The organism is Brunnivagina elsteri CCALA 953, assembly GCF_002289455.1.
Taxonomy (GTDB): domain Bacteria; phylum Cyanobacteriota; class Cyanobacteriia; order Cyanobacteriales; family Nostocaceae; genus Brunnivagina; species Brunnivagina elsteri.
The window spans coordinates 1-40681 of record NZ_NTFS01000009.1; the positions used below are offsets into that span (position 1 = coordinate 1).

A 40681-nucleotide genomic window follows, 5' to 3' on the forward strand; every position below is an offset into this window, starting at 1 on the left:
AAGTTACCACTGAGTAATGTTAGAGTTAATATTCAATCAGAGTAAGTCAGCCTAATTCAAAAACTTTAATTGCTTAATGACTGTAAATGCAATTAAGTTGCTGGAACGGAGGAACCAAATTTTGGGGCATATCTCTTGGTAGATGAGGAATTAAGAGTTGTAAATTTAACATTTATCTATGAATAGTTTAAGTACAACATCTAACTCATTATCTATCAATTTTTAGAGAAGGACATCTCTCAGTCCTAGCCCGTCAGCTAACTTCGTAGGCATTGAGAGGAAACTGAAAAGAGAGCATTTTTTAATGTTGCAATCTTGTTTAGTATCCTTGTGTATTGCTGCTTAGATATTTATAACTGCAATGAAACACTATTGAGGTTGCATCAATGATATTTCAGTTGAATTTAGCAGCTGTTGCTACAGCTGCTAGTCAAACAATTTGGCGACATGCTAAACCGATATTTCTGCGCGATCGCTTTTTACTACCTTGCGCGGGATTTTTGGGTGTAATTTTACTGTGGTGGATAATTGCGATCGCAAACCACGAATTGATGCCAACCCCCGCAGAAGAACTCATCGCCAATCTTGACTATATCCTCCATCCTTTCTTCCAACGCGGGGGAACTTAGGAATGGGCTAGTTATTACTAGTACACAACGGCGGAAATAAGCGTACCATTTTAAATGACTTTGACCGTCATGGATTTCTCAATTTAAGTGTAAAATCAATTTTTGATTAGGGTTTTCAATGGAAAATTGGCAAGCACTGGTTAGCATCACCACATTTATCTGTGTCATTTTTCTAATTATGACTGAATGGGTACATTTAACAATTGCAACTTTATTGGGTGCATTGTTACTTGTATTTACGAATGTCATGACTTTGCAAGACGCAGTTGGCTATATTGGTAAGAGTCACGGAACTTTGGCATTATTTTTTGGAGTCATGGTTTTAGTTCGAGCATTTGAACCAACTAAAATTTTTGATTATTTAGCAACACAATTAGTCATTTTAGCCAAAGGTGAAGGCAAGCATTTGTTATTAGGTATTGTAGCGATTACAACCCCTATTTGTGCCGTTTTGCCTAATGCAACCACAGTGATGCTAATAGCACCCCTAATTCCCCCGATGGCAGAAGAATTAGGGGTAAATTTTGTCCCATTATTAATATTGTTAGTTTTTGTTGCTAATAGTGCGGGCTTATTGACAATTGTCGGCGACCCTGCAACTTTTATTGTTGGTGATGCTATTAATTTAAGCTTCACTGATTACCTGATGCGTTTGAGTTTGGGTGGTGCGATCGCAGTTATTACAGTTGTTGCTATCTTACCAATTTTATTTCGGAAAATCTGGAATACAAAACTTGAAAGTCTGGATGAATTACCCCATCCCCAAATTAATCATCCGCGAGTTTTAGGATTAGGGGCTGTAATTGTCGGTTTCGTTTTGTTATTTTTCGTAATAGGTGAACAATTACCTGTACCAGTTTCACCTGCGGCTGTTGCTCTTTTAGGTGCAGGTTTGGCTATGCTGCTGGCACATCAAAGTCGCATCGATTCAGTTCATAATATTCTCCGCGATATTGACTGGAGTACTCTCATCTTTTTTATGAGTATCTTCGTGTTAATTGGAGGATTGGAAAAAACAGGTGTTATTAGTAATTTATCTGGAATTTTATCGGCAGTTTTAGGAAAAAATATTGCCTTCGGTTCGATATTTTTAGTATTTTTTGTTGGCATATTATCTAGTGTTGTCCCCAATATCCCCTTAGTAGTGGCAATGGTTCCTCTCCTCAAACAATACATCGTTAACGTTGGGTTAGCACCTGCTGACGTTCTCCAAGCTGGTTTTGACGGACAATTCCCTACGGAAGTTTTACCCTTGTTTTATGCAATGATGTTTGGTGCAACATTAGGAGGTAATGGGACATTAGTTGGTGCATCCTCTAACATTGTCGCTGCTGGAGTATCAGAACAACACGGAAGACGCATTTCTTTCAAAACTTTTTTACACTACGGTATCCCGGTAATGTTGCTACAACTTACCACTGCTGCGTTATACGTATTTTTCCGGTTTTTAATTTAAATTTTGTATCATAATTGTAAGCATGGGGATATTTAAATACAGTTTGCGATTGAGAATACTGTAGGGGAACCCACGGTTGTTTGCCCTATCCTATGTTTGCTTCGTTATTTTCCTATTTGTAACTGAAATTATGGCGTTTACTCATCATCGATATTAGCTACTTGTTTCCTATACAGCACTTCCAGCTATTACACAATACAGTTGTTCCCCTCATTCCCCTTCTAATCATGGCTTTCAGCTTTGAGTATGTACCTCATAGCTGCCGGAAGTGCTGTATAACAAATAATTAATTATGATGAGGAAATTCCGGATATCTTTAAATCTTGTTTAACTATTACTTGGGAAAGATGACTATTCTAGATACAAGTGCTAGTACTTGTATTTGATATTAATGTATAAAAATTTGGTGTAGGAAAATACTTAGCTTTTGTTAGGTGTTAAAATCTGTCTGAGTAATCACGTAGATTGACTTTTAAATATACTAGGATTAAATTATGCAGTCGCCAGAAATGGAACATGGGAACGATCGCAATGTCATGGATTCAAGTTCAAACCACAGCAGTAAGCTAGGGAATAATGGTTACGACTTAGCTGGAGTAAATAGTCTAGACAAAGTGAGAGATATTCTTTTTGGTAATCAATTACGAGATGTCGAAAAGAAATTTCCTCGTTTGGAAGAACGCTTGTTTAAGGAATGTGTGAACTCACGGGAAGAAAACAAAAAACGTTTGGATAGTCTGGAAAGCTATATAAAGCAAGAATTGGAATCCCTATCCAAACAGATGAAACAGGAACAAGGTAGTCATGATGAAACCTTGCAAAATCTTGCGGAAGAGAATAAGAAAATAACTACAGCTTTAGAAAATAAACTGAACCAATTCGATGAACATGTAAATACTAGTCAAAGGGAAATGCGGGAGCAAATTCTCAACCAATCGAAAAGTCTACATGACGACATTTTACAGAAATATGAAGAAATATTAGAAATATTACGTCGTGAAGCTGAAGAACTACGTCATGCAAAAACAGATCGTTCAACTTTAGCAAATTTGTTAAGCGAGTTAGCAATTCGTTTAAACTCTCAGTAATCTGGACAATAACTTCAAAAAAAGTAGTTTCGGATATAGATTCGGTGTGCGACAATCTTTGAATCATCAATAATTGTCTCACACGCAGTATCAAAACAATGAGCTTTAAATCTCACTTGCCAACTGGGGGATTTAGTCAATGAGTAAATTTTCCACTAATGGATTTTCCAAAGAATTCTCGAACCTAGATAATCAAGAACCAGAAGAATCAATCAAAGACGAACTCAATGAACTTCGCACTTTGTTACTGGGAGTTGAACCAAAAAAGCTGAGTCAAGTCTGCGAATATATCGAAACCCAGAAAATTAAACCTGAAGACATTAGTCGTATACTTCCAGAAGCGGTAATATTGCGATCGCTCCAAGATAAGCAGTTTGTCGAAGCAATGATTCCGACTATCGAACAAGCGGTAGAAACTTCGGTACAGAGAGACTTAAACATACTTTCCAACGCGATTTTCCCAATTTTGGGACCATCCACAAGAAGAGCGATCGCATCTGCACTGGAGGAAATGCTTCAATCGTTGGACAAAACCCTCGAACACGGTTTCTCAATTCAAAGCTTTAAATGGCGACTCGAAGCCAGACAAACAGGTAAAAGTTTTGCGGAAGTGGTGCTGTTGCGTACCTTAATTTATCGGGTTGAGCAAGTATTTCTCATCCACAAAAAAACAGGATTATTACTTCAGCATGTTGTAGCATCCCAGGTAGCAGTCCAAGACCCCGATTTGGTCTCAGCAATGCTAACAGCCATTCAGGATTTTGTTAAAGACTCATTTAGTGTGGATAATGGGGACAGGTTACATACCCTAAATTTTGGCGAATTAACAATTTGGATTGAGGAAGGACCAACAGCAGTTTTAGCCGGGATTATTCGTGGTAATGCACCCCATGAATTGAGACTTGTTTTTCAAGACACAATCGAAAAAATACACCTCAGATTCGACAATGAGCTTTATAATTTCCAAGGGGAAACAGAACCATTTAATATCAGTCAACCTTACTTAGAAGATTGCCTCAAGGTTCGCTATCAAACTCCGAAAAAAACAAACTATAGATACGCGTATACATTAATTGGATTAATTATCTTTGGATTATGTATTTGGGGTTCTTTGATAATCCGCGAACAAAAGCAATGGAATAACTTTATCCAACGACTCAGTTCCCAACCAGGAATTACAATTACTAAAGTTCAAAAGGAAAATGGCAAGTACCTCATCACAGGTATGCGGGACCCTTTAGCAGTAGACGTTGATAAAATCCGCGAAGAACATAATATCAATCCAGAAAAAATCAAAAGTAAATTTGAACCTTATTTATCATTACAACCAGAATTTATTACCAAACGTGCTGAAGCATTACTTCAACCACCAAAAACAGTGTTGCTTAAAGTTGAAAGTGATGGGATTCTATATGCGACTGGTTCAGCACCTGAGAAATGGATATCAGAAACGCGGAAGATGTGGCATTTTATTCCAGGAATTACTCAATTTCAAGAAAAAAATCTCAGCAATATCGATGTTAGTCAAATCGAAAGATTTCAACAAGAAATAGAAAGGGAAAAACTGTTATTTCAAGAAGGGAAAAATGACTTAATTGCAAGTGAAGTATCCAAGTTAGAAAAGATTTTTGCCAAGTTACAAAAAATGGTAATTATGGCAAAATCTCTAAATCAAAATGTCAAAATTAAAATTATCGGACATACTAGTGCGACCGGAACAGAACAGTATAATTTGCAACTAAGTCAAGCGCGTGCAGAGCAGATTAAATCTTATTTTATATCAAAGGGATTAAGTGAAGAAAATTTTTATACTCAGGGTTTAGGCTCAAATCAACCTTTAACTTCATCAACAATAAAACAAGATATAGATACTAACCGTCGAGTCGGTTTTAAAGTTGACAGAATCAACAAATAAGAATATTAATCAATTAATAAAGAAAATATTACTCTTTAAATATGCTTCAAAAAAAGATTTGTATGGTGGGTGCTTTTGCTACAGGGAAAACGAGTTTAGTTGCGAGATTTGTCCATAGCATATTTTCCGGCAAGTATCAAACAACAGTAGGTGTAAAAATAGACAAAAAAACTGTTAATTGTCATGGAAAGGAACTTAACCTTATCCTTTGGGATTTATATGGTGAAGATGAATTTCAAAAAGTACGCATGTCCTATTTAAGAGGTTCATCAGCTTATTTATTAGTAGTCGATGGAACCCGACATAATACTCTCGAAAAAGCTCTCAGCTTGCAAATACGAGTCGAAGAGACGGTTGGAAAAGTTCCATTTATCTTAGTGGTCAATAAATCAGATTTGACTGATGAATGGGAAATTGAAAAAGTAGAACTAGATAAATTAAAACAGCAAGGATGGAGCATTATTCTAACTAGTGCAAAAACAGGAGAAGGAGTAGAAGAAGTGTTTGAAACTATTGCTCAAAAAATTTTGGAGGGGTAGATGTTAAATGTCCCCACATCTGTAATTACTTATGTAATAAATCTGATGCTCGAACATCGTTCGTTGGCTTATCTTCTTGTCAAAAAAGACGGATGTTTATTATCTTGGGGAGGTAAATTAGCGAATTATGGAGTTAAGAACTTAAAAAAGGGGGAAGATATTGGACAACAAATTTTCTTTCTCGAAGGATTATTACCATTAGATAATTCTCCTTTATTTCTTGCTTGTTTGAAAACAGGAGACGGTATTTGTGCGGATATTCATCTGTTTCCCTCTTCAGAAGGTGATTGGGTATTATTTCTCGATGCCACAGTTGATGAAATGCAATTGTCTTTGATTCAACAACAAGCAAATGAATTTGTTCTCGAGCATGAAAAGGTGACTCGAATACTCAATCAATAAAGCATTATCAATTATCTCTTATTTATAACCTTTTACTAGAACTGAAAGCGTCATATTACTATAATGAATAACTCAATTACCGCAGATATTTTTGCAGCTTTAAATATTCTGATTTTAGAATACATTGATACTGGTCGTTTCCGAATTACAGGAAATATTCCGACTTGGTTAAAGAGATTTTGTCCTCGAAAAATTAAATCAGGAATGGAAGTTTTGATTCCCGAAGAGGATTTTCCCTTCTTGGAGAATTTTTTAATCGATGCTGAAGAGTTTTGGCAAAAAGATTTTGAAAATCCTCTGAAATCTGGAATCTGGAGCAATAATGATTTAACTGGGAAAGAATCTCATTTTGAAGCTTCTGCAATTATTGTCAATCACCAAAAAATATTAATTATTCAATTACTAGATAAAGATTATATTGAAAGACTATCAATTATTCAGCAAGCTCGTGAGAATAAATTAAACCATTATCAAGTAGTTAAAGAAAATCAGAAGAAGGAAATTCTGATTCATTGTATTATTCACGATATTGCCGGACAACTAAGTGGTATCAATTGCTGTTTAGCACTATTAGAATTTGAAAATTTGACCCCTAAAGGGAAAGAACGTTTAGAAATAGGTCGCAGGCAGTCAATTAAGCAAGAAATGCTGATTCGGGAAGTATTAGATGCGTTTTCGGCTGAAGTGCGATCGCTTGAATCTTTTGATGTCGATGCTAAAGATGCACCCAATATCTTGAATGCTGCTCAACAAGTTGTGGATTTTTTAACCCCGACATTTGCACTCAACAAAATGCAGTTAAAATTAGCCCCTGAGATTGATGTAACCCAGGATTGGAGGGTGATTGGTGATAAATCCCGTTTAGAAAGGGTGATTACGAATTTGACAGAAAATGCCTTTCGTCATAGTCCTAGTGAATCGACTGTTGTGATTGAGTTAATGCAGGATGATGATTCTATTCTTGTGAATATTGATGATAAAGGTAGTGGTGTGAAGCCAGAAATGGTTGCCAGTTTGTTTCAAAAATTTTCTCAAGGACAGGGGAAAACAGGTCGAATCGGACTTGGATTATATTTTTGTCGCATCACTGTTGAACGTTGGGGTGGTGAAATTGGTTATTCTCCTGTTGCTGATGGTGGTTCTCGTTTCTGGTTTTGTTTACCGAAGCCTAAGGGGGGATTTAATATGGATTGTGTCGCGCAGAGACGCAGTGAGTCCACTTGGCGGTGTCGGTTTCCGTCCCGCCAAAGTGGCGAACCCGAAGGGAGGCGCAGAGAGGAATAAAAGAGGAATAAAAGGGGAATAAAATAATTTCATTGGAATGTCTATATTTTGGGGAATCGTATTGCTCTCTTCCTTGTTTATAATTAAGGTCGCTCTGTAATTGTGAATTTTAGCTGTGACTACTACACCTATTAACCCCAAGTTTCAAACTACACAACGTCCTGATTCATTCGGACGCTTCGGACGCTTTGGGGGGAAGTATGTGCCGGAAACTTTGATGCCTGCACTTGCTGAACTCGAAGCTGCTTATTACCAATATCGCAATGAATCAGGTTTTCAAGCTGAGTTACAACAGTTGTTACGGGATTATGTGGGGCGTGCGACTCCCTTGTATTTTGCTGAACGACTAACCACACATTATGCCCATGCTGATGGCAGTGGAGCGCAGATTTACTTGAAGCGTGAGGACTTAAATCATACTGGCGCACACAAGATTAATAATGCCCTGGGTCAGGTGTTGTTGGCTAAACGCATGGGCAAAAAGCGGATTATTGCGGAAACTGGAGCTGGACAGCATGGTGTGGCAACGGCGACTGTGTGCGCTCGCTTTGGTTTGGAGTGTGTTGTTTATATGGGTGTTCATGATATGGAACGCCAATCTTTAAATGTGTTTCGGATGCGCTTGATGGGGACTGAGGTGCGTCCTGTGGAAGCGGGTACTGGTACACTCAAGGATGCGACTTCGGAAGCAATTCGGGATTGGGTGACGAATGTGGAGACTACACATTATATCCTGGGTTCGGTTGCTGGTCCTCATCCTTATCCGATGATGGTGCGGGATTTTCATGCTGTGATTGGTCAGGAAACCCGCGCTCAGGCTATGGAAAAATGGGGGGGGTTGCCAGATATTCTCATGGCTTGTGTTGGTGGTGGCTCGAATGCGATGGGGTTATTTCACGAGTTTATTAATGAAGCAAGTATTAGAATAATTGGGGTGGAGGCTGCGGGGTTTGGTGTAAATACAGACAAACATGCTGCAACTTTAACGAAGGGAAGAGTCGGTGTGCTGCATGGGGCAATGAGTTATTTGTTGCAGGATGGTGAAGGGCAGGTAATTGAACCCCATTCTATTAGTGCGGGTTTAGATTATCCTGGTGTTGGTCCCGAACATAGTTTTTTGAAGGATATGGGACGTGCTGAATATTACAGTGTTACCGACCAAGAGGCTTTAGATGCATTCCAACGTTTATCGGAATTGGAAGGAATTATTCCCGCGTTGGAGACTTCCCATGCGATCGCATATCTGGATACTCTCTGTCCTCAGCTAACCGGAAATCCTCGTATTGTCATCAACTGTTCTGGACGTGGTGATAAGGATGTGCAGTCTGTTATGAAACATTTAAATTTACAGTAGGGAATGGGGGATAGGGCATTGGGCATATTTACGAGTTTTCTTTGTTACCCTTTACTCTTTACTCTTTCCCCTGTATCAGATAATCTACGCAAGCTTTACGGAAACTTATTTAAAATTTTACTATTAGTTTGTAAATAATTTATCGTTTGAGGATTGTAATTCTGTGATGTTGACGGGAGAATAAGATTCTGAAAAGATTTTGTACATTCCGGAATTACTGTCCGTACACACGTATATCGAAAAAATAACCAATTCAAATAATTAACCGTAATTGACTTCCTTTTACCTTTTACATTTAACTAAATTTCCATGATTCGACAAACTGCTTTTGGCATTGCTATGAGTACGATTGTCCTTGTGAGTGGATTCACGTCTAGTCATAATTCCAGTAAGAACCTGATTTCCAAACAGCCTATACCAATTTCATCTAATCGAGTAGCAACATCTACAAGTTTTAAAACCAGTGAATTGGAAAAATCTGTTTTTGAACAAATTAATCAATATCGGGCTGCTAGACGTTTACCAAAACTAAACTTGGATGCAAAAATTTCCAAGCAGGCAAGGATTCATAGTCAAAATATGGCTAGGGGTAAAGTTCCCTTCAGCCACAAGGGGTTTGAAAAGCGCGTGAATATAATTCCGATTCGTTACCAAAGTGCTGCTGAAAATGTGGCGTTTAATCAAGGTTATGATAATCCCGCAGCAGAAGCTGTTAGAGGTTGGATCAAAAGTCCTGGACATTTGGTTAATCTCAAGGGGAATTATAATCTTACTGGGATTGGTGTGGCTACAAATCAAGATGGTGAGGTTTATTTAACACAAATTTTTATTCGTAGTCGGTAGGTTTGTTTGCAACTGCTATATCGCGAACCGTTTGGATGTCGTACAATTTAGGGCAAATTAATTAAGGCGAACTAATTAGGGCAAACGGTTGTTTGCCCCTACTTTGTTCTCGCAAACTGCATTTAATTTGACTGAAAACCTCTGTATCTTTACGATTTTGCGATCGCGTCACGTTTTACATTCTTTAAAATAATTTTATTCAGTATATTTATTTAATTTAAAAAATATTGTGTCAATTTAATAACTGTCCTCATAAGCTCTTTTTTGTAATCATAAAATAATTTGGCGGTGTAAATTAGAACTGTATGTTTCTGATTGGTTGAAAACGAATGAACCAAAAAAGCTATTTTGGTATTGCTTTCAGTACTTTATTGTCGGCTAGTTACTTAGTCTCTCTACCTACAAGTACGTCTGCGAATACATTATCTTCAAGTAATCGACAGTTATCAAAATCAGTAATTGAAGTTGCACAAGCTACCAACGTCGATACTAATGGGGTGGAGCGGTCAATTTTTGAGCAGATAAATCAATATCGAGCTTCTAAAGGATTATCACCATTTACCCGCAATTCCAAAATCGATAGTCAAGCCAAAAATCACAGCCAAAATATCGCTAGTGGAAAAGCTGGATTTGGTCATGGAGGTTTTAGCGAACGCATCAAAGCAACGGGTATTAGTTACAGAGGGGCAGCAGAAAATGTAGCCTACAATCAAGGTTACAAAGATTCAGCTACGCAAGCTGTTCAAGGTTGGATCAAAAGTCCCGGTCATCGGGGTAATATTGAGGGGAAATTCAGTCAAACTGGTATTGGTGTTGCGACTAATGGCAAGGGAGAAATCTACTTTACGCAAATTTTCCTGAATAATAGGTAGTAATTCTCTCTGTAATTGTTAAACAGGTAGTTCCCATCACAGTTTTCTTGCACAATAATGTAGTGCTAGGTTAATTTTGGTGATTTTTTCTAATTACCAATGCTGATGCACTACATTTACTTGATGTGAATTATGACACTACCAGATTTTCAGGTTTGCGATCGCGATATTAATCAGGAAACTTTATCTACTTATTTGCAAAGCGATGCGCTAGCTGTAGATACGGAAACAATGGGATTAATTCCCCACAGGGATAGACTTTGTTTGGTGCAATTATGTGATAATGCTGGTAAAGTGACGGCAATTCGGATTATTCGCGGACAAACTGAAGCTCCGAATTTGCAAAATTTGCTGGAAGCTGCCAATGTCACCAAAATATTCCATTTTGCCCGGTTTGACATCGCTACCCTTCGCTACTATCTCGGTATCAATGTCAATCCTGTGTTTTGTACCAAAATTGCCAGTAAGTTAGCTCGGACATATACTAATCGTCATGGACTCAAAGATTTAATTTTGGAACTGGAAAAAACTGAACTTGATAAAAGCGCTCAAAGTTCCGATTGGGGAAATGCAGCACATCTAACTGAAGCACAATTAAGTTATGCTGCAAATGATGTTCGTTATTTAATTAGTGCTAGACAAAAGTTGATAAGTATGCTTCAGCGTGAAGAAAGGTACGAATTAGCGGAACAGTGTTTTCAGTGTCTATATGCGATCGTAACCTTAGATTTAATGCAGTTTAAAGATTTGTTTGAACATTAAAAAGGGGTGAAATGGTCATTTGTCGTTTGTTATACTCCAAGCGGTTAACTATTAGCTATGTTTAAGAAGTCTAATTTTTAACCGTTATTAGTATATTAGTTTTTTGGATTTTACTAATATACTAATTACGAATGACCAATGACCAATTCTTAAACTTCTTTTTGCTGGGTTTCCAAGTGATTTTTGATACGGGAAACTACATTATAATCATCAGCACCAGGAGGAGTCATAGTGTGAGTTCCCTCTACTGGACCAGCAATTGCTTTCCAAGCGGCTAAACCACCTCTTAAGTTTGATACATTTGTAAAACCAGTATTTCTAAGCATTTGTGCAGCTTGGTTAGCTTGCTGGTCATTTTCCGCATATACATAAATATCGCGGTTTTTTTGGAGGGAAGATTGAGCCAAATCGACTAATTCATCAATTGGCATTGGCATCGCACCCATGATATGACATTGATTATAGGCTTTGTGAGTTTCTAAAACAGAAGTTCCGCTACTACGTACATCTAAAATGGTAAAAGCGGGTTCACCCCATTCCAGACGTGATTTGACAGTGTGAGCGTCAGATTGTGCATGTACTGGTGGTTCTTTGGGGATAATACCATCAAAAAGTTTGTTACTCATAATCCTGATCCTGATTGTAGTGCGATACGCCCTTGACGTTAAGCTGTGCGATCGCTTTTACTTAGCTTAATTTTTGCAGTAAAGATTTTGTGGATGAGACTGCTTTGTAGTCTCATCCTCGGTTGTCGGTAATATCGGAAAGGGTTGTAATTAATAACCAACAAAATGCAGTACATCACGTAAAACGCTGTAACCTGCTAAATCCCATAGTAAGTAAGCTAAAAATCCAATCATTGCTAAACGTCCATTCCATAATTCAGCTTGGGGATTAAAGCCGAATATGAAGGAGTTGCGGTCTATTCCGTTATAAGCTTTAGCAACGGAAGCTAAATCTGTAGAAGGACGATTTTCGCGAGTTTCCATTTTTTTCTCCTAAAGAAAGTGAATAATTTATAGATATTGGTTAAGGGTTAATTTTGGCTGGGTAAGAGTTATTGATTATTGACTATTGGTTAAGGGTTAATTGTGACTCTTAAGAGTTATCGGTTACTAACTCCTAATTCCTAACTAATAACTCCTAATTCCTAACTCCTAATTCCTAACTAATAACCAACAAAATGCAATATATCACGCAGAACGCTGTAACCTGCTAAGTCCCATAGCAAGTAAGCTAGAAATCCAATCATTGCTAAACGTCCATTCCATAATTCAGCTTGGGGATTAAAGCCAAATAGAAACGCATTACGGTCTTTACCGTTATATTCAGTTGCAATTGGTGGTAAATCGGTGCTAGGACGAGTTTGCATTTATTTTTCCCAAAATTGATTACTTGAATCTAATTTAGCGAGTAATAATTTATTTTTTTTCTACCTATAGATACAACATATATGCATAGTTATGATTTATTTTCCTCTAGAAATATCCATCTGTAGGAAGTTATCAAAATTTTGAGTATAAAAAATTATTGCAAAGTTTGTATTTGCTTAGATTTCAATATTACCGAGTTAAAAATTAGGGATAAAAATGCCCTGTAGAGACATAATTGGAGGTTCTGCGGTCAAATTAGGCTAATGTCTCTTGAAAACAAATTCTTACTCAATATTTCCGTTAATTTTGCAGTTTAATGCTATACAAACTCTAGTTAGGAAAAGAAGGCTTTTGTAGAAGCTATGTTTTCTTCCAAACTTCTACCTATTGCTAGAGGGAAGCTTCAAACCAAGGAGAGATGCTGGATGGAGTCGATTTGCTGGATTCTAATACTTAAGAGTTGGGTAGTTGCAATTAAATTAAATAAAATTCTTAGCTATGGTATAGTTTTTATCCCTGCCGATTTAAGTAACTAATTAGGAAATAAATACAATGTTTCAGAGTCTAGAAATCATACTGGGACTAATAAAACCGCAAATGTGGTTTTTGCAAATTCCAGCAGATACTTCTCAAATTTCACCCACGCAAGTTTCGCTAGCTACTTCCGAACCTCGATTTTTTGTAACTTTAATTGCTGGTGTGATTCTGGCTTTTGCTATTCAGTTGGTTTTAACTAATCTCTCAGTGGCTGCTGGTATTTCCTATTTAGGACATACTTCTGATTCAGATTCGGGTCATGGAGGAAGTAGTGTTGGTGGTACAATCCGTAAAATCGGTACTGCTGTCGGGTTATGGACTGTAATCACTGTGACGATCGCACTTGCTGTTGCCTGTTTTTTGGCTGTTAAACTGAGTTTGTTGGTACTTAGTCCAGCTTTGGGTGCGATTTTAGGTTTGGTAATTTGGGGTGCTTATTTTTTGCTGTTGGTGTGGGTAAGTTCGACTACGGTGGGTTCTTTGATTGGGAATGTGGTGAATACTGCGACTTCGGGTTTCCAGGCAATTATGGGAACAGCTACCGCAGCAATTGGTGCTAAAGCTTTAAATAATCAAGTGGTTGCGACTGCGGAAGCTGCTGCTGCGGCATTGCGTCGGGAATTAGGGAGTGGGATTGACCCTAGTAGCATTCGAGATAATGTGGAAGATTATTTGGAAAAGCTACGTCCGCAGCAACTAGATTTAAAGAAGATGCGGACTGAGTTTGAGAATATATTTAATGACCCTCAACTTAAAGCTGTTGTTGGTAGTGCTGATTTGCATAGTCAAATCAATCGCGATCGCTTTGTGAGTTTGGTGAGTGATCGCACGGATTTATCGAAACGTGATGTTAATCGGATTGCGGATACATTATATAGTACTTGGCAGCAAGTTGTTAATCAACAATCCCATCAACAATCGGGACAAGACCGGATGGGTGAGTTAATTGATTATCTCCGGAATTTAAAGCCGGGGGAAACGAAGACTGATGAACTCAATGGGAAATTAGAGCGGTTGATTTCCGAAATGGGAGATTCTAGAGGTGTGACTGGGGGGAATGCGATCGCGACTAATACTCCTGGTTTAATTCAAAGCAGTTTGCAACAGGGAATTTCAGCTCTCACTGGTATTGTATTGGGTAAGACGGATTTATCTGACTTTGATGTTGAAAAAATTCTGGGTACTTTAACTCAAGCAAAGGATAAAGTTACTGAACAAGCTTATAAGTTAGGAATTCCTACGGGTACTTTAACTTCGACACAACCCTATAGTGTTATTCGTGCTGATGTCGAAAATTATTTGCTCAATGCCCACTCTTGGCAGCTAAATCGCGAAAAAATCTCTCAAGAATTTCCTGATGTCATTTTCGATCCCGCAGCTGATCCAGGAAAGGTACGTCAAGAACTTGAACGGCTTTCTCCGCCAGATTTTACCAATATTCTCCAACAACGTGGATTATTTACACTTGATGAAATTCAACGCATCACTGACCAACTTGAGGCAATCCGTCAAGAGGTTTTGCTAACTACCATTGCTGCCCAAGAGCGGGAAATTAACAAGGATTTACAGCTTCGGGTTGAAAGCTATTTATTGGTTACTCCTAAATCCTTACTAACTGAGGAAGGAATCCAGAAAAATTTTAAACCTTTGTTGGAGAACCAAGAAGCAGATTACGAAACTCTCGCACGACGGTTAGCTATATTTGAACGTCAGGAAATGCGGGATGTATTACTTGGACGTAACGACATTCAACCGGAAGAAGTTGACGCTATTCTTGATCGCTTGGAACAACAACGCGATCGCGTTTTACTTGAGTCGAAAGGTTTGGCTGAACAGGCAAAATACCAAGCTGAGACGTTGTGGTTGAATTTAGAATCCTATCTGCGGAATACAGGTAAAGCTGAACTCAACCCCGATGGGATTCGTGCTGATATCAAACGGTTACTCGATGATCCTCAAGCTGGAATCACCGCAATTCAAGCTAGATTATCTCGTTTTGATCGGGATACTTTAGTTAAATTACTCAGCCAACGTCAAGATTTGAGCGAAGAAACAGCGAATCAAATTCTCGATGTTGTCGAGCATTCCTGGTATAACTTCAAAAACTCACCTCAAGCTGTAGTCGATAAAGCAAAGGAACAATACGATACAGTCACAACCACACTTGCTGACTATTTGCGGAACACTGGTCAAGAAGAATTAAACCCCGAAGCGATTCAAAAGGATTTAAATCGACTTTTCCAGAATCCCAGGGAAGGAGTAATTGCTCTACGTCGTCGTTTATCCCAATTCGATCGAGATACATTAGTTAAATTATTGAGTCAGCGAAAAGATTTAAACGAAGAACAAGTCAATCAAATCATTAACTCGGTACAAAGCTCAATTTACAATATCATCCAAACACCCCGTAGAGTCGCAGTTCGTACCCAGGAAAGAGTCCAAACCTTCCAAGCATATTTACAAGAGTATTTACGGGGAACTGGCAAAGAAGAATTGAACCCAGAAGGAATTAAACGTGATATTAATCTCCTTCTACACGACCCCAGAGTCGGAATGGAAAGCTTGAACGAACGACTTTCCCACTTCGACCGAAACACAATTATCGCCCTGCTGAAAATTCGCGAAGATATTACCGACACCGAAGCCGAGCAAATCGCAGATAACATCATCTCAGTACGGGAACAGTTTGTCGAGCAAGTTCGTAACATCCAACGACGGGTTCAATACGCAATTGATGGAGTTTTCACCCAGATTCGTAATTACCTCAACTCCTTAGACCGTCCCGAATTGAATTACGACGACATTCGCCGCGAAGTTCGTCAATTATTCGATGACCCCCAAGCTGGTTTTGATGCTTTACGCGATCGCCTTTATTCCTTCAACCGCGAAACCCTGGTTGCGATTGTTAGTTCCCGTGAGGATATTTCCCCCGATGATGCGAATCGACTCATCGACCAGATTGAAGGCGCACGGAATAATGTTCTCCAAAGGGCAGAACGCATTCAACAGGAAGCACAGCGACGTTTAGAAGAAGTCAAACACCAAGCCCAACGACAAGCCGAAGAAACCCGCAAAGCTGCTGCTAGTGCCGCTTGGTGGTTGTTCATAACTGCTGTTGTTTCGGGAATTTTTGCTGCGATCGCTGGTGCTGTTGCGGTTGTCTAGGAAAGGTAGCAGGGAAATAAAATATCCTAATTATCATTTGTAGGGGTTGGGTATCCCAGCCCTTATATATTGGGACTATTTATTTCTTGGTGTTCTTTCTGAAATTCCCGCTTGGAAAACATTACTGCTCATCGTTCATAATCCAATATTCGATTCTTACACCAAATTTAGCAGAGGTTTCGTAAAACATTTCCTAAAAGGTTCTAATTCCTATTTTTTATTTGTATCTTTACCATAAATCGGGAGTCATTTATATCTTTTCTGGTCATACATCAGCTAATTTTATAGAATTCCGAATCTAGCTTGCTTTTTATGAATTACAAAAATTTACTTTTCAATTTACACTTTGTTACATTCTCCATCTTATTGACATACTTCTCAACTATTTACGAATTGACAAGGGTTTCAAACCAAGGTATAGTAATTTAGTCTCTTCAGCGACCTGTGTCAATTTTTAAGAAACGCCTATTTTAGGTAAGCTGTAATGCTTGATATATCGTATAAAAAACTTGTAAATTAACGTATCTCAATAATTTGATGATTTTATCAACGTAAATATTTGTATCAAAAAATCGGTAAAATTTACTCAACTTAACAATCAAATTTGACATTTTTAACCTGATGTGAAGTCAAAAAAATGGTCAACTAAATTTTAACCATCTGAGAATTCTAGTGATTTTCCTTTGCACGTAATACACACGTAAGACAAATTAGGGAAAATAAGCGTTTACTCCTACGTAATAGAATAAAATAGGGTAAGAGTTTACCCCTACAGGAATCTGGAACGCTGATTATATTTAACTTTCGGACAACGCATAATTAAATTCGGTCTATTTATAGGAATATACGTTGCGTAAAACTCAGTCCCTTTAGGGCTGATATATAAGCTACACGGGCGATTTTCATGTTGAGATAAAGCGATTCAAACTAAATTTGTACGAATCCAATTTAAAATTAACGGATTTACCTCAACAGGACTTTCATCGTGGGGACAATGACCAACATTATCTAGATTGAGTATTTCTAATTTAGTATTGTACTGGGCGAACATCGGAGCTAATGAAGGTGGGACAAACCTGTCTTTATTACCCCAAATCAATAACATCGGTACATCTAAATGGGGAAGGATAGCTTTGACACTGGGACTAAAATTTGCTCCAATACTAGCTTTGAATAGAGCCGTAAAAGCACGTACCGAACCCCTATCCTGTGCCGGAACAGCAAATATATCGACGAGTTCGTCAGTGATAGCTTCCGGATTTGCATATGCGATCGCAGCCCAACGACGCAAGACTCCTGGTTGTCGCAAAAAGTAAAAGAGGGGTTTGAGGAATAATGGTGAAGCGACGAAATTCTTGATTGTGAGTACAGCAGGACGCAAAAATGGGGGTATGGCTTCTTGTTCTAAGGATGGATCGGGTAAACTCATCATCACTAATCCTCGTACCATTTCGGGATGGGAGAAAGCTGCTGTCAGGGAAACCAAGGAACCGAGGGAATTTCCAATAATAACTACTGGTTTACGAATGAATGTTTTCCAAAAGTCGTATACTTGTTCTGCCCATAGATGAACGCTGTAATTCACTGGGGCTTTTTCAGATGCACCCCACCCCAACATGTCCAATGCATAAACTGTATGATGTTCGCTAAACACTTCGAGATTGTGTCGCCAATGTCCAATCGAAGCGCCAAAACCATGCAATAAGATTATTGGGATTGTATCTGTATCTTCATTCAGAATATTTTGATTCCGAATATAGGTGTAGCGAGTTTTCCACCCTCGCCAAACCCAATCCCTTTGATTTCCAACCCTTTCCTGCCACTCTAAAATCATTATTTTCCTAATAAATCTAAAATTTGCCCATCTAAGCCATAGCTATAATTTTTACCGATATTTTATTTTAACTAATTCGCCGCTTCTACCACTTTCGTACTTAATGTTATCTGTATAAATAAAGTCAATTATTAATTATGTATTTGAAAAATGGAAATTCATTTTAATGAAAAGGAGTCAGAATACCCCAAGCAGTCAAGTCAGGGGTTTCAAGCAAGGAACAAATTGTTTATCTCCACGATTGAAATCGGGGGCTTTTAACCACGATTCATCTGCCACTCGTACAGAATTCTGACTTCTGACTTCTGACTTCTGAATTCTTCTTCGGTAAATTATTGTAACAATTGAGTTTCATCTAACATGGCTACATATTTTGTCTCAGTATTCTTATCTGCAAATACCTTTTGAATGTACCTCATTATCAGATACTAGAGTTATTTGTTTAGATTTAGTTTTATAAAGTACAAATGCTTCAGTATTCTTACTGATTAAATATCAGAAAGAGGATAGTAATACTTGTTACAATTATTAAATAATGTCACTGTTGTGTAATTTAGATTAACGATTTGGCAGAAAAAATCTGAGAGTGATTAGAATAGTAGGTAAGAGCGATCGCAATATTTATTTTGTAGATTAGCTATCTGAGATTTAGCTGAAGCTTTACTGAAGCGGATGGCTAAGGATTTAGAGCTAGTGGGTGAGATGGAAATTTTTTCCGAAACAATCGGTACGGAATGCGATCGCACTTATCTGTCCGAGGAAATAATCAAGAAACCGAATATGATGGTTTTTAGAGACTAGCTGAATTAAATAATGTACCATTAAACTATTGAGAAGAAAGAGTTTTCTCGCTTGAAGGGTCATCATAGCTTTTCTAGCTAGTCCTTAATCTCTCTGAATAGATAATCGAGAAACAGAATAAATCGATCCAATTTTAAGTAGTAAGTCCAAAAATTTAACCCTAACTAAGAGTTTACACCAATAAGAATGCCTGTGATTGAGAAAAAACGAAGCCGCGACCTACCCCAAATCAACGAACGTATTCGCTTTCCGGCGATTAGGCTCATTGATTCCGATAAAACCCAGTTGGGGATTATGCCTCCCCAAGAAGCGCTAAGTATCGCTGAGGAGAAAGGTCTGGATTTGGTGCTGCTGACTGATAAGGCTGACCCTCCGGTTTGTCAAATTATCAACTATGGGAAATATAAATACGAACAAGAGAAGAAAGCGCGAGAAGATCGCAAAGGGCAAAAAACCCAAGATGTGAAAGAAGTTAAGATGCGTTACAAAATAGAAGAACATGACTATAATGTGCGTGTCAAGAATGCCGAGCGGTTTTTGAACGATAACGATAAGGTAAAAATTACTGTCATGTTCCGGGGTAGGGAAATTCAACATAGCCATTTGGCAGAAATTCTGCTGAAACGAATGGCTGCTGATTTGGAGCCTTTTGGTGAGGTGCAGCAGGCACCTAAGAAGGAAGGACGGAATATGATGATGCTGATTGCACCAAAGAAATAAGATTTGGTAATTTCAATAAAGACGACCCATAGGGTCGTCTTTATTTGTTAAAGGTTTACCTAAGTAACCAATAACAAGAAATTTAGTAAAAAATGATATTCCTGAGCGCTAAGTGGGAAAAATAATACTCAGTTGCTCAGGATTTTTTATGGCTAGGTGATGGGGAATTTGGAGTTAGGAGTTAATAATTTCCACCTTTTCCCTCTTCCTTACCTTTTCTTCCTTTGCTTCTTGGATCGGGTGACTACACCAGAAAGTACAGTGGCATGGAAATAAAAAATAACTGGTTGGGTTTATATAAAGGCGTTTTTGCGCGATTACTGCAATGGGTAAATCTTCGTCCAGAGGAGAGCGATCGCACTTGGTTGATGTTTGCTTTTTACACTACTACTTCTGTGGGGTTGAGGTGGACTGAGGATAGTACGGTGGCTTTGTTTCTGGATAAATATGGAGCGAATTGGCTGCCTTTTATTTATATTGCCAGTTCCTTCATGGGAACCCTGTTGGTTTTTTTTTACTCCTGGTTGCAAAAGGTTTTGCCGTTGCGTTGGGTAGTAGCTGCACTTGCTCCTTGTATGTTTATTCCGTTGTTCTTGCTGCGTTTGGGTTTAGAAGTGCCTGGGTTGGCTGTGGGGGTGGTATTTCTGTTGCGGTTATGGGTTGATGCGTTTTATGTTCTTAATGACCTAAATACTTCAATTGCGGCGAATCAAGTTTTTAATATCCGCGAAATTAAGCGTACTTATCCAATTGTCAGTAGTGGGTTGCTAGTGGCGGATATTATCAGTGGTTTTAGTTTGCCGTTGTTGGTGATGTTTGTTGGATTGAAGAATATTATTATTCCGATTTCGGCAATTTTCATTATTTTAGGTGCGGGGATTTTGCGTTATCTGAGTCATCGTTACAAATCTGCTTTCCCTGATAATTCCGTTAGACAAGCTGCGATCGCACAAATTAAAGCTAGACCAGTTTTGTCTGGTCAGTTAAAGAAATATTCCCTATTGTTGTTTGCTTTTTTTGGACTATTACAAATTATTGGTGTATTAATCGATTTTCAATATCTTACCCAAATCGAGATTAACTATAGCGATACGGAAATAGCTAGTTTTTTGGGGATATTTGGTGGGATTACTGGATTATGCGAACTTTTAATGCAGTTGTTTGTCTCCAGTCGAGTTTTAGAAAAATTTGGAGTTTTTTTTACATCGGCTAGTTTACCGATTTGCATTGCGATTTTATTACCCTCATCGATTGTACTGCTGGGTTTGTTACCCATTACCCAGGGACATAGCTTTTTTTGGGGTTTGGTGATTATGAAATTTATCGATGAATTGCTGCGTTATACCTTTGTTGTCAGTGGCAATCCGTTGTTGTTTCAACCTATACCCGATAAATTCCGCAGCTCTGTACAAACTTTGTCTGGAGGAATTGCTGAAGCTTGGGGTACTGGGATTGCGGGTATTATTGTTTTGATGACTATATGGATTGGGACATTAGGGATTCCCATACCTTTTGATAAAAATTGGGTATTAATTATAGAGACAACAATTGTCGCTATTTTATGTTTGGGAATACTTTGGGTATTGCGATCGCGTTATGTTGATTTACTAGTTTTAAGTGCGGGAAGGGGACAACTCACTGGTTTGGATGTGGATGTGCGAACTTTCAAACAAGCTGTCGCGAAAACTTTGAGGGAAAGTGGTTCGACTGCTGATAAAAGCTCTTGTATTGATTTGCTTACCGAAATCGATCCCCCAGGAGCTGCCGAAATTCTTGCTCCGTTATTAACTAAGCTACCTCCAGAATTACAAACTTCTAGTTTGGAGGCAATGCTGACAGCAGGGGCAAATTCTATCTATTTACCTGATGTTAAACCCTTGCTGCAACTCCCAAAAACAGAAATTACACCGGAAGTTTTTGCACTGGCTTTGCGTTATGTCTGGCTTGCGGAGGAAAATCCGAATTTAACTAAGCTTGAACAATTCCTTCACATGGAACAACATTCGCTGATTCGTGCCACTGCGGCAACATTACTGCTGCGTCAAGGAACAACTCAACAAAAAGTCGCTGCTACCCGAACTTTGAAAACAATGCTTACCCATTCCCAAGAGCAGGAACGGATAAATGCACTCAGAGCATTAAGTGGATCTGTTTATTTGCAAACCTTGCGGTTGTTAATTCCCAGTTTGTTGCAGGATAAATCGTTACGGGTTCGTTGTGCTGTTTTGGAGATGATTGCAGCGACACATTTAGAAGATTATTACTCGGCACTTGTAGCTGGTTTGTATTATAAATCAACTCGTTCCACTGCTATACGGTCGATTGTTAAACTCGAAAATGAAGCATTACCAATGCTTTTAGAGATAGCGACAAATCGTTATAAACCGGAGGTAGTAAGGGCTTATACATGGAGAGCGATTGGTCAAATTCCCACATTAGAGGCAATTGATGTGTTGTGGGAAAATTTAGAAACATCCCAGGGTACAAATCGCGATCGCATTTTACGCTGTTTGTTAAAACGCAGGCAACAGGATGGGATTTCTAGCTTGTTGGATAAATCCTATGAGGTGACGGTAGAAAGATTAATTGAGGAAGAATTGAAATTTTTAGGCGAAATTTATGCAGGTTATGTTGACTTCAAAACACAAGGGGAAGTGTATGCTAATTATTTAGAGTATAAAAATCGCAATTTTACTGAAAGCAGTTTAGAGAGTCAGAAGGTAACGTCGATTTGTCAGTTATTACAAAAAGCTCTACTGGATTTAGAAATTGACACCAAAGAACGCTTGTTACTGCTTCTGAGGTTGCTGTATTCCCACGATAAAATCCAAGCAGCCAAATTTAACCTCCTATCGGCATCAGCAGCAAATCTAGCACGAGGCTTAGAAATTCTCGAACATACAATCACATTGCCCAATAAATCCCTACTACTTGATATTCTAGACCAGCGTGAACCCCAAGAAAAATTACAAATTCTCGTAGATGCCAAAATTATCAAGTACGAACAAATGATAATTAGCGATCGCACTCGTCAATTACTAAAAGAGGAAAATTCCCTTTCCGATTGGTGCTTGGCATGTTGTTTCCACTTTGCCGCGATCGCACGGATTGGTTTGACTATTCCCCAAATTACCAATAATTTGCGCCATCCCACAAGTTTCGTCCGCGAAGCTGCCATCTCCTATTTGAGTATAGCTTCCCGTGGAGTTCTAATTGAATTACTACCCCAATTACAAAAAGACCCACATCCACTAATCGCATCACTGGTAAAAGAATTAACTAACAGAATCTAAGTAAAAACTTTTAACTATTATCCACTACCAAAAATGTTAACCAGCGTTGACCGTTTATTATTTGTGCGTCGTGTCCCCATATTCCAAGAACTACGGGACGATTTTATAGTCCGTCTTGCCTCCGTCATGGATGAACTGACATTTCCTAATAATCATGCCATGTTTCGACAAGGAGAAGAAGGGCGATCGCTTTATGTTGTAATTTCAGGTCGCATCAAAATTCATGTCGCCGATCGACAGTTAGCAGTTTTCTCCAAAGGTGAATCCTTCGGTGAAATGGCAATCTTCGACACTCAACCACGTTCTGCTACCGCTACAACCCTCGAACCATGCGAATGTTTGGAATTAACCCAAGAACAACTCTACGACGCAATTGAAGAAACACCCGAAATTTCCCTGAATATTATCCGTACTCTCTCCCGTCGTATCCGTAATTTAAATCAGTTAATTAATGAGTTTGGAACAAATGAATAGTGCATTGCTTTTATCCACAGTAGGGGAACCCACGGTTGTTTGCCCTTAAAATATCTTGGACAAAACCTTACTCTTAAAATATTTCAAACAAAACCTTAGAGACTTCCAAAAAATAAAATCTCAAAATCATATACTACTTCCCAACACTATCATGCGAAGGGTGGGGAGACCTTTCAGGTAAGCGCAAAGCGCAGGCTTCGCCAACGCCACTTTGACGAAGAGAAGTTGCGTGCGCGGGTTCCCCGCGTTGAGCAAACTTCGGGGACGGAAACCGACACCGCCAAGTGGACTCACCCCACCCCTACAATGAAAGGAGGATTTATTTCTTGGTGTTCCCTCAGCGTTGCTTGTTCTGCTCCAAAAGTGCCCAGGTTTTTAACTTGATAATTACCTGTACCATCTTTTTCCCAAATCACAGCCGTATTTACAAACTTGTCATTGAGAGTGCGATCGCTATCTACATAACCGACAATCTGACCATGATTATTGATACTCCGTGCAGTACCCCCATCACCACCAGATGCTGCGAGTTCCTTGACCACCATTCGAGTACTTGTGTGTAGACTGTAGCCTTGTAAAGGGGGGATTAAGAAGGTAATTCTGGGATGCAAAGGGAATTGTAGTCTTGGTAAGGATTTAAGGTTTCTGCACTGGTGTGACTGGCTTTGAGGGTTTATATTCAGGAGTTAGTGACTTGAGATGGGAGTTGTATGGATCAAACTTCTTTTCTTGACTAACTCGCAAGAATGACACTGGGTAAGAAACCACAATGAGCATAAATGCACCCAGCATCAAAAAGATGTATTTGTGCATATCTTGCGATCGCGTTGATTTCGTCTGCATGGCTTTTGCTTTTTAATTAGGTTAATGGTAGATAAGGAAAAATGGGATGCCAAGACATAACAGTGGCTGCAATGAATAAGACAAACATCCAGAAAAATATTGTGCGTGATTTAATCTGTTTGTTTTTCCACAACTGAGATAGAACTAGCCAACTACTTAACCATCCAATCAGTAGCATGGTTTCTTTCCCTGAATAGCTACCGATGTTTCCCCAGAGTTTACTGGGGTTATGACTGCCAGGTATCCAACTCCCAAGAGTCCAGAGCAAATTCTCTACTGTTTTAGACTTATCTCCATCAGAAAAATGATGGGAAATCATCATTGTGACGCAACCAATCCCAGCGCTGATTAATGCTGCGGCTGCAGAACCTGATGTAGTCGGAGGATTTTTTGAACCTTCCGCTAAACCACTTGGGAAAGATTTGAGTTGATTCCAAGTTCGACTATAGAAAGGTTCTGATGTCTGTTCTTTTAGAGGTGATATTTGTCTTGCCATTTTTTGAGTGGTTAATTCTTAATTGCTAATGGTTAATTCCTAAGACAACCCGGTGGGTTGTCTCTACACCTAATTCCTTCCTAACCCCTACAAAGCATGAATTTTGGCAATTCCGAGTCCAGTGACTAAACCACCCATTGCAAAGAACATCATTGCCATCAATGCAACACAGCTTGCTGCCAATACTGGACGGTTTTCTTTTTCTAAAATTGAGTCCCCATATTTCCACAAAATCCAAGTGCAAGCAACTCCAATTGGCAGGGTAAATAAGACGCTAAATTCGTGATATTCCATTAAAACGTACTGTCCTAATGGTGTATTTTCTTTCAACCAAGCACGGGCACCACCAAATTCTATACCTGCCCGGTAGCGCATGTATGCAAGGTTGCCTGTAGCTATCCCCAGAAATGCGATCGCACTAGACCAAAATGTCAGGGTACGCATTTGCGGTAATATCTTGCCTACACCCCGCAGTAAGGGAAACGCTAGATGTCCTGTGTAGACTGCAACTACTGTCGCTAGTAATGAGCCAAAGCCATGAATCGTTCCGAGCGATCGCTGCCAAGGGCTAGGATGCAACAGGTTAAAGAATGGCAAGAACAAAAATAAGGCTGCGGACAGAATACTCAAGCCGTATACGCTAATTTTGGCGATGTCAAGCTGTCTAGGAAACGTACTTGAACTACTATCGGTATATTCTTCTTGTATCACGGGTAATTCTCCAGCAGCTAAAGTCAAGATTTGAATACTTATTAAGAAATATTTGTATTAGTTTTAGTTCATATAACCATGCAAATATTCCTCAAAATTGAGATAAATAGTCAACTATTTGCGAGATATGGCAAATAAAATTTGTCGCTTTGCAAATTACGGCAAAATCAACCCAATATTTCAATTAATTCACTATTCGCGTTACTGCTTGCTTCAATAAATTACATCCCAGAAAATTACTGTAATATAACTGCTATGCATGACAACCTTCACGACTAAGCCGCAAGAAGTGGAGAAAATGCGATAACTTCATTTGAGCTTTGCTAACGCACGACTATTTCCTAAGTGAGGTATTAGATTGCCCTAAGTACTTACAATACTGATAATATATTCGAATAAGCTTGTTGTTAATTAATATCATTAATATTAAAAGTATTTCTTAATATTGTTCCAATATAAGGGTGTATTATCAGGTTATTTGCAGGTGATAATAGTTACGAAAATAATACTCATTACTTAAAGGGCTTCCCAAAAATAAATTATCCAACAACAAAAAGACGCGCGGGGAATACCAGCACGTCTACAAATTGTGTTCGATTATAGGAATCCCGACAATTAGCGGAATTTGCCAGGATTAAGACGAGAGCCAGTTTGATTTTTTCCTGGCTGACGGCGAATACTAACTCCATTTCTGAGACTGTTGCCAGTACCTCTATCCGCTTTATCTAGGAAAGGTTTGAGGCTTATCGGTGCTTTTGAAGAGGAGCGATTGCTTCTACCTGTGACGGTGTTATAAATTTGTTCAACTTCATTACCACCTCTGCTACGACTGGTATATGTGTTGACAGCAGAGGTTTGCTCACCATTGTCTGCTGCTGCGAGGTTTTGGAAGACGCTGTTACGGACAATGTAAGCGTCTTTTTCTGGGGGAACAGTGAAAACAATGCGACAAGCTGGGTTAGCTTCAGTGGTGACGCAAACGATATTTTGTCCATTTGCAAAACCTGTTTGCAATTCGAGTAAACCATCGCGACGATAGGATTCTAAACGTTGAGCGATCGTATTACAGCGACGTATCATATCCCAACCACCACCCATACTGCGGGGATTAGCCCAAGCAAATCCTTGTCCGGGTCGGCTTTGGGGTTGATACATTACAGTATACTGACCGTTGTTATCTTGCTGGCATCCAAACCGCGCATTCCCATCAGATGAAGAAACTCCGGATGGATATCTGTTGCCAGAGGATACTGTGGAGTCGGTAGAACCACGATTTGAACCGCCATTTGATGTTGTGGGTACTACCACATCGTCGCCGTTTCTGGAGGTATACTGGGCATGGGCGACAGAATTACCCAACAAAGATAGACCAAGGCTGGCGAATAGTAGTAAATTAATTGGGCGCATAGAAAGCGATCGCATAAATTATCCTCTCTGGGATATCACTAGGAAGTCGATACTTGTTGTGACGGATTATTTTCTATTTTGATTCTGGTTTTTTGAATTTGGTAGGGGCAAACGGCTGTTTGCCCTCGTGATATTGATATTTACCGTAATAAACGGATTGGACGAACAACCGATATTTCAATTGGGCGAACAACCGTACTCCGAAACGGAGAAGCAAGCTACGCCCCTACGGGGATTGGACTAATATTTTAATGGGACGAACAATCGTTTGTCTTTTTCAGGAATACCATTATTTCTTAGGTTGTTCGGGTTTCTTCTCTTCAGGGCATTTTTTCTTATCTTCACGACATTCTTTAGCAACTTTAATTATTGCTTTGGCTTTTTCGCGCATTTCTTGGTGCTTGGCGACTCCTTCGTAAGCATAGCGGTTGTAACCTCCACGGGAAATTAAATTTTCAAGATAACTTACCCGTTCCTTGCCTCCTGGATGGGATGATGCCCAGGTTGGAGGAGCGTTTTTCTGCTGCTGTTTGAGTGTCACCATCAGGTTTCTCAATCCATCGGCTGCATATCCTGATGCTACAAGAATGCGAGTACCTAATACGTCGGCTTGTCGCTCCATATCCCGACTATAGCTGAGTCCAAACAATTGTCCAATGGTTCCCCCTAAGGGTAAATACTGAGTTACGTTAGAAATCAAATTACCTTGAGTGACTAATTGAAAACCATGTGACAGCACCACATGGGATAGTTCATGTCCAATTAATCCAGCAAGTTCGGCTTCAGACTTGGCTTTTTCAATTGCACCAGCGTTAATAAATACTTTACCACCAGGAAGAGCAAAAGCATTTAAATCGGCTTCGGGAATGACAAAAAACTCGTATTTAAATTCGTTACGTCCACCAACTTTAGCGAGTTTCTGCCCGATATCATTAACATAGGCATTAAGTTGTTCGTCTTTACCTAAATCAAGTTGTTTTCTCGCTTGTTTCGCTACCGATTCACCAATAGATTCTTCACCTTGTAATAGTAAGATGGTGGAATCCAATGCGGAGAATGGTCCAAGTAGACTACCAGTGACAGCATAACCCAAAGCTCCCGTGATAATATTTGCGATCGCATTGCCGCGAATCTCTCCTCTGATGTAGGATTTATAGCGTTTGAGGTTCTCTTCTGCTAGTTTGGTAAATTCTGGTGCGAGGGAGTCGTTTTGATTCAGCATGGCATATTGACGGGCTGCTAGGGAAGCTTCCATAAACTTCTTCTCATCAGCTAAAGCTGTCACCCTCGCCTTAACTAAATCTGGTTGATTGGGGTATAATCCGGTTCCCCGTTCTAATACCTGTAACGCTTCTTTCGTGCGATCGCGTTTTTTTAGTTCTTCTGCGTATTTGATATGTCCCGGTATAAATTCGGGAACTTGCTGTACTAATAATTCTAAAGGTACTAAGGTTCGGGTTTCTAAATTAGCAATAATTCCTGCTTCTGCTTCTCGCCAGTATACTTTACCTGCTGGGGTTAACTGTGATGCATCACTAATTGCAGGTTTGCGCTGTTCGCTATTGTTATCAGTATTATTACTGGTAGTGGCTTGTTTAAAAGGTTCTTTTGCTTCGCGGTAAATTTTCTCAGCTTCGGCAATATTTCCTGCCAAATATAGTTTATCACCCTCTATCAATTTTTGTTGACGGGCGATTTCCTCAGGTGTCGGAACAGGTTCTTCGGCTTTTTCATCGGGTTTTTTATTATTAGTATTAACATCAGGTTTCTTAATATCTTCGTTTACAGGAGCTTTATTTGATTCTTCTGGCTTTTTAGTATCTTTTGATTTGATTATTTTTAAATCACTTGATGTCTTGAGAATTGCTTTTTCTGGTTTACTGTTTTTTTGCGTATCATAAATTGATGTAAAAGCATCCTGGGGATTTGTTTCTGTAAAAACCGGATTAAAAGTGTTTTCCTGGGAAGGAAATTCAGCAGATGAGACAGATGGTTGCTGTGCTGGGGAAATCAAAGGTTGTGTGAGAATAATGAAAATAGATGTTCCAAACGAGAGTAAAAACCAGCTAACAGTTAAAAATGCGGGTTTCCAACGTCTTCCATTCATAGAGATATTTCCTCTACACTCATACTATTTTTACACTTTATGCCGATAAAGGTATCTTTGCTCATTTCCTACAAAAATTTTATATGAAGTTTGGTTTATATCAAGTTTAGAAAGAGAAAATAGGGAAAAAGATATATTTTTGTTGAAGTTATTATGGTTGAAGTCGTTAGGGGGAAAGATAAATTAGTGTTTTCTAGATTGAGCATAATGGATTTAGCAAATGTAGTTACAGCAGTTTCTTTAGAAAATATCGGCAATCAACCAAAGTCGAAGATATGGACAAAATTAGTCTCGTCTAGAAATAAAGATAAGGGTTGGGAATATAGCAATGTCAATTTTTATTTTTCACGTATTTTTCTTTTAAATTGGAAGCGGACATATCAAGAAAATGCCTGTCAGCCAAAAGCTGGAGATTTGATTATCTTAAGACAATATGGATGTGTGAGTCATATTGTCAAAATCATGAATGACATACTCTATGATGACGAAATGTATGGAGAGCATGAGTATAATATTTCGCGTTTAGTTCAATTAGTTTGGATTACAGATTGGAATCGATTAACAACAAATAAAGAGTTTTTTGGATGCAAAATTACCTTTTCACGAAATGGTAAAGTTTATTCAATGAAAAAATTTAGTTGTTTTCAAGATTTTCCATAAAATTTATCTCAAATCCTCACTGAGTATGGAAAACATTTACCTGTACTTATGCAAAAAAGTATTATTTAACCAATATGAAAAAGCTTTTATTTATATGCAGTCAAAATAAATTACGAAGTCCAACAGCAGAGGCAATCTTCTCTGAATATGAAGATTTGGAAGCTGAATCTGCGGGTTTAAATAATGATGCGGAAGTAGCTATTTCTATCGAAGCAATTAAATGGGCTGATATTATTTTTGTGATGGAACAAGTTCATCGTCGTAAATTATCTCAGAAATTTCAGCCATTTCTCAAGGGAAAGCGGGTTATTTGTTTGGATATTCGCGATGAATATGAATATATGGATGCTGATTTGATTCAAGTTTTGAAAAGTAAGGTATTGCCGATTTTAGGAATTTATTAAGTTCATTGATACATAAAAATGCTACACAAATTCAAGCGAAGAATTCTCATATTTTTATTTACAGTCTTATTATTAATGATTGCCTATCGATACATTTATGTATTAACCGGAAATATTTGTACAGGAGAATACCGCAAGTCACCTAATGCAGTATATCAAGCTGATGTAATGGATTGTTATAGCGAAAGTTTTTTTGGGCAAAAAAAGCAATGGTTTGAGTTTAAAGTCATAGGGAATAATCAAACTCAAAAATTTACTACTAGTCCAATTACTAAGATATTTTTTGGTTCACGTGCTGGAAATCAAGTAATTTATTGGCAACCTGATTCCTCAGCAGTGAAATTTGTGTTCCCGGAAATGGAAATTAGGGTTAAGGTACAGAAATAAAATATGGATTTGTTTCAAAATCTTTTAATTTCGCATTACTGCATCCAATAACTTATTTGCTCCAAATCTAACTACATCTGTACAAGGTAAACCTGTCTTATCCTCAACCTTGATAATCTCCTCTTTTGCTGTCACTTCATCTAAAGTACTAGTGTTTAAAGATATCGCTACAACTGGTACATTTGCGAATGCTCCAGCACCACGCGCGACTATCTCGTACATCGCTATAACATCGGTCAATGGAGGTATTTGCACACCTTCCATCACCTCAGTTTGCCCAGCCCGATGTACCAAAACCATTTGTGTCGGCTGGGAACCTCGTATTAAAGGTAACGTTGCTGTCGATGCTGGATGCAATAACGAACCTTGTCCTTCAATGTGTAAAATGTCATAATTCTTCCCATACCGCAGCACCATCGCTTCCACTGCCCCTGCTGCGTAGTCTACACGGATGGCATCCAAGGGTACACCATCACCTTCTAACATTAAACCAGTTTGTCCTGTCGCTAAAAACTTAGAACGCCATCCCTTTAAACGTGATGCATGATGTAACTCTAAGCTAGTGGACATTTTCCCCACTGACATATCAGTACCTACCGTCAACACACGACGACAATTAAGACTACGTGCTAGTGCTTTTGCGATTCCTATATTTGCTGGTTCCTTACGCACATCCCAAATTACCTGTTCCGGTTTGACGAGGAGCGATCGCAATTCTGGTATACTCGCTAAAGGTGTATGCAAACCATTGACAATCGACATTCCCGATTTCAAGGCATCCTTGATTTCGTGCCAGTAATCATCTGGTAATGTACCACCTTTGGGTGCAATCCCAATTACCAAAACTTGGGGTTGAAATTTCATCGCTTCCATAAACGATGACACAATTGGCACATTGCGCTTGATTCCCGTTAGTTCTGTTAGAGATTTTCCCCCACATTCTCGATCGATTACTGCAACAATTGGAGCTTCGCTGTAACGTAATAGCGATAACCCTGTTTTGCCAGATTTACCTTCAATACCCCCGTGTAAGAGGATTGCAACCCTTTGATTAAGCGCTAACCGCACGATATTCTACCCCTAAACCTGGTAAGTCATTTGGACACAAACATCCCTCGTGCAGAATTGCTCCACAAAAGGGGTCATTAATTAGATTAAGATGACTGTCTAAATCTAGATAGTCTGCGAGTGGAGAAAGTTGTGCTGCTGCTGTATTGGTTAATACACTATCCGAGTAGCAACCAAACATTACTTGTAAACCACACGCACGGGCTGTATGTATCATCCGCATGGCTTCGGTTAAACCACCGGATTTCATTAGCTTGATATTAACACCATCTACGTAATTTCTGAGTTTGGGAATATCAATACTATGAAAGCAACTTTCGTCAACAAATATTGGTAATGGTTGCTGTTGTTTTAATTCTAATAATTCTGTTTCCCGTCCTTTTGCTAAGGGTTGTTCGATATATTTGATACCCATTCCCCCCAACCAATTACCCATTTTTATCGCATCAGCAAGACTCCAACCACCATTGGCATCAACAAACACCTCCTGTACTGATGCTTCTTCTATCACAGCTAAAAACATTTTTTTGTCAGCTTCGATACCTTCTGGACTTCCGAGTTTCACCTTCAATACTTTAATGTCAGCATATTCCAGCCATTTTCGCACACGTTGTTTTGCAGCCTCAGGGGTATTAATGCCAATTGTGACAGAAGTTGGTGCGATCGCATTTTTATTTAATCCCCACATTTGCCATAGGGGTAAACCAACCCGCTTTCCCAACCAATCATGCAAAGCGATATCAATGGCGGCTTGTGTGGAGGAGGGGAGATTTGCTTTAATTAAAATTTGCTCTATTTCTTGCCTTTGAGATGGGTGAAATTTTTCTAAGGTAGGGGCAATTTTTTGTAAAGATTCTTGGATTATTTCTGTAGTCTGTGGGTTTCCCCCAGCACTAAATGGTGATGCTTCCCCCCAACCTTCGATACCATCTTCGGAAATTTTCACCCATACATTGGTTGTTTGTGTCGTTGTTCCGTAACTAATGGTTAATGGAAATCGTTTTTTGACAGTAAATAGTTCAACATCTATTTGCATTTTTAGGTTGCAGGTATTTTTTTGAGCAGCACTTGGATTAGCATTGTTATCCTACCTTTTTCTACCACCATTTTTTTAATCCGAAAAGTAAAATCTTCTAACTTTAAATAAGGTAATTGCATTAAGTCTTCAATTTTTTGCATAAATGCTGCAATTAAATCGAGTGAGAACCCTTCACCTTCGGTGCAAACAAACCTTTCGATAATAATTGGTTTTTCTTCACTACGGGGATGTACAACTGCTTCAAAACCGATGAGACTGGTATTATGTTGTTGTATTTGTACTTTTCCGGTAACTTTTAATTTACCGTTTTCAGGAAAATAGATTTGGATAGATTCTAGTTTTAAAGCTGTAATATTGCCATTAACATTTAAGTCAAGTTTGGAAAATTTTTGACGAAATAGAGTAGAATTAGCTGCTTGATTAATATCAGCTTCAGTAAACACCACACGAGCATTTGCATTCACTGGATGATTGAGTTCTACTTTGCCAAAAATTGCGCTCAGGGGATTAATTTCGACATTATCAGTTTGTAATTCTAGTTTTTCTACGCGAACATCCTGCATTACTAAACCTTCTCCTTCCAAGGAAATTCCTTCTGCTTGCCCTTGAAAAAGTTTAAATAAATCGGTTTGAATATCTATATTAATTTCTTCGACATTATCAAGCTGATTACTTACTGTTGTTTCGATTGCTTGGGATAATAATTGTTCTTCTATCTTTTTTTCATTAGACATGATTTCTTATTTCCTAAATTTACTTATGCAGATTTATACACCCGACTTTTTTAAAGTCGAGAATATGGGGATTACTATTGCTTAATTTAAATGTTAGAGAAACAAACTAAATCTGTACTTGGGTATATTTATGTTTTTTGGGTGATTTTCATTGACACTCCACCATCAGGAACAATTGTAATACCACGACGTAGTGGTTTTGCTGGACGACTATTAACTAATTCAAGTTGAAATTTCGATAAAATACTTGCTAAAACTAGCTTCATCTCATACATTGAAAAAGCTGAACCAATGCATCCTCGATAACCAGCTCCAAAGGGTAAATATTCAGTTGGAGAATATTTTTGATTTAAGAATCGTTCGGGGAGAAAATTTTCTGGTTCTCTGTATACTTGACTGCGACGATGTGCAAGATAAATACAGGGAACGAAAATAGTTCCAGATGCATATTCATAACCCGATATTTCTAATTGTTCTTTTGCCATTCGTGGTGTACAAATTAAAGCGATGGGATGAATTCGCATTGTTTCTTGACAGACAGCAGAGAGATATGGCATCTGGGTAATTTCTGCTGGTTGGGGATTCTTTCCTAAACAATTTAATTCACCAATAATTTTTTCTTTGACTTGTGGATGGGAGTGAATTAAATAAAACAACCAAGATAAAACACCTGCGGTTGTTTCATAACCTAATAGCAAAAGGGAAATTAATTGGTCTTTTAATTCAGCATCGTTCATTCCTTGCCCATTTTCATCTTTTGCTGACATTAATAGGCTGAGAATATCAGTTCGCAAAATATCATTTGCCAATCGTCTTTCGGCAATTTCTGCATATACTAATTCATCAATTTGTTGCTTTCTCTGGAGATAATTCCCCCAAAGACTCCATCTACCCCAATCTTGCTGCAATGGGGGGAAAAAGAACAAGCTAGAATACAAAGGTGTTGTAATATCATCGAGTAACTTGCTGAGTAATTTTTTCAATTTTTGATATCGTTCACCAGGAGTAATTCCAAATACCACTTGGAGAATAATTTGTAATGTAATATCTGGCATTACTTCCTGCATAGAAATAATTTTTCCCACTTGCCAATCTTTTGTAACCTCTTGGGTAATTTGGCAAATAGTATCACCATAAGACTTCATTCTATCCCCGTGAAAAGTCGGCATTAATAAACTGCGATCGCGGTTATGTTTTTGCCTTTCTTGGAGAACGATAGAATTATCACCAAATATTGGTTTGAATACGTGAGTTGCTTTTTTAAAATCTAATTTTTGTGCAGGAATTGCAAAGCATTCTGCTATCGCTTCGGGATTACTAAAAAAGACAACTGGTGGTGAGTTTATTCCCAATACTCGCATTGTAAATATATCGCCATAATTCTTGGCACAATTGTCAAGAAATTTGGTGGGGTTAGCAATTAATTGCAGCGTTTGGATTAAAGATTTCATTAACAGCAATAAAAATAAATTATCCGTAGTAAGGGCAAATGGTTATTCGCCCTCCATATTCAATTATATTATTCAAATGAACATATATATATTCAGGGTGAACAGCGTACTCCGAAGCAGAGAAGCAAGCTACACCCCTAATAGAATACCTGAATTGATTGAATTCCGACTTTTTACTAACATCTGAATTGTCCTATTTTGCCCAGATACTAAACCGCGACGTACGGGGAAAACTTTACCCTTAGTAACTAATTCCAAGTCTACCGATGCCAGAATTTTCGCTAACACAAGCTTCATTTCAAATTGAGCAAATGCGAGTCCAATACAACGTCTAACCCCTCCACCAAATGGTAAAAATTCAAAGGATGAAAATTGTTTTTCTAGGAATCTTTCGGGTTTAAATTCGTCAGGATTGGGGTACAAATCTGGACGACGGTGGCTTAGGTAAATTGAGCCGTATATCACCGTACCAGCTTCCAAATCGTAACCACATAACGACACGGGTACTTCTACCTTTCGAGGAAAAGTAAGCATTGCTACTGGGTGAATACGTAGGGTTTCGTTGCAAACCGCATTTAAGTATGGCAGCTTAAAAATTACATTTGAATCAGGATTGTCACCAGCAGTCGCTAATTCTGTAAGTAAATGAGATTTAATGTGGGGATACTTGTGAATGTAGTAAATTGCCCATGCGATCGCAGTTGCAGTTGTCTCGTGTCCAGCAACTAGTAATGTAATCAATTCATCCCGCAATTCCACATCCGTCATCGGGTTGCCATATTCATCCTCAGCTGCCATCAACAAACTCAGGATATCTGAACGTGATGCATCAGGATTTTGTCTGCGATATGCCTCCGGCATTAAGCTCCGCTTATCGCGAATTTCTTCGTACAACAAATTATCTGCTTCCTGCTGCCAATCGAGTGCATGACGAGCAGGATGAAATGGAGTTATTATCCGTCCTAAAATAGGAAAATAAGTAACTGCCATCATTAGTGGCGAACTCGTAGCATCTAGAATATCTCCCAGCAATTTTTCAATTCTGCGGGCACGAGGACTATCAAAAAGCCCAAACACAGCTTGCATCATTACTTGTAGCGTAATAGTTTGGGTGACATTCCGCAAACTGAAGGATTTACCAAGTTGCTGGTTTTGAATGACCTTGCTAGTAATATTCTCGATTATTTCCCCATACGATCGCATTCTTTCCCCATGCAAAGGAGGCATTAATAACTGTCGTTGTCGTTGATGTTCTTTACCGCTTATAGTAATTAAAGAATGTTTGCCAAATAAAGGCTCAAAAGCGTTATTGAGTTCCCCTGGTGCAGAAAAATCCTTCGTATCGTTTGTGAGGATTGTTTGTATCGCATCGGGGTTACTTGTAAAGACTAGCGAAATATCTTTTCCCAACTGTAAGCGAAACATGTCGCCATGTTTCTGAGCGCATTCATCCATGTAAGACATTGGACTCAAAGCCCAACGTAGTTGTTGTATTCTCATGGAAGCTGAAGGTTTTGGTGGTAATTGCATCCTGTTTTTATCATCACAACTACATTTATTCTTGCAGAGTCTGACAACATGTTGCAATTTTTCAGCAGAAAACCCAAGAGTCACTAAATTCCGAACTTTTAACTGTTCTAACTTGGTAATTGCTTCTTCAATGCCTCTAAAGAAGCCCAACGCTTATCAACCTTTTTCTCCGCAGACGAATTTGATTTATTAGTAGTAGTTGTAATTCCTTGACAATTGCGATCGCACAATTGTCTTAAGGGAATTGCCAAACACATCTGCTCATACAACCACTCACTAGGATGAAAATACCCTTCTGGCACTAAGGATTCAACCAAATCTTCTAACGGCACTTCCCGTTCCAAAGGTAAATCATCAACCTGATTCGCTGCTTCATCTAACCAAATAATTTCCGAAGTCTCAATAGCCAAACGATGATTAAATTGTTGCAAACAACGGTTACAACTACAAGTAATAATTGCTTCCGCATTCGCAACTACTTCCAAGTAACTACCACAATGCCGCACTCGAATTATCCCACGCACGGGTGTTAGCGTATCCAATCCGGGCAGAAACTCTTGAACCTGAATTTCTTCTGTCCGCTCAGGTGCTTTAGCTAGCTGCGGAATGAAAATTGCTTCCATAGAACTTAGTGAGCTACCTCACTTCAAAAATTGGCAGTATCGTTAATTATCTTGCCTTTTTCGGCAAAATTCAAAATTAACATTATTATCTAGCTTACCGATTATATAACAGTCCTAAATGATTGATAACTTTTTTTCTTCTTCTCTTCTTCTCTTCTTGGCGACTACCCTGCGGGTAGGCACGGAGTGACTTCCGAAGGTAGCTGCTCCGCATCTATGGCGACTTGGCGGTTATATAATATTCATATTCCACCTTATTTCATGGAAAATTTCAAAAGATTATTAGCGCTTGAAGATTCCCGTCTTGCTTGGATATTACGCTTAGGATTACAAGGCTTACAAGTCCAACTAGAACAAGCACTTCAATCCGAAAATTCTGACTTAGGCACAATCATTTGCCAAGAATTAATCGAAGAATTAGACTCACTACTATCTTCTAAAAATCTAGGTAAAAATTCATATTCTGGAGATAAAATAAATTATCCAGAACATAATCCAAATGATAATTTAAATGAAATAAATATAAGTGACATTAATGAAATAAATCACCCAGACACAATAGTATATTCCGTTTCCACATGGGAAGATGCACTTGAACCCATCATCGAAAATACTAAAAAAGAAACTATTGATAAATTCCAACTACAAAATATTATCGAAGCATTACAAACAGACAAAGAACTATCCCAATACATCGGGGAATACAAATTTCATAGCAGTAGCGACGAAGAACTATGGAACGAAATCCAACGCTTACTACTCAGAATACCCGAAAAACAAGCTCAAATTTGGCGCGATCGCACTTTAAAATTAGCTGCCGAACTTGGTGCGATCGCAGACCATAAAGTGTATAAACAACTACCATTTAATCGCTGTGAAATTATGTATCCTGGTTTGATAGGAACCATCAACAGCACAGGATTATGCTTATCAGACCGCATACCCATCTCATCACAACTAGTAACAGAAAATACACCCGAAGAACTCAAATTTCTCGCAGGAGTTGTATCAACTTGCATAAAATTTATTCACATTGACACATCCCTACATCATGCCCTCAAAAGCGTCGATAGATTTGGTGTAAGGTCATTAAACAGTGATTCCGAACGCTCAAAATACGCGACTGCACTACTAGAAAGATTTCATCGCGTCCAAATTACAACCAACCAAGTAACTACTAACCAAATTACAACTAACCAAGCCGATCCAATTGCAGCGCTTCGTGCCAGACTTGACTTAGACGAAGCCATCCACTCATTAGTCTACCTACCACCATGCGATCGCTATTCATGGTGGGGTAAATTGCAACAAGAATCCCGACGAACTTTAGATATAGCCATAGAACGAGTTCGCAATACTGGAAATCAAATTCAAATTCGTCCTTTATGGGGTACTTACGCAGATATTTACGCCTATTCAAAGGATGATTTATTACTAGATGTTGGCGGAATACCCGGAGAAGTATCAGCTTGTTTGCGCGTATATGCAAAAATTAACGATGAAGTACTGCCAGGACGAGTATTATTTCGCTCATCATGAAAAAACCATGAATTAGGAATGATGAATTAGGAGTTATGAATTAGGAGTTATGAATTAGGAGTTATGAAGTTAGGAACTTTCATAAAATAAAATATCCCAATTTATAGATTTATCAATCGCATTATTCGTGACTAAAAATGGGGTAAATTTTCAACTACTAACTACTAACTACTAACTCCTAACTATTCACTTATTCCTTCTTTCTTTGAATTTCTTCCTTAATTTCGACCAAATCGGTGTAAGAATCAACAACATTAATCAAGCTATCGCTAGTCATGGAACTCAGACTCACAACTTCTACTTGCACACCTTGATAAGCAATTGAATTTACAGCATAAGCAAGGTCCCCGTCACCACTGAGAAGCACAATAGTATCGCAATGCCGAGCTAATGTCAGCATATCTACAGCTATCTCAATGTCTAGATTGGCTTTTTTTGAACCATCAGGAAATTGAATTAATTCTTTTGTTATAACTCGATAACCATTACGACTCATCCACAGCAAAAAGCCTTGTTGTTTGTCATTACCGCTATCGCAGGCTGTATAAAAATAAGCTCTAATTAGTTGACGGTCTTTAGTTAGACAGCGTAACAATTTAGCATAATCAATTTCAACATTTAGCTGCATTGCTGCATAAAACAGGTTAGCACCATCAATAAAAATAGCAACCCGATTACGTTCTTCCTGAGACTGTCGTCGCTTGCCTCGTGAAGACTCAGGTTGTCTGGGAACCTGCATATATGGGGGTTTATTTGACTGCTCAGAATCTAATTCCACCCGTGGCTGATGATTCATCTGAGGTCGTGGAAGTAACTGCATATTAAATATGTCTCCTAAATTAAGTAATTATTATTACATTGAAATGTTGATTTAGTTCTGCTAAGTACATGAATACTAGTAAATGTAAGTTTACATTTAGTTGTGCCCAGTTTAAAAATGTGCGATAAGTGAAGGCTGTCCCATTCAGAAATCCCATTCAGAAACTATTGGTAAATTTATAGATATCCTGCATTACTGTACAAACCAAATTTAATATTTATTTTAAACACCCCCTTAGACCAGAGAATAAGGAAGAACGGACACAGGGGCATGAGAAATATTTAACTTCTCAACATTCCTGTCTCTCCTATCCTATACACTTCTTAACTTTTTGGTGGAAACTTTTTTTAATATTTTCTTAAGACTAAGTAGAAAGGAGCAAACAGCAAAATATGTAACGAAAATTAAAATTCCCCACAACCCTCTTCCCTTCTGACTTGAAAGTAGTCAGTACAGTATATTTTTTGGGAAAAGGGAAAAATTAAATTAATCTTTCCCTTTCAGCACTCATACGTCTTGAAACATGGCACTACTCAAATAGCGTTCTCCAAAGGAAGGTTGAATCGCGACAATTAACTTCCCTGCATTTTCGGGACGCTTACCTACTTGTATAGCTGCACACAGGTTTGCACCAGAAGATATTCCCGATAATAAACCTTCCTCCCGTGCAAGTCTTCGTCCATAAATCATTGCATCTTCATCGCTGACCTTGATTACTTCATCAATCAAATCAGTACGGAGAACTTCCGGGATAAATCCAGCACCTATCCCTTGAATTTTATGTGCCCCTGGATTGCCTCCAGAAAGCACAGAACTATTGACCGGTTCAACTGCGATCGCGCAAAAACTGGGTTTACGTTGCTTAATAATTTCCGCAATCCCAGTAATAGTACCTCCCGTACCAACTCCTGCGACAACAAAATCAACTTGCCCATCGGTATCAGCCCAAATTTCCTCAGCTGTGGTTTGACGATGTATTTGCGGGTTTGCGGGATTGCGAAACTGTTGTAACATATATGCATTCGGTGTCGAAGCAGCTATCTCCTCAGCACGACGAATTGCTCCCCCCATTCCTTCCGTACCTGGGGTTAGTATCAAAGAAGCACCATAAGCACGCAGCATTGCCCGACGTTCTAAACTCATCGTTTCTGGCATAGTCAAAACCAGTTGATAACCCTTTGCTGCTGCTACCATCGCTAGGGCAATTCCGGTATTTCCTGATGTTGGCTCTACCAAAACCGTTTTCCCCGGTTGAATCAATCCATCTTCCTCTGCCGCTTGAATCATGCTTGCACCAATTCTGTCTTTGACTGAAGCTGCTGGGTTCATCCCTTCCAATTTGAAAATTATTGTGCTAACACATCCTTCTGATTGGGGAATTTTGTTGAGTTTAATCAGAGGAGTTCCCCCAATCAATTCTGTAACATCATTAGCAATCCGCATTAATTTGCTCCTAAAATACTAAATTTATCCTAAAAGTCTGTTAAAAATACATATTTTCATCACCAAAAACTGAAATTC

General features: G+C 38.7%; 37 protein-coding genes, 1 pseudogene and 1 riboswitch. Of the genes and pseudogenes, 20 read left to right on the forward strand and 18 right to left on the reverse strand.

Going from position 1 to position 40681, the window contains the following annotated elements:
- Positions 1-60: 60 nt before the first annotated feature.
- A riboswitch (cyclic di-AMP (ydaO/yuaA leader) is annotated at positions 61-287 on the forward strand.
- A gap of 99 nt (positions 288-386) precedes the next feature.
- From CK510_RS01525 to CK510_RS01575, 11 genes and pseudogenes are all read left to right on the forward strand, one after another.
- Positions 387-620 (forward strand): annotated as a pseudogene (locus CK510_RS01525) (nitrate ABC transporter permease); the annotation flags it as partial.
- Positions 621-747: 127 nt separating this feature from the next.
- Complete coding sequence (locus tag CK510_RS01530) at positions 748-2085, forward strand: ArsB/NhaD family transporter (protein ID WP_095720002.1); 1338 nt, start codon at positions 748-750, stop codon at positions 2083-2085.
- A 494-nt stretch (positions 2086-2579) separates the two neighbouring features.
- Positions 2580-3173 (forward strand): hypothetical protein, encoded by a 594-nt coding sequence (locus CK510_RS01535; protein ID WP_095720003.1) that lies wholly within the window; start codon positions 2580-2582, stop codon positions 3171-3173.
- 139 nt (positions 3174-3312) lie between these two features.
- Positions 3313-5088, forward strand: a complete 1776-nt coding sequence (locus tag CK510_RS01540) for an OmpA family protein (protein ID WP_095720004.1) — start codon at positions 3313-3315, stop codon at positions 5086-5088.
- A gap of 41 nt (positions 5089-5129) precedes the next feature.
- Entirely contained in the window at positions 5130-5627 is a 498-nt protein-coding gene (locus CK510_RS01545) for a Rab family GTPase (RefSeq protein WP_095720005.1), read from the forward strand.
- The gene (locus CK510_RS01550; RefSeq protein WP_095720006.1) at positions 5628-6029 is read left to right on the forward strand and encodes a hypothetical protein; all 402 of its coding nucleotides are present in this window, start codon (positions 5628-5630) and stop codon (positions 6027-6029) included. It begins immediately after the preceding gene.
- Positions 6030-6092: 63 nt separating this feature from the next.
- Complete coding sequence (locus CK510_RS01555) at positions 6093-7313, forward strand: sensor histidine kinase (protein ID WP_095720007.1); 1221 nt, start codon at positions 6093-6095, stop codon at positions 7311-7313.
- Between the two features lie 115 nt (positions 7314-7428).
- Positions 7429-8667: a tryptophan synthase subunit beta gene (gene trpB / locus CK510_RS01560; RefSeq protein WP_095720008.1), complete on the forward strand. Its 1239-nt coding sequence runs from the start codon at positions 7429-7431 to the stop codon at positions 8665-8667.
- A gap of 309 nt (positions 8668-8976) precedes the next feature.
- A complete protein-coding gene (locus CK510_RS01565; protein WP_095720009.1) occupies positions 8977-9510 on the forward strand; it encodes a CAP domain-containing protein in 534 nt (177 codons plus the stop codon).
- Positions 9511-9839: 329 nt separating this feature from the next.
- Positions 9840-10382, forward strand: a complete 543-nt coding sequence (locus CK510_RS01570) for a CAP domain-containing protein (RefSeq protein ID WP_095720010.1) — start codon at positions 9840-9842, stop codon at positions 10380-10382.
- 132 nt (positions 10383-10514) lie between these two features.
- Positions 10515-11144: a ribonuclease H-like domain-containing protein gene (locus CK510_RS01575; RefSeq protein ID WP_095720011.1), complete on the forward strand. Its 630-nt coding sequence runs from the start codon at positions 10515-10517 to the stop codon at positions 11142-11144.
- 149 nt (positions 11145-11293) lie between these two features.
- Here CK510_RS01575 and CK510_RS01580 read toward each other — a convergent pair whose 3' ends face one another.
- From CK510_RS01580 to CK510_RS01590, 3 genes are all read right to left on the reverse strand, one after another.
- Positions 11294-11770, reverse strand: a complete 477-nt coding sequence (locus CK510_RS01580) for a rhodanese-like domain-containing protein (protein WP_095720012.1) — start codon at positions 11768-11770, stop codon at positions 11294-11296.
- Between the two features lie 150 nt (positions 11771-11920).
- A complete protein-coding gene (locus CK510_RS01585) occupies positions 11921-12133 on the reverse strand; it encodes a chlorophyll a/b-binding protein (RefSeq protein WP_095720013.1) in 213 nt (70 codons plus the stop codon).
- Positions 12134-12312: 179 nt separating this feature from the next.
- The gene (locus tag CK510_RS01590) at positions 12313-12516 is read right to left on the reverse strand and encodes a chlorophyll a/b-binding protein (protein WP_095720014.1); all 204 of its coding nucleotides are present in this window, start codon (positions 12514-12516) and stop codon (positions 12313-12315) included.
- 553 nt (positions 12517-13069) lie between these two features.
- Between CK510_RS01590 and CK510_RS01595 the strand changes: the two genes are divergently transcribed.
- Positions 13070-16219 carry a hypothetical protein gene (locus tag CK510_RS01595; RefSeq protein WP_095720015.1) on the forward strand — a complete coding sequence of 1050 codons (3150 nt, stop codon included), beginning with the start codon at positions 13070-13072 and terminating at the stop codon, positions 16217-16219.
- Positions 16220-17141: 922 nt separating this feature from the next.
- On the opposite strand, the gene CK510_RS01600 is transcribed toward CK510_RS01595, so the two are convergent.
- Complete coding sequence (locus CK510_RS01600) at positions 17142-18053, reverse strand: alpha/beta fold hydrolase (protein ID WP_095720016.1); 912 nt, start codon at positions 18051-18053, stop codon at positions 17142-17144.
- 672 nt (positions 18054-18725) lie between these two features.
- Here CK510_RS01600 and CK510_RS33835 point away from each other — a divergent pair.
- From CK510_RS33835 to CK510_RS01615, 4 genes are all read left to right on the forward strand, one after another.
- Positions 18726-18854: a hypothetical protein gene (locus CK510_RS33835; protein WP_281256973.1), complete on the forward strand. Its 129-nt coding sequence runs from the start codon at positions 18726-18728 to the stop codon at positions 18852-18854.
- Between the two features lie 186 nt (positions 18855-19040).
- Entirely contained in the window at positions 19041-19574 is a 534-nt protein-coding gene (gene infC / locus CK510_RS01605; protein WP_095720017.1) for a translation initiation factor IF-3, read from the forward strand.
- Positions 19575-19840: 266 nt separating this feature from the next.
- The gene (locus tag CK510_RS01610; protein WP_095720018.1) at positions 19841-22867 is read left to right on the forward strand and encodes an MFS transporter; all 3027 of its coding nucleotides are present in this window, start codon (positions 19841-19843) and stop codon (positions 22865-22867) included.
- Positions 22868-22900: 33 nt separating this feature from the next.
- Positions 22901-23341: a Crp/Fnr family transcriptional regulator gene (locus CK510_RS01615; protein WP_095720019.1), complete on the forward strand. Its 441-nt coding sequence runs from the start codon at positions 22901-22903 to the stop codon at positions 23339-23341.
- 290 nt (positions 23342-23631) lie between these two features.
- Here CK510_RS01615 and CK510_RS01620 read toward each other — a convergent pair whose 3' ends face one another.
- From CK510_RS01620 to CK510_RS01640, 6 genes are all read right to left on the reverse strand, one after another.
- Entirely contained in the window at positions 23632-23886 is a 255-nt protein-coding gene (locus tag CK510_RS01620) for a hypothetical protein (RefSeq protein ID WP_095720020.1), read from the reverse strand.
- 91 nt (positions 23887-23977) lie between these two features.
- Positions 23978-24184, reverse strand: coding sequence for a hypothetical protein (locus CK510_RS30780; RefSeq protein ID WP_143289186.1), 207 nt, complete (start codon positions 24182-24184; stop codon positions 23978-23980).
- A gap of 16 nt (positions 24185-24200) precedes the next feature.
- Positions 24201-24680, reverse strand: coding sequence for a hypothetical protein (locus CK510_RS01625; RefSeq protein ID WP_095720021.1), 480 nt, complete (start codon positions 24678-24680; stop codon positions 24201-24203).
- An 87-nt stretch (positions 24681-24767) separates the two neighbouring features.
- Positions 24768-25418 (reverse strand): hypothetical protein, encoded by a 651-nt coding sequence (locus tag CK510_RS01630; protein WP_245911802.1) that lies wholly within the window; start codon positions 25416-25418, stop codon positions 24768-24770.
- Positions 25419-26006: 588 nt separating this feature from the next.
- Positions 26007-26813: a COP23 domain-containing protein gene (locus tag CK510_RS01635; RefSeq protein ID WP_211293060.1), complete on the reverse strand. Its 807-nt coding sequence runs from the start codon at positions 26811-26813 to the stop codon at positions 26007-26009.
- Between the two features lie 274 nt (positions 26814-27087).
- A complete protein-coding gene (locus tag CK510_RS01640) occupies positions 27088-28905 on the reverse strand; it encodes a M48 family metallopeptidase (RefSeq protein WP_245911803.1) in 1818 nt (605 codons plus the stop codon).
- 153 nt (positions 28906-29058) lie between these two features.
- Between CK510_RS01640 and CK510_RS01645 the strand changes: the two genes are divergently transcribed.
- The 3 genes from CK510_RS01645 to CK510_RS01655 all read left to right on the forward strand — a co-directional run bounded on the left by CK510_RS01645 (position 29059) and on the right by CK510_RS01655 (position 30356).
- The gene (locus CK510_RS01645; RefSeq protein ID WP_095720023.1) at positions 29059-29565 is read left to right on the forward strand and encodes a hypothetical protein; all 507 of its coding nucleotides are present in this window, start codon (positions 29059-29061) and stop codon (positions 29563-29565) included.
- 74 nt (positions 29566-29639) lie between these two features.
- Entirely contained in the window at positions 29640-29969 is a 330-nt protein-coding gene (locus CK510_RS01650) for a low molecular weight protein tyrosine phosphatase family protein (RefSeq protein WP_095720024.1), read from the forward strand.
- Between the two features lie 18 nt (positions 29970-29987).
- Positions 29988-30356 carry a hypothetical protein gene (locus CK510_RS01655; RefSeq protein ID WP_143289188.1) on the forward strand — a complete coding sequence of 123 codons (369 nt, stop codon included), beginning with the start codon at positions 29988-29990 and terminating at the stop codon, positions 30354-30356.
- 24 nt (positions 30357-30380) lie between these two features.
- On the opposite strand, the gene CK510_RS01660 is transcribed toward CK510_RS01655, so the two are convergent.
- From CK510_RS01660 to CK510_RS01685, 6 genes are all read right to left on the reverse strand, one after another.
- Positions 30381-31424 (reverse strand): N-acetyltransferase DgcN family protein, encoded by a 1044-nt coding sequence (locus CK510_RS01660; protein ID WP_095720026.1) that lies wholly within the window; start codon positions 31422-31424, stop codon positions 30381-30383.
- Positions 31408-32460 carry a dipeptide epimerase gene (locus CK510_RS01665; protein WP_095720027.1) on the reverse strand — a complete coding sequence of 351 codons (1053 nt, stop codon included), beginning with the start codon at positions 32458-32460 and terminating at the stop codon, positions 31408-31410. The genes CK510_RS01660 and CK510_RS01665 overlap by 17 nt, the downstream gene beginning before the upstream one ends.
- Before the next feature lie 2 nt (positions 32461-32462).
- Positions 32463-33197, reverse strand: coding sequence for an LmeA family phospholipid-binding protein (locus tag CK510_RS01670; RefSeq protein WP_095720028.1), 735 nt, complete (start codon positions 33195-33197; stop codon positions 32463-32465).
- 128 nt (positions 33198-33325) lie between these two features.
- Positions 33326-34648 carry a cytochrome P450 gene (locus tag CK510_RS01675; RefSeq protein WP_095720029.1) on the reverse strand — a complete coding sequence of 441 codons (1323 nt, stop codon included), beginning with the start codon at positions 34646-34648 and terminating at the stop codon, positions 33326-33328.
- Between the two features lie 129 nt (positions 34649-34777).
- The gene (locus CK510_RS01680) at positions 34778-36178 is read right to left on the reverse strand and encodes a cytochrome P450 (protein WP_095720035.1); all 1401 of its coding nucleotides are present in this window, start codon (positions 36176-36178) and stop codon (positions 34778-34780) included.
- Positions 36179-36285: 107 nt separating this feature from the next.
- Complete coding sequence (locus CK510_RS01685) at positions 36286-36801, reverse strand: YceD family protein (RefSeq protein WP_095720030.1); 516 nt, start codon at positions 36799-36801, stop codon at positions 36286-36288.
- A gap of 261 nt (positions 36802-37062) precedes the next feature.
- Here CK510_RS01685 and CK510_RS01690 point away from each other — a divergent pair, with 261 nt between their 5' ends.
- Positions 37063-38340 (forward strand): hypothetical protein, encoded by a 1278-nt coding sequence (locus tag CK510_RS01690; RefSeq protein ID WP_095720036.1) that lies wholly within the window; start codon positions 37063-37065, stop codon positions 38338-38340.
- A gap of 190 nt (positions 38341-38530) precedes the next feature.
- Here CK510_RS01690 and CK510_RS01695 read toward each other — a convergent pair whose 3' ends face one another.
- Together CK510_RS01695 and cysK are read right to left on the reverse strand one after the other, a co-directional pair.
- Positions 38531-39079, reverse strand: a complete 549-nt coding sequence (locus tag CK510_RS01695; RefSeq protein WP_373695778.1) for a LabA-like NYN domain-containing protein — start codon at positions 39077-39079, stop codon at positions 38531-38533.
- Between the two features lie 588 nt (positions 39080-39667).
- Positions 39668-40603: a cysteine synthase A gene (gene cysK / locus CK510_RS01700; protein ID WP_095720032.1), complete on the reverse strand. Its 936-nt coding sequence runs from the start codon at positions 40601-40603 to the stop codon at positions 39668-39670.
- Positions 40604-40681 lie beyond the last annotated feature (78 nt).

Coding starts and splice junctions, on each gene's coding strand:
- CK510_RS01530 (WP_095720002.1), top strand. CDS start 748: ATGGAAAATTGGCAAGCACTGGTTAGCATCACCACATTTATCTGTGTC.
- CK510_RS01535 (WP_095720003.1), top strand. CDS start 2,580: ATGCAGTCGCCAGAAATGGAACATGGGAACGATCGCAATGTCATGGAT.
- CK510_RS01540 (WP_095720004.1), top strand. CDS start 3,313: ATGAGTAAATTTTCCACTAATGGATTTTCCAAAGAATTCTCGAACCTA.
- CK510_RS01545 (WP_095720005.1), top strand. CDS start 5,130: ATGCTTCAAAAAAAGATTTGTATGGTGGGTGCTTTTGCTACAGGGAAA.
- CK510_RS01550 (WP_095720006.1), top strand. CDS start 5,628: ATGTTAAATGTCCCCACATCTGTAATTACTTATGTAATAAATCTGATG.
- CK510_RS01555 (WP_095720007.1), top strand. CDS start 6,093: ATGAATAACTCAATTACCGCAGATATTTTTGCAGCTTTAAATATTCTG.
- CK510_RS01565 (WP_095720009.1), top strand. CDS start 8,977: ATGATTCGACAAACTGCTTTTGGCATTGCTATGAGTACGATTGTCCTT.
- CK510_RS01570 (WP_095720010.1), top strand. CDS start 9,840: ATGAACCAAAAAAGCTATTTTGGTATTGCTTTCAGTACTTTATTGTCG.
- CK510_RS01575 (WP_095720011.1), top strand. CDS start 10,515: ATGACACTACCAGATTTTCAGGTTTGCGATCGCGATATTAATCAGGAA.
- CK510_RS01580 (WP_095720012.1), bottom strand. CDS start 11,770: ATGAGTAACAAACTTTTTGATGGTATTATCCCCAAAGAACCACCAGTA.
- CK510_RS01585 (WP_095720013.1), bottom strand. CDS start 12,133: ATGGAAACTCGCGAAAATCGTCCTTCTACAGATTTAGCTTCCGTTGCT.
- CK510_RS01590 (WP_095720014.1), bottom strand. CDS start 12,516: ATGCAAACTCGTCCTAGCACCGATTTACCACCAATTGCAACTGAATAT.
- CK510_RS01595 (WP_095720015.1), top strand. CDS start 13,070: ATGTTTCAGAGTCTAGAAATCATACTGGGACTAATAAAACCGCAAATG.
- CK510_RS01600 (WP_095720016.1), bottom strand. CDS start 18,053: ATGATTTTAGAGTGGCAGGAAAGGGTTGGAAATCAAAGGGATTGGGTT.
- CK510_RS33835 (WP_281256973.1), top strand. CDS start 18,726: ATGGCTAAGGATTTAGAGCTAGTGGGTGAGATGGAAATTTTTTCCGAA.
- infC (WP_095720017.1), top strand. CDS start 19,041: ATGCCTGTGATTGAGAAAAAACGAAGCCGCGACCTACCCCAAATCAAC.
- CK510_RS01610 (WP_095720018.1), top strand. CDS start 19,841: ATGGAAATAAAAAATAACTGGTTGGGTTTATATAAAGGCGTTTTTGCG.
- CK510_RS01615 (WP_095720019.1), top strand. CDS start 22,901: ATGTTAACCAGCGTTGACCGTTTATTATTTGTGCGTCGTGTCCCCATA.
- CK510_RS01620 (WP_095720020.1), bottom strand. CDS start 23,886: ATGGTGGTCAAGGAACTCGCAGCATCTGGTGGTGATGGGGGTACTGCA.
- CK510_RS30780 (WP_143289186.1), bottom strand. CDS start 24,184: ATGCAGACGAAATCAACGCGATCGCAAGATATGCACAAATACATCTTT.
- CK510_RS01625 (WP_095720021.1), bottom strand. CDS start 24,680: ATGGCAAGACAAATATCACCTCTAAAAGAACAGACATCAGAACCTTTC.
- CK510_RS01635 (WP_211293060.1), bottom strand. CDS start 26,813: ATGCGATCGCTTTCTATGCGCCCAATTAATTTACTACTATTCGCCAGC.
- CK510_RS01640 (WP_245911803.1), bottom strand. CDS start 28,905: ATGAATGGAAGACGTTGGAAACCCGCATTTTTAACTGTTAGCTGGTTT.
- CK510_RS01645 (WP_095720023.1), top strand. CDS start 29,059: ATGGTTGAAGTCGTTAGGGGGAAAGATAAATTAGTGTTTTCTAGATTG.
- CK510_RS01650 (WP_095720024.1), top strand. CDS start 29,640: ATGAAAAAGCTTTTATTTATATGCAGTCAAAATAAATTACGAAGTCCA.
- CK510_RS01655 (WP_143289188.1), top strand. CDS start 29,988: ATGCTACACAAATTCAAGCGAAGAATTCTCATATTTTTATTTACAGTC.
- CK510_RS01665 (WP_095720027.1), bottom strand. CDS start 32,460: ATGCAAATAGATGTTGAACTATTTACTGTCAAAAAACGATTTCCATTA.
- CK510_RS01670 (WP_095720028.1), bottom strand. CDS start 33,197: ATGTCTAATGAAAAAAAGATAGAAGAACAATTATTATCCCAAGCAATC.
- CK510_RS01675 (WP_095720029.1), bottom strand. CDS start 34,648: ATGAAATCTTTAATCCAAACGCTGCAATTAATTGCTAACCCCACCAAA.
- CK510_RS01680 (WP_095720035.1), bottom strand. CDS start 36,178: ATGCAATTACCACCAAAACCTTCAGCTTCCATGAGAATACAACAACTA.
- CK510_RS01685 (WP_095720030.1), bottom strand. CDS start 36,801: ATGGAAGCAATTTTCATTCCGCAGCTAGCTAAAGCACCTGAGCGGACA.
- CK510_RS01690 (WP_095720036.1), top strand. CDS start 37,063: ATGGAAAATTTCAAAAGATTATTAGCGCTTGAAGATTCCCGTCTTGCT.
- CK510_RS01695 (WP_373695778.1), bottom strand. CDS start 39,079: ATGCAGGTTCCCAGACAACCTGAGTCTTCACGAGGCAAGCGACGACAG.
- cysK (WP_095720032.1), bottom strand. CDS start 40,603: ATGCGGATTGCTAATGATGTTACAGAATTGATTGGGGGAACTCCTCTG.